A 57,671-nucleotide genomic window follows, 5' to 3' on the forward strand; every position below is an offset into this window, starting at 1 on the left:
GATGCCGTCGTCGCGCACGATCAGGGCGACGAACTCCTGCGACGATTGTTCCGTTGGTGCCCTGAGAGAACGCGGCTGGCCTTCGATGCAGATCGTGCCGCCTGTCGGCATGGCGTCCCGTGCGTTGACCACCAGATTGATCAGCACCATTTCGAGCTGATTCGCGTCGACGTAGGCAGGCGGCAGACTCAGAGAAAATCGCGTTTCGATGGAGATATTGGTCCCCACCGAGCGTTGCAGCAGCTCTCGCATGCTCATCACCACGTCCGGTAGCACGACGGAACTGGGGTTCAAGTCCTGCTTGCGGGCGAACGCCAGCATGCGCTGGACCAGGCTGGCGCCACGCTGTGTCGCCAGCAGCGCGTTTTCGATCAGAGCGCCGGTACGAGCCGTGTCGTTCGGCAGCCGCTTGCGCAGCAGTTCGAGATTTCCACTGACCACGGCGAGCAGGTTGTTGAAGTCATGAGCGATGCCGCCGGTCAGCTTGCCGATCGCTTCCAGCTTCTGCGCCTGCCGGAGCGCGGCCTCGGCGTGCCGGCGTTCGGTGATGTTCACCAGGCCGCCGATGATGAGCACGCCGCGGGTGGTCTGTTCGAGACGCGTGGAGGCCAGCACATCGATGAACGCACCGGCCCTGGCCACCAAGCGGTACTCGGCGTTGAGGCATTCGCCGGTTTTGAGCAATGCCGGCCAGTCCTGGCTGAGCATCTGGCGCGCCGAGCTTTCGGTCATGAAGTTGATCAGGGGCCGGCCGATCACGTCGCCTCGGCGATAGCCCATCAGTACGAGCCAGGCATCGCTGACCGACTCGATCCGGCCTTCTTCATCCAGCGAATGCAGCGGCAACGGCGTCTTGCTGTACAGCTCGCGGAACCGCTCCTCGCTTTGGCGCAAGGCCGCCGCTTCCCGCTCGCTGATGATCGCCATGCGCCGGTCATGCATCGAGGCGGCAAGGCCGAAGAACAGCACGATGAAGGTCGAGCCGGCAACCGACAACGCCAGCGTCAACAGATCCAGGCCGCTGTCGTGCGGCGCGGGCATCGCATCGTGCAGCGGAGTGAAGCGTGCGCCGGCCATGGCCGTGTAGTGCATGCCCGCCACGGCAAAGCCCATCGCCACGGCCGAGACCGCCTGCAGTATCAGGCGCCTGCCGCGGGCGGAGAGCCAGAGCGCTACGGTGGCCGCGCCGATTGCGATGATGAGGGAGATACCCACCCAAAACGGGTCATAGGACAGCTCGGCATGCATCGTCATGGCCGCCATGCCTATGTAGTGCATGGCCCCAATTCCGAGCCCCATGAACAGACCACCGATCCCGAGTGTCTTGCGGCCCAGTCCGCGAATGCCAACGGCGAAAAAGCTGATCGCCGTCACCGCAATCGGCACGACCAGCGACCAGAGAGTGAGCGCCAGGTCGTACTGGATCTCCATGCCGGGCATGCCGAAGGCCAGCATGCCGACGAAGTGCATCGACCAGATGCTGCCGCCCATGCAGACGGCCGCTGCGCATAACCAGGCATGTCGCATCCAATCGGCTGAAGCGCGCGCGCGGCTGGCCAGGTCGAGCGCTGTGAAGGAGCCAGCAATGGCAATCAGGATGGACAGGCTCACCAATGCAGTGTTGTAGGTGGTTAGCATCGAGGGATCCGTTCAGACTTCAAGGCGGTCGCCCTGTATATATTGCACGGGACGTCCAATAGCGCCAGGTCGCTGGTCTGGAGGCGCGATCGCCAGCCACTTGGAAGTGAGCTTGCGGTTTTTTTTACGACGATTGGGAAAGGCGTGGCAACTGGTTGGGCAGACGAGGTGGTGCCTTTTGTGCCAGCCGAAAACAAAACCTGAAAACATAAAAAAGCCGGCCTCGTGGGCCGGCTTTCCGTAACGGTATTGGCTTATTTTTGGTAAGCCGCAACCGCCTTGGTGATCGCGGCGCGGGCGGCGTCGGCGCCTTCCCAGCCTTCGACCTTGACCCACTTGCCCTTCTCCAGATCCTTGTAATTCTCGAAGAAATGTTTGATCTGCTCGATCAGCAGCGGGGGCAGGTCGGTGTATTCCTTAACGTCCACGTACAGCTGGCTCAGCTTGTCGTGGGGGACGGCGATCAGCTTGGCGTCGCCGCCGGCTTCGTCGGTCATGTTCAGCACGCCGACCGGGCGGCAGCGGATGACCGAGCCCGGCGCGACCGGGTAGGGCGTCACGACCAACACGTCCAGCGGGTCACCGTCGTCGGCCAGGGTGTGCGGGATGAAGCCGTAGTTGGCCGGGTAGAACATCGGGGTGGCCATGAAACGGTCGACGAACAGGCAATCGGTGTCGTGATCGATTTCGTATTTGATCGGCGCGTGGTTGGCCGGAATCTCGATGGCGACGTAGATATCGTTGGGCAGGTCTTTGCCGGCCGGGACTTTGCTGTAGCTCATGAACATTGCTCCGTGGTCGGCCAACGCGGCCTGGGGCGAAAAAAGTGGGCGCGATTATAGGCGCACTGTCGGGCGTTTTGCCATGCCGGTCATGTGAACCCTTGCCGGCAAAATAGCGCGCATTCGACGACCCGAACTCAATGAGGTTCCGCGTACTGCGGATGACTGTGCTGTAGCTGCTGCAGGCGCGTCAGCGGATCCTGTCGATAGAAGGCCGCCAGTTGCGCGTAGACCTCGGGAAAGGCCTGGTGCAGCACATCCGGCGCGCTGAAGAAGTATTCGCTGGTGACAGCGAAGAACTCCGCCGGGTTTTCCGCGGCGTAGGGATCGATCGGCGTCTCGGCATCCGGATCGGCATCCAGCACGGCGTCGAGTTGGTCGTAGGCGCTCTGCATCGCGGTCGCCCAGGCCTCGATATGCATGTTGCGGTGCAGCGGCGGCAGGCCGTTGGCATCACCGTTGAGCATGTCGAGCTTGTGCGCCAGTTCGTGAATGACAAGGTTGTAGCCTTCCCAGCCGCCGCTTCCCTGGACGCCGGGCCAGGCGAGGATGACCGGCCCCTGCAGCCAGGCTTCGCCGCTGTGCTCGCCGTCCCATTCATGCTCGACACCGGCCGGGTCGCGATACTTCTGCGGGCTGAGGAAATCGTCGGGATAAAGCACGATCTCGTGAAAGCCGCGATACCAGCCGAGCTCAGCCAGGTGCAGCAGCGGCAACTCGGCCTGCAGCGCCAGGCGCAGGCGATCTTCGGCTTGCAGCTCGACGCCTGGCAGTGCGGTGAGGCGCTTTTCGTGCAGAAACAGCACGGCGCGCTCGCGTAGGCGCGCCAGTTCCTCATCGCTCAAACCGTCGAGGATCGGCAGGCTGCCGACCACGCGGCGCCACAGCTCAGCGCTGATCGGGTTGCGGGCGAGGATGCGTTTGCGCTGCCAGGCGCGGAAGGACCACATGCACGAAGTTCCAGCGGGGCGGGGCGCTCACCTTAAGCGCCGCGGGTGTACGCGGCAAGGGCGTCAGCGTGCTGCTCCCGGCCTGCCATGGCGAGCTTGTGCGGGTTGACCACCGAGTAGATGTGCCGGATGTGCTGGCCGTCGCTGACCAGGGTCATCGCGGCATGAATGCGCTTGCCATGCAGCACCAGCACGCCGGGTTCGCCGTTGATCCAGGCGACCCGGGTGTGCCATTGACCATCCGCGCGGCGGGCGATGCCGACAGCCAGCCGCACCGAGGCGCGCACGCCGTGCAACACCTTCGAGGCGGCAGTAGCTTGGCCGCCGCCGTCGGCGATCCAGCTCACGTCCTCGGCGAGCAGCTCGGCGAAGGCCGTGCCGTCGGGGTCCAGCAGGGTCGTGGCAAAGCGCTCGACCAAGCGACGGTGTACGGCGGCGTCGACGGCAAAGCGTGGCCGCTCGTCGCGCACCCGCCGACGGGCGCGGCTGATGATCTGGCGGCAGGCCACAGGGGTTTTGCCCAGTGTTTCGGCGATCTGTTCGTAGGAATGTTCCAGCACGTCGCGCAGCAGCAGGGCTGCGCGTTCCTCGGCGCCCAGTCGCTCCAGCGCCACCAAGAAGGCCATGGAAATGTCCGCGCCGAGTTCGATCAAACGTTCGCCTTCGTGGTCGATGCTGCCCAGCAGCGGCTCCGGCAACCAGGGGCCGAGGTACTCCTCGCGGCGGGCGCGGCGTTGACGCAACTGATCGATGCCCAGCCGGGTAATTACGGTGACCAGCCAGGCCTCGGCATCGCGGATCGCCGCAGGGTCGGCCGCGCTCCATTTGAACCATGCGTCCTGCAGCAGATCTTCGGCATCGGCACGGCTGCCCAGCAGGCGGTAAGCCAGGCCGAACAGGCGCGGACGCAATCCTTCGTAGTAATGGGCGCGATTCTGCACGGCGGCTCCTCGTGACGGTTGATCCAGTATGGACGGTCCGGCGCGCGCCGTTGTGACAGTAGAGACGAGCTGTCACAACGAGCCCGTTGGGTACGTCCTGGCAATGTCACTCATGACCAACCGGAGTATTCCCATGCGACTCGACTACCTCAAGCACGCCGACCCGCTGCCACTGCAAGCATTGACTGCTATCAGCGGCTACCTGCACGAATCCGATCTGGATCCGCAACTGCTGTCGCTAATGGAGCTGCGCGCCTCGCAACTCAACGGCTGCGCCTATTGCATCGACATGCACAGCAAGGATCTGCTGGCGCTGGATACGCCGCTGCCGCGTATCCTGTTGCTGTCGGCCTGGCGTGAGGCCAATGCCTACAGCCCGGCCGAACGTGCCGCGCTGGCATGGGCTGAAGCTGTCACCGAGCTGCCGGATGGCGAAACACTAGACCGCTGCTACGGTGAGTTGACCGAGCATTTCTCGCCGCGGGTGATCACCCGGCTGACCTTCGCCCTCATCGTGATCAACAGCTGGAACCGCCTGAGCGTTGCCTTCGGGCGCGAACCGGGGCAGTACCGGCCCGGGGATCTCGATGGGGCGATGAAGCGCGCGCTGGAGCGCTTTGCCGATCTGGGGGGCGTTACCGAGAGGAGTAAGTCATGACTGAACATTCGGGTCGCAACGGCCTGTCACTGCTCAATCCGCCGGGTCTGTACGACCCGGCGCCCAATGGCTATTCCCATGTGGCGTTGTTGCCGCCTGGAGCCCGGCTCGCATTCATCGCCGGGCAGGGTGGCGAGAATGTTGGCGGGCGCTTGTCCGAGGATTTTCGCGAACAGGTCCGCCAGGCCCTGGCCAATCTCCGCCTCGCCATGGAGGCGGTGGGCGGCACTGCGCAGCAGATCGCCAAACTCACTGTGCTTATCGTCGACCACAGTGAGGCACGTCTGCAGGTGTTCGGCGAGGAGTTGGCCGGCGCGCTGGGATCGGGACCGAAGCCGGCTTGCACGCTGATCCCGGTGCCACGCCTGGCGCTGGATGGCATGCTCTTCGAGATAGAGGCGGTGGTGTTGCTGCCCGAGGCGTGACTGCCGCTGCATCGTGCGGCTCGCCTCCGGTCTGCGGACGAAACGGGCGGCTTGTCGGTGGGCTTTAAACGAATACGCGCTGGAGTTTCAGCCCAGCAGGAAGTTGCCGGCGCGGGGCGCGCCGTCCAGCGTCGGCACCTCGGCTTCGTCCTTGAGGTTCACACCTGAAAGCTGGCGACGACAGGCTTCGCGCATGAGATACAGCAGGCGATGCGCGGCCAGGTTGTAGGCGAGGCCTTCAGGGCGGATGTTGGAGATGCAGTTGCGCTGGGCATCGTGGCGGCCGACTTGCGGCGCCCAGGTGAAATAAAGGCCCAGGCTGTCCGGCGAGCTGAGGCCGGGGCGTTCGCCCAGCAAGATCACCACCATCCGGGCCTTGAGGCGTTCGCCGATTTCGTCGGCAATGGCCACGCGGCCTTGTTCGACGATGCTGATCGGCCCGAGGGTCCAGCCTTCGTTCTGGCAATGCTCGACGATCTTCAGCGTCATGGGCAGCGCATGGCGCTGCACGGCCAATGCTGAGAGGCCGTCGGCGATTACCAGGGCGAGGTCGCAGGCTGGTTGATCGCGCTCATCCAACAGAGCGGCGCTGGTTTCGTCCAGGCGCCGGCCCAGATCTGGCCGTTGCAGATAGACCTGACGATCCGCGGCGGCGCTGTGCAGGCGCAGGCAGTCCAGCTCATGTTGCTGCAGCTCGCGGATCAGCGCCTCGCTGTCCAACGGCAAATGCACGGCATCGCGGGCCTGCGCATGGGCGAACTGGAAATCGAGCTGTGCATTGGTAGGCAGGCTAGTGCCAGCCCGGCCGAGGGCGATGCGCGCCGGGGTGAGCTGACGCAGGTGCTGCCAGGGATTTTCGACGATGGGGGAGCGGTCGGGCATGGCTACCTCGAGTGGTCAGGTGGGCATCAAGCGGTGAAAGCATGCGGACGTACTCGCCTGCGATTACAAGGCGTGGCCCGCCAACCGTAGGGTGTGCTTCAGCGCACCAGCAAACCTCAGGCAACTCGGATCGTGCCGGCGATGCCCTGCGTAGGGCGTGACCTTCACGACAGTTGCTCCAGCGCGCGACGGAACGGCTCGGGCAGCTCATTGCCCAGCTGCAACCGGTTACCGTCCTGCTGAAGGATCTGCATCTTCGCCAGCCAGTCCTCGAACTCCGGCGCGGCCCTGAGGCCCAGCACTTGCCGCACGTAGAGCGCGTCGTGGAAGGAGGTGGTCTGGTAATTGAGCATCACGTCGTCCGACCCCGGAATGCCCATGATGAAGTTGATGCCCGCCGTGCCGAGCAGGGTCAGCAGCATGTCCATGTCATCCTGGTCGGCTTCGGCGTGGTTGGTGTAGCAAATGTCACAGCCCATGGGCACACCGAGCAGCTTGCCGCAGAAATGGTCCTCCAGGCCGGCGCGGATGATCTGCTTGCCGTTGTAGAGGTATTCCGGGCCGATGAAGCCGACCACGGTGTTCACCAGCAGCGGCTTGAAACGGCGAGCTACCGCGTAGGCGCGGGCCTCGCAGGTCTGCTGGTCGACGTCGTGATGGGCGTTTGCCGAGAGTGCGCTGCCCTGGCCGGTCTCGAAGTACATCAGGTTGTCGCCGAGGGTGCCGCGCTTCTGCGACAGGCCCGCCTCGTAACCTTCCTGCAGCGTGGCCAGACTGATGCCGAAGCTGGCGTTGGCCGCCTCGGTGCCGGCGATGGACTGGAACACCAGGTCCAACGGCGCGCCGCGCTCGATCGCCGCGATGGAGGTGGTGACGTGGGTGAGGATGCAGGCTTGGGTCGGGATCTCGTAGCGCTGGATGATGGCGTCGAGCATTTTCAGCAGTTCGCAGATGCCGGCGGTGCTGTCGGTGGCCGGGTTGATGCCGATCACCGCATCGCCGTTGCCGTAGAGCAAACCGTCGAGGATGCTCGCGGCGATGCCGGCGCCGTCGTCGGTGGGGTGGTTGGGTTGCAGGCGGGTGGACATTCGCGCCGGCAGGCCGATCGTATTGCGAAAGCGCGTCACCACGCGCGGCTTCTGCGCGACCAGGATCAGGTCCTGCACGCGCATGATCTTCGACACGGCGGCCACCATCTCCGGCGTCAGGCCCGGCGCCAGGGCCGCCAGCGCGGCGCCGTCGGCTTCATCGCCGAGCAGCCAGTTGCGGAAGTCGCCTACGGTCAGGTGGCTGACCGGGGCGAAGGCGGCAGTGTCATGACTGTCGATGATCAGCCGCGTGACCTCGTCGCTTTCGTACGGGATCAGTGCCTCTTCGAGGAAGCGCTTGAGCGGCACCTCGGCCAGGCACATCTGCGCCGCCACGCGCTCGGCATCGCTGCCCGCGGCGACCCCGGCGAGCAGGTCGCCGGAGCGCGCCGGGCTGGCCTTGGCCATCAGCTCGCGCAGGTCGTCGAAACGCCAGGTGGTGCCGCCCACGCTGTGCGAGTACGTCATGACTGCCTCCTTACTTCAGCGTTGCCTCGGCGTTCTCGATCGCCGCGAACTCCTCTTCCGGCGTGCCGGCGACCAGGTGATGTCGGCTGTACAGCGCGAAATAGGCGATGAAGATGCCGTAGATGATCGCTGCGCCGATCACCACGCGCGGGTCCACCAGAAAGCCCGCCACCACGGCGATGCACGCCAGCACCAGGGCGACGCCCGAGGTAAAGATGCCGCCGGGCGTTTTGTAAGGACGGTGCATGTCCGGACGGCGCAGGCGCAGGGTGATGTGCGAGGCCATCATCAGCACGTAGGAAATGGTGGCACCGAACACCGCCACCAGAATCAGCAGGTCGCCTTGGCCAGTCAGAGACAGGACGAAGCCGATCACCCCCGGCACGATCAGCGCCAGCACCGGCACCTTGTTGCGGTTGGTCAGCGACAGCTTGCGCGGCAGGTAGCCGGCCCGCGACAGCGCGAAGATCTGCCGCGAGTAGGCGAAGATGATCGAGAAGAAGCTGGCGATCAGCCCGGCCAGGCCGACCAGGTTGACGAAGCCGCTCATCCAGGTTGAGGAGCCGTAGGCGGTGGTCAGCGCCTCCACCAGCGGGTTGCCGGATTCGATCAGTGTGCTGGAACCGGCGCCGCCCGGCCCAACCAGCAGGATCAGCCCGGCGAAGGCCAGCAGCACCAGCATGGCGCCGATCAGCCCGCGCGGCATGTCGCGCTGCGGATTCTTGGTTTCCTCGGCGGCCAGCGGCACGCCCTCGACCGCGAGGAAGAACCAGATCGCATAGGGAATCGCCGCCCAGATGCCGACGTAGCCGAACGGCAGGAAGGCGCTGGCGCCGGCTGCGGTGGTGGGGGTGATATCCAGCAGGTTGGCTACAGAGAAGTGCGGCACCATCGCCACGATGAACACGCCCAACGCCAGTGCGGCGACGGCGGTGATGATGAACATCAGCTTGAGCGCCTCGCCTACGCCGAAGATATGGATGCCGATGAATGCGATGTAGAAGGCCAGGTAGATCATCCAGCCGCCGATGCCGAACAACGACTCGCAGTAAGCGCCGATGAACACTGCTATGGCCGCCGGCGCGATGGCGTATTCGATGAGGATCGCCGTGCCGGTGAGAAAGCCGCCCAGCGGGCCGAACGCCGTGCGGGCGAAGCCATAACCGCCGCCGGCGGTGGGCACCATCGACGACAACTCGGCCAGCGAAAAGCACATGCACAGGTACATGGTTGCCATCAGCAGCGTGGCGATGAACAGCCCGCCCCAACCGCCCTGTGCCAGGCCGAAGTTCCATCCGGCGTAGTCGCCGGAAATCACGTAGGCGACGCCGAGGCCGACCAATAGCACCCAGCCGGCGGCGCCTTTCTTCAGTTCGCGTTCCTGGAAATAGCTACTGCCGACTGCTTCGAAATCTACGGCATGTTGCGGTGGGGTCGCACTGCTGTGTTCGAAAGCCATGGGGAATCCCTCGTTGTTGGATTGGCGTCTCCCTAGCAAGCGTCATGCCCTGCGCCGCGAACCTTGCATTCGCGGTGTTTTGTCAGCGAAGTCCGGCAGGAACGCACCTTTTGCGGGCTCCGCAGCACCACGGCGGAGCCCGGCAGGCGTCTTGTTCGAGCGCGGGCGGTATCAGCCACCCGCGCCAGCCATCAGAAGAAGCCCAGTGGATTGATGTCGTAGCTGACCAGCAGGTTTTTGGTCTGCTGGTAGTGGTCGAGGATCATCTTGTGGGTTTCGCGACCGACGCCGGATTTCTTGTAACCACCGAACGCGGCATGTGCCGGATACAGGTGGTAGCAGTTGGTCCACACCCGCCCGGCCTTGATCCCCCGGCCCATGCGATAGGCACGGTTGATGTCGCGGGTCCAGACGCCAGCGCCGAGGCCGAACTCGGTGTCGTTGGCGATGGCCAGCGCTTCGGCTTCATCCTTGAAGGTGGTCACGCCGATCACCGGGCCGAAGATTTCCTCCTGGAACACGCGCATCTTGTTATGGCCCTTGAGTAGGGTCGGCTGGATGTAATAGCCGGTCGCGAGCGAGCCTTCGAGTTTCTCGACACCGCCACCGGTGAGCACTTCGGCGCCTTCCTGCCGAGCGATGTCCAGGTAGCCGACGATCTTGTCGAACTGCTGCTGGCTGGCCTGGGCGCCGACCATGGTGTCGGTGTCCAGCGGGTCGCCGCGTTTGATCTGCGTGACCTTCTTCATCACCGCTTCCATGAAGGGCGCGTAGATGGATTCCTGCACCAGTGCCCGCGACGGGCAGGTACAGACTTCGCCTTGGTTGAAGAAACCCAGCACCAGCCCCTCGGCCGCCTTCTCGATGAAGGTCGGTTCGGCTTGCATGATGTCTTCGAAGTAGATGTTGGGGCTCTTGCCGCCCAGCTCCACAGTGCTGGGAATGATGTTTTCTGCCGCCATCTTCATGATGTGCGAACCCACCGGGGTGGAGCCGGTGAAGGCGATCTTGGCGATGCGTTTGCTGCTGGCCAGCGCCTCGCCGGCCTCCTTGCCGAAGCCCTGGACGATGTTGAGCACGCCCGGCGGCAGCAGGTCGCCGATGATTTCTGCCAGCACGGTGATGCCCAGCGGCGTCTGCTCGGCGGGTTTCAGGATCACGCAGTTGCCGGCTGCCAGGGCTGGTGCAAGTTTCCAGCAGGCCATCAGGATCGGAAAGTTCCACGGAATGATCTGCCCGACCACGCCCAGCGGCTCGTGGAAATGATAGGCGGCAGTGTGCTCGTCGATCTCCGCGCTGGTGCCTTCCTGGGCGCGGATGCAGCCGGCGAAGTAGCGGAAGTGGTCGGCAGCCAGCGGGATGTCGGCGTTCAGCGTCTCGCGCACCGCCTTGCCGTTGTCCCAGGTTTCGGTGATGGCGAGCTTTTCCAGATTTTCTTCGATGCGATCGGCGATCTTCAGCAGGATCAGCGAGCGCGCCTGCACACTGGTCTTGCCCCAGGCATCGGCGGCGGCATGGGCGGCGTCCAGCGCCTTCTCGATATCGGCCGCTTCGGAGCGCGGGAACTCAGCGATGGGCTGGCCGTTGACTGGCGAAGTGTTGGTGAAATACTGCCCGCCAACCGGTTCGACGAATTGGCCGTTGATAAAGTTGCCGTAGCGGGATTGGAAGGAAACGAGGGCCCCTTCGGTGCCGGGATGGGCGTAGCGCATGATGCGTCTCCGAATCTTGTAATTGCCGTGTGGACTGCTGTGATTCAGCGTAGATCAAGGCCTGACGGTCCGCGAGCGAGGCGACGTGTGGGCGTGCCTGTGCCCGGATGCGCGCGGCGGGCTGTGTCGGGCCGCCTGTGCTAATCTGCGGCGCAGTTTTTTCGCCCGACGCTCCGTGATTCCGGAGCCCGGCGTGGCCAATCCAGAGGTCATTCATGCATATCCATATTCTCGGCATCTGCGGCACCTTCATGGGCTCGCTGGCCGTTCTCGCCAAGGAACTGGGCCATCGGGTCACCGGTTCCGATGCCAACGTCTATCCGCCCATGAGTACCCAGCTTGAGGCTCAGGGCATTGAACTGACCCAAGGCTATGAGCCGAGCCAGCTCGATCTGGCGCCGGATCTGGTGGTGATCGGCAACGCGCTGTCGCGCGGCAACCCGGCGGTGGAGTACGTGCTGAACAAGGGGCTGCCTTACGTTTCCGGCCCGCAGTGGCTCGCCGATCATGTGTTGCAGGGGCGCTGGGTGCTGGCTGCCGCCGGTACTCACGGCAAGACCACCACCAGCAGCATGCTCGCCTGGGTGCTGGAACACGCCGGCATGAGCCCGGGCTTTCTTATTGGCGGCGTGCCGCAGAACTTCGGCGTCTCCGCGCGACTGGGCGGCACGCCGTTCTTCGTGGTCGAGGCGGACGAGTACGACAGCGCCTTCTTCGACAAGCGCAGCAAGTTCGTCCATTACCGACCGCGTACCGCGATCCTGAACAACCTTGAATTCGACCACGCCGATATCTTCCCGGACCTCGCTGCGATCGAAAGGCAGTTCCACCACCTGGTACGCACCGTGCCCAGCGAGGGGCTGATCATTCATCCGCAATCGGAAGAGGCGCTCAAGCGCGTGATCGGCATGGGCTGCTGGACACCGGTGCAGACAACCGGCAACGGCGGGCAATGGCAGGCCAACCTGCTCAGCGCAGACGGTTCGCGCTTCGAGGTGATCTTCGACGGCACTGTGCAAGGCGTGGTGGACTGGGAATTGACTGGTCAGCACAATGTCAATAACGCTCTGGCCACGCTCGCGGCGGCGCGCCATGTCGGTGTATTGCCCAAGCAGGGAACCGAAGCGCTGAGTGAATTCCGCAGCGTCAAGCGACGCATGGAAAAGGTCGCAGACGTTAATGGCGTGACCATTTACGACGACTTCGCCCATCACCCGACCGCCATCGCCACGACGCTCGACGGCCTACGCAAGCGCGTGGGTGATACGCCGATCATTGCCGTGGTCGAGCCGCGCTCCAATTCGATGAAGTTGGGCGCACACCGTGAAGGCCTGGCCGAATCGGTGGCGCTGGCCAATCAGGCGATCTGGTACGCGCCGCCAAATCTCGGCTGGGACCTGGCCGCGACGGTCGCCGGCTCGCCCGTCGAGACGACCGTATGCGACTCGCTAGAGACGATCATCGCCAAGGTCAAGGCCGACGCCACGCCGGGCACTCAGGTGGTGGTCATGAGCAACGGCGGTTTTGGTGGATTGCATGGCAAATTGGCCGAGGCGCTGGCGTAAGCCGATTTGTGGGCTAAAGCCCACCCTACGCCTACGGGTGCTGAACCCACCCTACGATGCTTTGCCGTTTCGCTTTTTGTAGGGTGGGCTTTAGCCCACCGAAAAGACCACGCAATAGGATAAGAGCAAACGAATGAGCGGCCCCGAACGCATCACCCTGGCGATGACCGGCGCTTCAGGCGCGCAATACGGCTTACGCCTGTTGGATTGTCTGATCCAGGAGGACCGCGAGGTGCACTTCCTGATCTCCAAGGCCGCGCAGCTGGTGATGGCCACCGAGACCGACGTCGTACTGCCCGCCAAGCCCCAGGCGATGCAGGCCTTTCTCTCTGAGTACACCGGTGCGGCGGCGGGGCAAATCCGGGTGTTCGCAAAGGAAGACTGGATGGCCCCACCGGCCTCAGGTTCCGGCGCGCCGACGGCTATGGTGGTGGTGCCCTGCTCGACTGGCACGCTCTCGGCGATTGCCACCGGCGCCTGCAACAACCTGATCGAGCGCGCGGCGGATGTGACGCTCAAGGAGCGCCGCCAGCTCATTCTGGTGCCGCGAGAGGCGCCGTATTCAAGCATTCACCTTGAGAACATGCTCAAGCTGTCGAATCTGGGCGCGGTGATCCTGCCGGCATCACCGGGCTTCTACCATCAGCCGCAGACGATCGATGACCTGGTGGATTTCGTCGTCGCGCGCATCCTCAATTTGCTACAGATTCCCCAGGACATGCTGCCGCGCTGGGGTGAGCACCATTTTGTCAGCGACGAGTGAAGCGCGCCGAGGATGGCATTGTTCGCAGCGATACCCATATTCAGGAGCTGCAGGTGAAACACAAGGCTACCCTCGGGCTGACTCTGCTTGCCGTCCTTCTGCTATCTGGCTGCGCCACGGTCCGCACCCTCGATGCGGCCAAGCCCGGCGCGCCGATCATCTATTCCGGTACGCGCCTCGACTGGCACAGCCTCAACGGCGGCTGCTGTCCTCAGGAGCGCTTCGGTGCCACCGCGCCGAAGCATCCTGCTCTGGACCTGCCGGCCAGTCTGCTGCTCGATACGCTGTTATTGCCATTCGCCGTGGCGGCGGAGCTCGGTATCGGGTTGGGCGTGAGTGGCGGGCTATAGAGGGTTGCCGTGCTGGGCCAATGCCCATTCCACATGCTCACGCACCAGCTCCGAGGGATCGTCACGGCGCGCCTGCAGGGCTTCCAGCACCGGAATGCTCGACGGCGCGTTGCCCAGGCCCACCGCCAGATTGCGCAACCAGCGCTCGTAGCCCGCGCGGCGTAACGGCGAGCCTTCGGTGCGGCTGAGAAACTCGTCCTCGGTCCAGCGAAACAGCTCTGCCAACTCGGCATTGTCCAGGCGGTGGCGTGGGTGGAAGTCGGTCTGTTCGGTCGGCTTGGCGAAGCGGTTCCAAGGGCAGACGATCTGGCAATCGTCACAGCCGAACACGCGGTTGCCAACCTTGCTGCGCAATTCCACCGGGATCGGACCTTTCAGCTCGATGGTCAGGTAGGAAATGCAGCGCCGCGCATCCAGTATCCGTTCGCCGACGAAGGCCTCGGTGGGGCAGATGTCCAGGCAGGCCTGGCAACTGCCGCAATGCTGACTGGTAACGGGTTCGTCAACGGGCAGGTCGATATCGACGAACAGCTCGCCGAGGAAGAACCAGCTACCGGCCTTGCGATTGAGCAGCAGGGTGTTCTTACCGATCCAGCCGAGCCCGGCTTGCTGCGCCACGGCTTTTTCCAGCACCGGCGCGCTGTCAACGAAGGCACGGAAGCCGAACGGGCCGACCACCTGCTGGATACGCTCGGCCAGTTGTTGGATTCGCTTGCGGATCAGCTTGTGGTAGTCGCGGCCCAGCGCGTAGCGCGACACATAGGCTTTCTCCGGCTCGGCCAGCCGCTGGCTCATGCGAGTGTCGCCGGGCAGATAGTCCATGCGCAACGAGATCACCCGCAGGGTGCCGGGCACCAGTTCGTCGGGCCGTGAGCGCTTGTTGCCATGGGCGGCCATGTAGTCCATTTCGCCCTGGTAGCCTTCATCCAGCCAGCGCTGCAGATGCGCTTCATGCTCGGCCAGGTCGACACCTGTGATGCCGACCTGCTGAAAGCCCAGTTCGCGACCCCACTCCTTGATGGACTGAGCGAGGGCGGCGGGGTCGAGGGTTTGGCTGGACATTGGATAAGGTCTTCGAGACTTGCTCGCGTATGGCGGGGTCGTTTGGTTCGGCGCGGTATATAAGGACAGTGAGTACATCGGCCGACCGCCCGTTGCGCTTGAGCGGCTGCGGTGAAACTCGATGCATCCACGGGCGGGCCGGGTGGCGCATGCGTATAATTCTGCCAGATATTCGTTCGGGTGATTCATGTCTCAGACCACCGATACCTTGCCCACCTCTTTATACACGGCCGCCCAGGTGCGGGAGATCGACGCACGTCTGATCGCCGCGGGAACACCCGGTTTCGAGCTGATGCAGCGCGCGGCGCATGCTGCCTGGCGTTCGTTGCGTCGGCGTTGGCCTGACGAGCAGCGGATCACCGTGATGGCTGGACGTGGCAACAATGCCGGTGACGGTTACCTGATCGCTGCCTTGGCGCAGCGTGGTGGCCGTCAGGTTCAGGTACTCGCGGTAGGTGATCCGCAGCAGCTTCAGGGTGATGCCGCTCAGGCTTTCGCCGTGGCTCGGGAGGCTGGCGTCAACGTGCTGCAGTGGGTGCCGGATGCAAGTCTGCAGGGTGTGCTGGTCGATGCGCTGCTAGGTACCGGGATCTCCGGTGAGGTCCGCGAGCCTTACGCCAGTGCCATTCGCGCCATGAACGATAGCCCTCAGCCGGTTCTCGCTGTGGACCTGCCGTCTGGCCTCTGTGCCGATACAGGGCGCGTGCTGGGGCAAGCGGTGTTTGCGGACCTCACGGTGTCGTTTATCGGCCTGAAGGTGGGGTTGTTCACCGGTGAGGGGCCGGATCGGGTCGGTGAGCTGGTATCCGATGACTTGCAGGCCGATCGGGCCATTCTCGATCAGATCCAGCCCAGCCTTGAACGCCTGTGCGCGGCGAACCTTCCGACCTTGGCGCCTCGTAAGCCAACGGCGCACAAGGGCAGCTTTGGTCAGGTGCTGGTGATCGGTGGCGATCTGGGCACTGGCGGCGCGGCGTTGCTCAGCGCCGAAGCGGCGTTGCGCTGTGGCGCCGGCATGGTGACCTTGGCGACGCGGCCAGAGCACGTGACGGCATCGCTGGTGCGGCGTCCGGAAATCATGTGCAGTGGCGTGGAGTCCACCTATGCGTTGACGACGCTAACCCAGCGCGCCGATGTGTTGGTGATCGGTCCAGGCTTGGGGCAGGCGCCGTGGGGGCGCAGTTTGCTGTCGCTGGCGCCGCAGTGTCGCGTACCTCAGGTATGGGATGCCGATGCGCTGAATTTGCTGGCGGCAGGCGCGGTCGAGCTGCCGAGCGATTGCCTGCTGACGCCGCACCCGGGCGAGGCTGCGCGGTTGCTGAGTATCACGGTTGGCGAAGTTCAGGCTGATCGTCCTGCGGCGGCCCGAATGCTGGCAAGCCGCTACGGTTGCACCGTGTTGCTCAAGGGGGCGGGAACGCTGATCGCGCACTCAGATGGTCGACTGGCACTGTGTGATCGCGGCCATCCGGCCATGGCCAGCGCGGGGCTCGGCGATGTTCTGGCGGGTGTCGCTGGAGCTCTGTTGGCGCAGGGACTCGCGCCGTTCGATGCGGCCTGCCTCGCCGTGTGGCTGCATGCCGTAGCTGGCGAGCGTCTCGGCAAGCAAGGGCGCGGACTGGCTGCCGCCGATCTGATTCCCGTCCTCCGCCAATTGCTCGAGGAGTGCTCGCCATGCCGGGTGTGACGCTGTTTGCCTCAGACGAAGAGGCGATGCTGGCGCTCGGCGCACGCATCGCCCAGATGACCGGCGGTCAGGGCGTGATCTATCTGCACGGTGACCTCGGCGCGGGAAAAACCACCTTGTCGCGCGGCTTGATCCGCGGCTTCGGGCATGAAAGCAAGGTCAAGAGTCCCACCTTCACGCTGGTCGAGCCCTACGAGATAGGCAGCGTACGGGTATTTCATTTCGACCTTTATCGGCTGGTGGATCCCGAGGAACTTGAATTCCTGGGCATTCGCGACTATTTCGAAGGGGACGCGCTGTGCCTGATAGAGTGGCCAGAACGTGGCGCCGGCATTTTGCCAAAGGCCGACCTGGACATTACCATTACGCCCCAGGGCGCCGGCCGGTCGCTGCGCCTGACGCCACGAGGCGAGCGTGGTGAAAGCTGGTGTTCCATCCTGACCATCGGTGAACAATGAACAACATGGGGTTGGGTATGCGCATGCGCGCGCTGGTGAGTGGTTTGGTATTGATGCTCGCGGCCGTACAGGCCCTGGCCGCGTCCGATGTGCAAAGCGTGCGGCTCTGGCGCGCGCCGGACAATACGCGTCTGGTGTTCGATCTGTCCGGTCCGGTACAGCACAACGTGTTTACCCTGACGGCGCCGGATCGCATCGTTATCGACGTCAATGGTGGCAACCTACCCAAGCCGTTCGAGCAGCTGGCGCTGAAAAATACGCCGATTTCCGGGCTGCGTGCGGCCAAGTTCGATGCCGATACGTTGCGCGTGGTCATCGATCTCTCCGCCCAGGTCACGCCGAAGAGTTTCACCCTGACGCCGAATCAGCAATACGGTCATCGGCTCGTGGTTGATCTGTACGATGAGGGTGCCGATCCGTCCACCACGGCGGATATTCCAGCAACGACCACGCCGAGCACGCCTGCCGAGCCCGTATCACCGACCCTGCCTGCGCTGAAACTGCCACCGCTGCCCAGTAGCAAGCGTGACATCATTATCGCCATCGATGCTGGCCATGGTGGCGAGGACCCAGGCGCGATCGGTCCGGGCAAGGCGTACGAAAAGAACGTGGTACTGCAAATTTCAAAAGAGCTGCAGCGCCAGATCAACGCCGAAAAGGGCTTCCGCGCCGAGCTGGTCCGAACCGGTGATTACTTCATTCCATTGCGCAAACGCACCGAAATTGCCCGCAAGAAGGGCGCGGATCTGTTCGTTTCGATACACGCCGACGCGGCGCCGCGCTCGTCCGCTTATGGGGCCTCGGTGTTTGCTCTGTCCGACCGCGGTGCTACCTCGGAAACTGCACGGTGGTTGGCCGATAGCGAGAACCGCTCTGACCTGATCGGCGGTGCCGGCAGCGTCAACCTTGGCGAGGACCAGATGCTTGCCGGTGTGCTGCTGGACCTGTCCATGACGGCGTCGCTGGCGTCCAGCCTGAACGTAGGGCAGAAGGTGCTGAGCAACATGGGCCGGATGACGCGCCTGCACAAGAGTCGGGTCGAGCAAGCCGGATTCATGGTGCTGAAGTCTCCGGATATCCCGTCGATCCTGGTGGAGACCGGCTTTATCTCTAACCCGTCCGAAGCGCGCAAGTTGCAAACCGCTTCCCACCAGCAGTCGCTGGCCCGCTCGATTCACAGCGGTGTGCGGCAGTTTTTCCACGAAAACCCGCCGCCTGGCACCTATGTCGCCTGGCTGCGTGACTCCGGCAAGATTGCCAGTGTTCCCCGCGAGCATGTGGTGCGCTCCGGTGAAAGCCTGGCCTTGCTTGCTCAGCGTTATCAGATCAGCCTGCCTGCGCTGCGCAGTGCCAACAGCCTGAAAGGCGACGTGATCAAGGTTGGTCAGACCCTGAACATCCCCGCTACGACTCTGGCATCGCAGCCATGACCGAGGCTGCGCGCATCCAGCTGCTTAGCCCGCGGCTGGCGAACCAGATCGCCGCGGGTGAAGTGGTCGAACGGCCCGCTTCGGTCATCAAGGAGCTGCTGGAGAACAGTCTCGATTCGGGCGCCACGCGTATTGAGGTGGATGTCGAGCAGGGTGGGGTGAAGCTGCTACGCGTGCGCGACGACGGCTGCGGCATTCCAGCCGATGACCTACCTCTGGCCCTGGCTCGGCACGCGACCAGCAAGATCCGCGATCTTGAAGATCTAGAGCGCGTGATGAGTCTGGGCTTTCGTGGCGAGGCGTTGGCGTCGATCAGTTCGGTGTCGCGTCTGACGCTCACCTCGCGCACCGCCGATGCCGCTGAGGCTTGGCAGGTCGAAACCGAAGGTCGGGACATGGAGGCTCGCGTCCAGCCGGCGGCGCATCCGGTCGGTACCTCGGTCGAAGTGCGTGATTTGTTCTTCAACACACCGGCACGCCGCAAGTTTCTGCGCACCGAGAAAACCGAATTCGACCACTTGCAGGAAGTGATCAAGCGGCTGGCGCTGGCGCGCTTCGATGTGGCGTTTCATCTGCGGCACAACGGCAAGGTCGTACTCGCCCTGCATCAGGCCAGCGATGCCGCGTCGCGGGCGCGGCGTGTGGCCTCGGTGTGCGGTCCTGCTTTTCTCGAACAGGCGCTACCGGTGGAAATCGAGCGCAACGGACTGCACCTCTGGGGGTGGGTCGGTCTGCCTACGTTTTCCCGCAGTCAGGCGGATCTGCAGTATTTCTACGTGAACGGCCGTATGGTCCGCGACAAGCTGGTGGCGCACGCGGTGCGTCAGGCATACCGGGATGTGCTGTTCAATGGACGCCATCCGACCTTCGTGCTGTTTCTCGATGTCGATCCGGCCGTGGTGGACGTCAACGTCCATCCGACCAAGCACGAGGTGCGCTTCCGCGATAACCGCATGGTGCACGACTTCCTGTACGGCACGCTGCACCGCGCGCTCGGAGATGTACGTCCAGAGGATCAACTGGCCGCGCCGGCCAGCGTGACGCCGATGACTCAGATCACTGGCCTCGCTGCGGGTGAGTTTGCCGGGCAGAACGAGATGAGCCTCGCTGCCAGCGTCCTCGAACAGCCACAAACTCAACAATCCCCTTGGCGCGGAGCGGGAGCCGGCTACCAGGCGCCTCGGCCAATGCCTACCGGAAATGTCGCAGAAGCACAGGGCGCCTATCGTGAGTTCTTTTCGCCGCTGGCCGACGTGAGCCCGGCGGCCTTGCCGGAGAGCCAGGATGACGTCCCGCCGCTCGGCTATGCGTTGGCCCAGCTCAAGGGTATCTACATCCTTGCGGAAAATGCTCTGGGGCTGGTGCTTGTGGATATGCATGCTGCCCATGAGCGGATCATGTACGAGCGGCTGAAGACGGCGATGGCCAGCGAAGGGCTGCGAGGCCAGCCGTTGCTGGTACCTGAATCGATTGCCGTAAGCCAGCGTGAGGCGGACTGCGCCGAAGAGCATGCACACTGGTTCCAGATGCTCGGTTTCGAACTGCAGCGGCTTGGCCCCGAGAGTCTGGCGATTCGTCAGATTCCGTCCCTGCTCAAGCAGGCCGAAGCCACGCGGCTGGTGCAGGACGTACTCGCCGACCTGCTCGAATATGGCACCAGCGATCGCATCCAGGCCCATCTCAACGAACTCCTCGGCACTATGGCCTGTCATGGTGCGGTGCGTGCGAATCGACGCCTGACCCTGCCGGAAATGAATGGTCTGCTGCGTGACATGGAGCAGACCGAGCGCAGCGGTCAATGCAATCATGGCCGGCCGACCTGGACGCAGCTGGGCATGGGAGAGTTGGACAAGCTGTTTTTGCGTGGGCGCTAGCGGATATGAGCTTGTAGCTGAAAGCCAGAAGCTTGAAATAAGAACTCTGCAGAGTTTGGCCGCGCCCTCAGACTGGACTGATTCGCTTCCAGCTTCCTCTTAATGGATTCCACCGATGTCCCCGTTACCCCCCGCCATCTTTCTCATGGGTCCTACAGCTGCCGGCAAGACCGATCTGGCGCTGGAGCTTGCGCGCGTGCTGCCCTGTGATCTGATCAGTGTCGATTCGGCCTTGGTATATCGGGGGATGGACATCGGCACCGCCAAGCCTTCGACCGAAGTGCTTCGGGAGTTTCCGCATCGGCTGATCGATATTCGCGACCCGGCGCAGAGCTACTCGGCCGCTGACTTCGTAGGCGATGCGCTGGCTGCGATGGCGGAAAGTACCGCCGCAGGGCGCATTCCGTTGCTGGTTGGTGGGACCATGCTCTATTTCAAGGCGTTGAGCGAGGGCCTCGCCGATATGCCTGCTGCCGATCCTGCTGTGCGTGCGGAGTTGGAGGCGCAGGCACAGCTAGAGGGGCTGAAGGCGCTGCACCAGCAGTTGGCCGAGGTCGACCCGGAGTCCGCGGCGCGAATTCACCCCAACGACCCCCAGCGGCTGGTCAGGGCGCTTGAGGTCTTCAGGGTCAGCGGCATTAGCATGTCCGAACACCGAGCCCGACAAAGGTCGCAAAAAGCCGGAGCGGGCACGCCAGACGGCGGCGTCTTGCCTTATACTGTCGCGCAGTTGTCCGTCGCGCCTACGCAGCGGCAGGTCTTGCATCAGCGTATCGAGCGACGCTTCGGCGCGATGGTTGAACAGGGCTTTGTCGAAGAGGTCGAAATGCTTCGTAGGCGTGACGATCTGCATCCTGAGCTACCCTCCATGCGTGCCGTAGGCTATCGCCAGGTCTGGAATTACCTGGACGGCTCGTATTCGCGCGATGAGATGGTTCAACGCGGGGTCATCGCTACCCGGCAGCTAGCCAAGCGGCAGTTGACTTGGTTACGTGGTTGGGAGGGCGTTCATTGGCTAGAGAGTTCAGCCTGTGACAATCTGCCGCGAGCATTGAAATACTTGGAGAGGCTCACCATATTGAGCTGACACTGTAATTTGACCGGCTATCCTCAAATCACTGGCCAGCCGTGTTTGATTCTAAAAATTAATGAAAAAGATCCTTTAAGGAGTGCGGCACATGTCAAAAGGGCATTCGCTACAAGACCCTTACCTCAACACACTGCGTAAGGAGCGCGTTCCGGTTTCTATCTACCTGGTCAACGGCATCAAGCTCCAGGGTCAAATCGAGTCATTCGACCAGTTCGTCATCCTTTTGAAAAATACGGTCAGCCAGATGGTCTATAAGCACGCCATTTCGACCGTCGTTCCGGGCCGTCCGGTGCGCTTGCCAGCCGCTGGCGACGCGGAGCAGTCCGAGTCGGGTAACGACTAAAGGGGGCCTTCTTTGTTCTTCGAACGTCCCGGTGGTGGTGAGCGGGCTATCCTGGTTCATCTGGATGGTCAGGATCCAGCGGCGCGTGAAGACCCTCAGGAGTTTCAGGAGCTGGCACGATCAGCCGGCGCTGAAGCTGTTGGCTTCGTCAATGTGGCAAGGCATCAGCCTTCCGCCAAGTTTCTGATTGGCAGCGGCAAAGTCGAAGAGCTGCGTGACCTCGTCAAGGATGGCGAGGTCGAGCTGGTCATTTTCAATCACACACTGACGCCCAGTCAGGAACGCAATCTCGAGCGTGCCCTGGAATGCCGTGTGCTCGATCGAACCGGTTTGATTCTGGATATCTTTGCTCAGCGTGCGCGTACGCATGAAGGCAAGCTACAGGTCGAACTGGCCCAGCTGGAATACATGAGTACTCGACTGGTGCGTGGCTGGACTCACCTTGAGCGGCAGAAGGGTGGTATCGGTCTGCGTGGCCCTGGTGAAACCCAGTTGGAAACGGACCGGCGGCTGTTGCGTGTGCGGGTTCGTCAGATCAAGCAGCGGCTGGAGAAGGTTCGCGGCCAGCGTGAGCAGGCTCGCCGAGGGCGTCGCCGTGCCGACATTCCTCTGATCTCTCTGGTGGGCTACACCAACGCCGGCAAGTCCACGTTATTCAACGCGTTGACCGAAGCCGACGTCTACGCAGCCAATCAGCTGTTCGCGACGCTCGATCCGACCTTGCGTCGTCTGGAGTTGGATGATCTGGGGCCGGTGGTGCTCGCCGATACGGTGGGTTTCATTCGTCACTTGCCGCACAAACTGGTCGAATCTTTTCGCGCCACCCTCGAAGAGTCCAGCAATGCTGATCTACTGCTGCATGTCATCGATGCGCATGAGCCTGAGCGCGATCAGCAGATCGAGCAGGTGTTGGCAGTGCTGACTGAGATCGGTGCTCACGAGCTGCCGATACTGGAGGTCTACAACAAGGTGGATCTGCTGGAGGGTATCGAGCCGCAGATCCAGCGCAACGCAGACGGTGTGCCGCAGCGCGTCTGGGTATCGGCGCAGCAGGGGCTTGGGCTCGACCTGTTGAAGCAAGCTGTGGCCGAATTGCTGGGCGACGATCTGTTCGTGGGAACGCTTCGGCTTCCACAGAATCTTGGGCGACTACGGGCGCAGTTGTTTGACTTGGGCGCAGTGCAATCCGAATCCCATGACGATGAGGGCGGCAGTCTACTCGACGTGAGATTGCAGCGTGTCGAGCTGCATCGTCTCATCAGTCGCGCGGGTCTCGAAGCGGAACTGTTCTTCGAGCAACACACTTTGCAATAAAGCTCGGGGGGCTTTTAAGCCGTTCGTTCCGGGCTTTCGGTAGCATTGGCGGGCGCGCCGTTGGCGCGCCTTTAGCTTTATTTGAATGGAGAGCGCTATGGCTTGGAATGAGCCGGGTGGCAACTCGAACAACCAGGATCCCTGGGGTAGCGGTGGCGGTGGTCGTCGCGGTGGTGGCGATCAGAAAGGTCCGCCGGATCTGGATGAGGCTTTCCGCAAATTACAGGACAGCCTTAACGGCATGTTTGGCAAAAAGAAGCGCGGCAGCGGCGGCTCGTCGGGTGGTGGCAGTGGACGGCGTGGCGGTTTCGCGCTGCTCTGGGTCGGCTTGGTCGTGCTGCTGGCCGTCTGGTTGTCCAATGCGATCTACATCGTCGATGAGCAGGAGCAGGCCGTGGTGCTGCGCTTCGGCAAATATCACGAAACTGTCGGTCCCGGCCTGAACATCTATTTCCCGCCGTTCGATCGCAAGTTCCAGGCTAACGTCACTCGCGAGCGTTCTTATAGCAAGCAAGGGCAGATGTTGACCGAGGACGAGAACATCATCGAAGTGCCGCTAACGGTGCAATACAAGATCAGCGACCTTCAGGCCTTCGTACTCAACGTCGAAGATCCAGAAGCATCGCTGCAGCATGCGACCGATAGCGCGGTTCGCCATGTCGTAGGCTCCACGGCGATGGATCAGGTATTGACCGAGGGTCGTGAGGCCATGGCGAACGAGGTCGAGGAGCGACTGCAGCGCTTCCTCGACAACTATGGCACCGGCATCATCGTCACCCAGGTCAACCTTCAGAGTGCGGCAGCGCCGCGTGAAGTGCAGGAAGCCTTCGATGACGTGATTCGTGCACGTGAAGACGAGCAGCGCGAGAAGAATCAGGCCGAGTCCTATGCCAACGGTGTCATTCCCGAAGCGCGTGGTCAGGCCCAGCGCATGCTGGAAGAGGCGAGCGGTTATCGCGATGCGGTGATATCCCGGGCCCAGGGTGAGGCGGATCGTTTCTCCAAGCTGGTTGCCGAATACCGCAAGGCACCTGACGTGACGCGTGAGCGCCTGTATCTGGAAACCATGCAAGAAGTCTTGAGTAACACCAGCAAGGTTCTCGTAACGGGTGAGGATGGGCAGAACAATCTGCTTTACCTGCCGCTGGACAAGATGATCAACAGTCGTGGTGCTTCTGCTGAGCGTTCTGCTGCGGCATCCGTTTCGGGCGCTTCGACTCAGACTACGCGAATGCCTCCGGAACTGGATCCGCGTGAAGTGCGTACAAGGGAGGTCCGCTAATGAGCAATAAATCCCTGACCGCCCTGATTGTGGGCGTGGTGCTGGCGATCGTCCTTTGGAACAGCTTCTATATCGTCTCGCAGACAGAGCGTGCGGTGATGTTGCGCTTCGGTCGTATCGTCGAGCCCGACGTGAAGCCGGGTCTGCATCTCAAGATTCCTTACGTGAACAGTGTTCGCAAGTTCGACGGGCGGTTGATGACGCTCGATACTTCCACCTCGCGTTTCCTCACGCTGGAAAAGAAGGCGCTGATGGTTGATTCCTACGCCAAGTGGCGTGTGGATGATGCCGAGCGCTTCTATACCGCGACGTCGGGTATGAAGCAGATCGCGGACGAGCGCCTCGCGCGTCGCCTGGAGGCCTCGCTACGAGATCAGTTCGGTAAGCGGACCCTGCACGAGTCGGTCTCGGGTCAGCGTGATGAACTGATGGCCGTTGTGACCAATAGTCTGAACCGAGCCGCGCAGCAGGAACTCGGAATCGAAGTCGTCGATGTTCGTGTCAAGGGCATCGACCTCCCGCGCGAAGTGAATCGCAGCGTGTTCGAGCGTATGAGTTCCGAGCGGGAGCGTGAAGCGCGTGAGCACAGGGCAAAAGGTAAAGAGCTGGCCGAGGGCATCCGCGCGGATGCCGACCGTCAGCGGCGCGTCCTGCTGGCCGAGGCCTTCCGTGAGGCTGAAGAGTTGCGTGGTGATGGTGACGCGCAGGCGGCCGCTATCTATGCTGCAGCTTACGGGCAGGATCGGGAATTCTATTCCTTCCACCGCAGTCTGCAGGCCTACCGAGACAGCTTTGCCAGTAAGGAAGATGTCCTGGTGCTGGACCCCAAAAGCGACTTCTTCCGCTATCTGGAGTCCGCAACGGCGCAATGACCGCAAGGGTCATCCGGCTGGACGATGCCGTCCACCGGGTGACCCGTTGGCGAAACATTGTTATGATCCGCGAGCCGGGGAAAACCCGGCTTTTTTGCGTCTGCGCCCTGGTGGGGCAGACTGATCCGGGCGTGGCCAGCCATGCCGATCCCCTTATGGGGCGTGGCGCTGTCGCCATGGTTCGAACACAATCGCACGCGACCGATGGGTGGCCCAGGCCGGAGCCCCGGTGTTCGTCTGCTTGACTAGGCTTGCCGTATCGAGAGGTGATTGGCGAAATGGCAACGGTAGACCGCTGGCTACTGCCAGATGGCATCGAAGAGGTGCTGCCGCCCGATGCGGCGCGTATCGAAACCGCAAGGCGCCGTGTGCTGGACCTGTTCCAGTGCTGGGGTTACGAGTTGGTCATCACTCCTCATGTGGAGTTTCTCGAGTCGCTGCTGACGGGAGCGGGGCAGGATCTGGATCTGAAGACATTCAAAGTCATTGATCCCTTGTCCGGCAGACAGATGGGCCTGCGTGCGGATATTACCCCGCAGGTAGCGCGGGTGGACGCGCATACGTTGCGCCGGGAAGGTCCCAGTCGCCTGTGCTACGCCGGCAGCGTACTGCACGCCAAGCCTCAAGCGCTCGCGACGTCGCGTAGTCCGATTCAGCTGGGCGCCGAGCTTTATGGCGACAGCAGCACCTCAAGCGATCTCGAAGTGATCAGCCTCATGCTGGAGACGCTAGGTCTCGCCAGCGTGCCTCATCTGCATATGGATCTCGGCCATGTAGGCATTTATCGCGGGTTGGCGCGTGCGGCAGGTTTGTCGGGAGATGCCGAGCAGCGCTTGTTCGACGCATTGCAGCGTAAGGCGATGGACGAAATTGCGGCCTTGACCGCCAACGTCGAGCCGTCGCTGGCGAGCATGCTGCGCGCACTGGCACGGCTCTGCGGCGGGCGCGAGACGCTGGATGCGGCGAAAGTCGTCCTGGCTGGCGCTCCGTCGGCAGTGCGAGAAGCGCTCGATGGATTGATTCAGATCGCTGAACAGCTGGCGGTGCGGTATCCGAATCTGCCGTTGTATTTCGATCTGGGCGAACTGCGCGGCTATCACTATCACACCGGCGTCGTGTTCGCGGTGTTCGTGCCTGGCGTTGGGCAGTCGATCGCACAGGGTGGTCGTTATGACGACATCGGTGCGGATTTTGGGCGGGCGCGTCCGGCGACCGGTTTCTCGACGGATTTGAAGACTTTGGTCAGCCTCGGTAATGCCGAATTAGCGTCCCCCGCAGTCGGTATCTGGGCGCCCTATGACACCGACCCGGCGTTATGGAAGTCGGTCTGTCGGCTGCGCGAACAGGGTGAGCGTGTAGTGCAGGCTCTGGATGGACAGCAGGGCGATGCGGCGCTAAGTGTTGGCTGCGACCGGCAGCTAGTGTTGCAAGAGGGGTCCTGGACCGTAACGCCGCTGACCCGCTAATGCGGGCTGGATCGTAAGCGCCAGGCTGTTTCCAGAATTCGCCGGTCGTGACCGGTAATGCTTCGCCAAGAGGACAAAGGTTTATGGGTAAGAATGTCGTGGTCCTGGGCACCCAGTGGGGTGATGAGGGCAAGGGCAAGATCGTCGATCTGCTGACCGATCAGGCGGCGGCTGTAGTCCGCTTCCAGGGTGGCCACAATGCCGGTCATACGCTGGTCATCGACGGCGAAAAAACTGTGCTGCACCTGATTCCGTCCGGCATTTTGCGTGAAAACGTGGAATGTCTGATTGGCAACGGCGTAGTCGTGGCGCCGGACGCGTTGATGCGTGAGATCACCAAGCTGGAAGAGAAGGGCGTGCCGGTGCGTGAGCGCCTGCGCATCAGTCCGGCCTGTACCCTGATCCTTCCGTATCACGTGGCGCTGGATCAGGCGCGCGAGGCGGCGCGTTCCGAAGGCAAGATCGGTACGACGGGTCGTGGCATCGGGCCGGCCTACGAAGACAAAGTCGCGCGTCGCGGCTTGCGCATCGGCGATCTGTTCAATCCTGAGCGCTTTACCGTCAAGCTGCGTGAGCTGCTCGAGTACCACAATTTCATTCTGCAGAATTTCTATAAGGTCGAGCCTGTCGACTTCCAGAAGACGCTGGATGAGGCGCTGGATTACGCCGAGATTCTCAAGCCGATGATGACCGACGTGTCGGCTCGCCTGCATGAGCTGCGCAAGCAGGGCGCGCGCATCATGTTCGAAGGTGCTCAGGGCTCGTTGCTGGACATCGATCATGGCACCTATCCGTATGTCACCAGTTCCAGCACCACCGCTGGCGGTACGGCTACTGGTTCCGGTTTCGGTCCGCTGTATCTGGACTACATCTTGGGTATTACCAAGGCCTACACGACGCGGGTCGGTTCCGGTCCGTTCCCCACTGAATTGTTCGACGAGACCGGCGCGCGTCTGGCTGAGCGCGGTCACGAGTTCGGTTCCACCACCGGCCGCGCCCGCCGCTGTGGCTGGTTCGATGCCGTGGTGCTGCGTCGTGCCATCGAGATCAATAGTGTGTCGGGCATCTGCCTGACCAAGCTGGATGTGCTCGACGGGCTGGAAACCATCCGTATCTGCGTTGCCTACAAGGATCGCAACGGCGACGTGCTCGTCGATGCGCCGACCGACGCGGATAGCTACCAGGATCTACAGCCAGTCTATGAAGAAATGCCGGGCTGGGCCGAATCCACCGTCGGAGCCAAGTCGCTCGATGCGCTGCCGGCTAACGCCCGCGCTTACATCAAGCGTCTGGAGGAGTTGGTCGAGGCGCCCATCGACATCATCTCAACCGGGCCGGATCGCAACGAGACCATCGTGCTACGTCATCCTTACGCCTGATCGCGGCTGATGATAAAAAGACCGCCTCAGGGCGGTCTTTTCATTTCTGCTTAAGCCGCGCTGAGCTCTTGAGCTGCCGGCGCGATGCGATCAGCGTTGTTGGGGCGCTATCGGATTCGTCGTAGCGGAAACGAAAAAACCGAGCCAATGGCTCGGTTTTTTCTGAAGAGTGGTGCCCAGGAGAAGACTCGAACTTCCACGATGTTGCCATCGCTAGGACCTGAACCTAGTGCGTCTACCAATTCCGCCACCTGGGCACATTGCGATGATTGCTCACCGACTTCTGTCGATTGCTGGTCGAGGCCGACAAACCTCGTGTTTATGAATTCTCGCCAAGGCAAGAGCTTCATCGAATAAATGGTGCCCAGGAGAAGACTCGAACTTCCACGATGTTGCCATCGCTAGGACCTGAACCTAGTGCGTCTACCAATTCCGCCACCTGGGCACTGCAAACGATGATACTTCATCGTTTCCGTGTTACAACGTCTACCAGACATTGTGGGCGCGAACTATACGGGCGAGGTTATGCCTTGTAAAGCCCCGCCCAGGAAAAATAATTCGCTCGAAAGCTGCCGCCGGCGTGCGTTTCGCGCTTCAATAGATAGGGGCGTTCTGCCTCTATAAATGAATGAAAGGTGACATCTCTTAATGGCCGATTGGCAATCCCTCGATCCCGAGGCCGCACGTGAAGCGGAAAAGTACGAAAACCCCATTCCCAGCCGCGAGCTGATTCTCCAGCACCTGAGCGAGCGCGGCTCGCCAGCGGCGCGTGAGGAGCTGGTGGAAGAGTTCGGATTATCCTCCGAAGACGATATCGAAGCTCTGCGCCGCCGTTTGCGTGCGATGGAGCGTGACGGTCAGTTGATCTATACCCGGCGTGGCACTTATGCCCCGGTGGACAAGCTTGACCTGGTTTGCGGGCGCATCAGTGGCCATCGTGACGGCTTCGGTTTTCTGATTCCCGACGATAAAAGCGACGACCTGTTTCTGAGCCCTGCACAAATGCGCCTGGTATTTGATGGCGATCGCTGTCTGGCTCGGGTTGCCGGACTCGATCGCCGCGGGCGGCGCGAAGGCGCGATCGTCGAAGTGATCAGTCGCGCGCATGAAACCATCGTCGGACGTTATCAGGAAGAAAGCGGCATCGGTTTCGTCATGGCCGACAACCCGAAGATTCAGCAGGAAGTGCTGGTGACGCCGGGTCGCTCCATGGATGCCAAGCCGGGCCAGTTCGTCGAGATCAAGATCACCCACTGGCCGACTCAGCGCTTCCAGCCTCAGGGCGACGTGGTCGAAGTGATCGGCAATTACATGGCCCCTGGCATGGAAATCGACGTTGCGCTGCGCAGTTTCGATATCCCCTACGTCTGGCCGGATGCGGTGAAGCGTGAAGCGGCCAAGCTCAAGTCGGAAGTCGAGGAGAAGGACAAGCAGAAGCGTGTCGATCTGCGGCATCTGCCTTTCGTCACCATCGATGGCGAAGACGCTCGTGACTTCGACGATGCGGTCTATTGCGAGAAGCTGAGTGGCTGGAAGCTATTTTCCGGTGGTTTCCGGTTGTACGTCGCGATTGCGGACGTATCGCATTATGTGAAAGTCGGGTCGGAGCTGGACAAGGAAGCCGAGCTGCGGGGTACGTCGGTGTACTTTCCCGAACGGGTCGTGCCAATGCTCCCGGAGGAGCTGTCCAACGGTCTCTGCTCGCTGAATCCGCACGTCGATCGGCTGGCCATGGTCTGCGAAATCACCCTAAATAAATCAGGGAAAATGACCGATTACCAGTTCTACGAAGCGGTTATCCACTCCCATGCGCGGCTGACGTATAACAAGGTCAGCAGCATGCTTGAGCAGCCTTCCTCGGCCGAAGGCAAGCGATTGATTGGCGAATACGCGCAAGTATTGCCGCATCTCAAGCAGCTCCACGCGCTGTACAAGGTGTTGCTCAAGGCGCGCCACACGCGTGGTGCGATCGATTTCGAAACTCAGGAAACGCGCATTGTCTTCGGGGCGGAGCGCAAGATCGCGGCCATCACCCCTACCGAGCGCAACGATGCGCACAAGCTCATCGAGGAATGCATGCTATGCGCCAACGTGGCCACGGCGCGCTTCCTCCAGGATCATGATATTCCCGGTCTGTACCGCGTTCACGACGGGCCACCATTGGAGCGTCAGGAAAAGTTGCGGGCCTTTCTCGGCGAGCTGGGGCTGACGCTGCACAAGGGCAAGGAAGGGCCTACGCCAAAGGATTATCAGGCGCTACTGGAGCGGATTCAGGGGCGGCCCGATTTCAACGTGATCCAGACGGTAATGTTGCGGTCGTTGAGTCAGGCGGTCTACAGCCCGGACAACAATGGTCACTTTGGCTTGAATTACGAGGCATACGCGCATTTCACCTCGCCTATCCGTCGCTATCCGGATCTATTGATTCATCGCGCGATCCGCAGCGTGATCCGCTCGCGTCGCGATACGGGGCATGTACGTCGAGAGGGCGCGACCAGTATGCCAAAGGCGCGCATCTATCCCTATGATGAGGCCGCTCTCGAGCAGCTCGGCGAGCAATGCTCAATGGCCGAACGGCGCGCCGACGAGGCGACGCGGGATGTGGTGAATTGGCTCAAGTGCGAATTCATGAAGGATCGCGTCGGCGAAACCTTCCCCGGCGTGATCACCGCTGTGACCGGATTCGGCTTGTTCGTCGAGCTGACTGATATTTACGTGGAGGGACTGGTTCACGTCACTGCAATGCCGGGTGACTACTACCATTTCGATCCATTGCACCATCGGCTATCCGGTGAGCGCAGTGGGCGGAGTTTCCGCCTGGGTGATAGCGTCGAAGTTCGGGTGATGCGTGTCGATCTCGATGAGCGAAAGATCGACTTCGAACTGATCAGCGGCGGCAGCAAAGCTGGCGCGGGTGAACGTGGCTCGGCTGGTGACAAAGGTGATAGCCGGAAAACAGGGCGCGGCCGAAAAGGCACCGAAAGTTCCGCCAAAGGCGGGGAGCCGGTCAGCCCGGAGGTTCGCAAGAGCCGGGAAATCAAAAAGGCGCTGCTCGCGGATGCGAAAGGAAGCAAGTCGACCGCGAGCAAGCCCAAACGCAGCTCCTCGAAGTCTAAGGCTAACAGCAAGCCGTCGGCCAAAGCTGAAGGCGGTGCCCCGCGAAAGCGTAAGGCCAAGTCATGAGTGATCTTGAAAAAATCTACGGCCTGCACGCCGTGGAGGCTTTGCTTCGTCACCATCCGAGGCGGGTCAAGCAGATCTGGCTGGCCGAGGGGCGCGACGATCCTCGAGTACAGGCGCTGGTTCAATTGGCTGCGCAATCGAAAGTCCGCGTCGGTCAGTGCGAGCGTCGTGAAATGGATGCCTGGGTCGAGGGCGTGCATCAGGGCGTGGTGGCTGATGTCAGCCCCAGTCAGGTCTGGGGCGATGCCATGCTCGAAGAGTTGCTGGACCGGGCCCAGGGCGCGCCGTTGCTGCTTGTGCTCGACGGTGTAACCGACCCCCACAACCTCGGTGCCTGCCTGCGCACCGCCGACGCGGCCGGCGCGCTGGCGGTGATCATTCCCAAGGACAAGTCCGCAACCCTTAACGCTACGGTGCGCAAGGTGGCTTGCGGTGCGGCGGAAGTCATTCCGCTGGTGGCTGTGACCAATCTGGCGCGAACGCTGGAAAAGCTGCAGCAACGTGGCTTGTGGGTGGTCGGCACGGCGGGGGAGGCCGAGCAGGAGATCTACGATCAGGACCTCGGTGGTCCTATCGTTCTGGTGATGGGTGCGGAAGGCAAGGGTATGCGCCGTCTGACACGCGAGCACTGTGATTTCCTGGTCCGCCTGCCGATGGCTGGAAGCGTCAGCAGTCTCAACGTGTCGGTCGCCACAGGCGTCTGTCTGTTCGAGGCACTGCGCCAGCGTCGTTCGGCAGGGTAAGGGTTGACTGACAAGTTGCCCCCGCGTTGCCGTTCATCGCGAAACGGATCGCTCCTGTAGCGGTCAATTGTCCGTTTCTGGTCGGCTCTGTCGACTACTGGTTTGGTCGTGCATCTGATAGCCGCTATCGATAGCGGCCAAATCAAGCGCGCATCATGGAGGTTGTATGCCGCAGCGCCCGCCTTTCGAGGCATTGTTCAGGACTTCTCCGAACGCTTATTTATTGCTTGATCGCGAGTTGACCATCCTGGATGCCAACGAGGCCTACCTGAAGCTCACCGGGCGCCAGCTCGAAGACATCGTAGGGCGTCGCATACACGACGCGTTTGCCGTTGATCCGCAAGCCCCGGAAACGACCCATGTCGAGGAGTTGCTGGAATCGTTCGCCCGTGTGCTGCGCACCGGGGCTGTGGATACGCTGCCGATCATCCGCTACTCGATAGCGGTAAGCGCCGGTAACGGTGCGGCTTATGAGGATCGTTACTGGAGTGCAACGCACAGTCCGTTGCTTGATGAGCAGGGCGAGGTGACCGCTATCCTGCAGCACACCATGGACATTACCGAGCTGCAATCGCTGAAGGCTTCGCAGCGCTCGGCCGAATCCTGGGGGCAGCCGCTGCAACAGCTCGAAGCAGCGATCATGTCGCGCGCCGGATTGATTCAGGACGAAGGCAATCAGCTGCGCCAGCTATTCGCACAAGCTCCGGGTTTTGTCTGCTTCCTGCGCGGTCCGGAACATGTATACGAGTTGGTCAACGAGGCCTATCAGCAGCTCACCGGTAATCGTCAACTGATCGGCAAGCGGGTAAATGACGGATTGCCCGAGCTGGCGGAGCAGGGCTTCATCGATCTGCTGGACCAGGTTTATCGTACGGGCGAGCCCTACCGTGGCGCAGGGTTGCGGACGCTGTTGCAGCGTCGTCCCGATGCCGAGCCCGAGGAGGTCTATCTCGATCTGGTGTTCCAGCCAATCATTGGGCGTGACGGGCGGACGTCAGGTATTTTCGTGCAGGGCAGCGACGTGACCGAGCAGCATCGCAGCCAGCAAGAGTTGCGGGAACACCGCGAACATCTTGAGGATCTGGTTCGTGAACGGACGCGGGAGCTATTGCATAGCGAGTCCGAGCGCCGGGTGGCAGAGGCGGCGCTGATGCAGGCGCAGAAGCTCGAAGCGGTCGGTAAGCTGACCGGCGGCATCGCCCATGACTTCAACAACATGCTGCAGATTATCGGTGGAAATTTGCAGTTGCTGCGCCGCAATTTGAGCGGCGACGAGACGGCGCAGCGGCGTTTGGAGTCGGCGGTTGGCGGTGTGGAAAAAGGCGCACGTCTGGCGTCCCAGTTGCTCGCGTTTGCCAGCCGTCAGCCGCTTCAGCCGCAGTCGATCGATCTGGGTGAGCTGCTGGAGCAGATGAGCGAGTTGTTGAGCGGCGCGCTGGGACGGGCCGTGCAGGTGAAGGTCGATATCCAGTCGGATCTATGGTCGATTTTCGCCGATGTCGGCAATCTGCAGGCCGCTATTCTCAATCTCGCGGTCAACGCACGTGATGCGATGGTCGGTGGCGGTGCGCTGTACATACAACTGCGCAACCGTTCGCTGGGTGCTGCGCAGCTGGCCGATCAGCCTGGTGTCGCTGCCGGGGCTTACGTGGAGTTGAGTGTAATCGACGAAGGCGAAGGCATGCGTCCCGAGGTGCTGGCGCGCGCCTTCGAACCCTTCTTCACCACGCGCCAGGACGCCAATGCCTCGGGGCTCGGTCTGAGTATGGTGTATGGCTTCGTTCGGCAGAGCGGAGGCTTTGTTGTGCTGGAAGGCGAAGAGGGCAAAGGCACGACCGTGCGGGTCTATCTGCCGAGGGCCGCTGCCGAGGGCTTTGAAGGGGGCGAGTCGGGCGGCGAACGTGAGCGCAACCCTGCGTCGGCGTCCAGCGTCGGCATGGCCGAGGCGACGCCGGAGCAGGCTGCAGGCTTGAACATTCTCTTCGTCGAGGACGATCCGACATTGCGCATGCTCACCGGCGAGGTGATGGAGGAGCTCGGCCACCAGGTCAGTCCCTGCGAATCGGCGGAGGCTGCGCTGGAAATGCTGGAGCAACGTCGCTTCGACGTGTTGCTGACCGATGTGGGGCTGGCCGGTATGAGCGGTATTGAACTGGTGCGTCAGGCGCGGTCGCGCGATGCTGCGCTGAGTATCGTGATCGCCTCCGGATACGCCATCAATGCTCGTGAAGAAGGGCTGGATAATCTACGCACCATGCTCAAACCCTATGACATTCATCAGGTCAGGACGCTGCTCGACAGCATTCGGGCCGAACGAATGAGTGTCGCGCGCGGCTGAGCCTGGCTGGTTAAATAATCACCAAAGCGCCTTGCGTGGTTGGCCGGGCTTCTCTAGAATTGCGCCCCTTGCCCGGATGGCAGGCGTTTGCGCGCCTCTCTGGCAGGCAAGACAACATACTCATTCACTCCTTGCCTGATCCGCGTGTTGCGGCAGGCTGCAACCCGTAAGGAGCAACAATGCGTCATTACGAAATCATCTTTCTGGTCCACCCCGACCAGAGCGAGCAGGTTGGCGGCATGGTGGAGCGTTACACCAAGCTGATCGAAGAGGACGGTGGCAAGATCCATCGCCTGGAAGACTGGGGTCGTCGTCAGCTGGCTTACGCCATCGACAACGTCCACAAGGCCCACTACGTGATGCTGAACGTCGAGTGCAGCGGCAAAGCACTGGCCGAGCTGGAAGACAACTTCCGCTACAACGACGCCGTCATCCGTAACCTGGTCATTCGTCGCGATGAAGCCGAGACTGAACAGTCCGAGATGCTCAAGGCTGAGGAAAACCGTAGCGAGCGCCGTGAGCGTCGTGATCGCCCTGAATCTGACTCTGTCAACGAAAATGACAGCGACAGCGACAGCCGCGACAACAACGCTGACGAGTAATCCACGGACCTATTGAGGAGCCTATTTCATGGCACGTTTTTTCCGTCGTCGTAAGTTCTGCCGTTTCACTGCAGAAAACGTGAAAGAGATCGACTACAAGGATCTCAACACACTGAAAGCCTACATTTCCGAAACCGGCAAGATCGTTCCTAGCCGTATTACCGGAACCAAAGCACGCTATCAGCGCCAGCTGGCTACCGCTATCAAGCGCGCCCGCTTCCTGGCCCTGCTGCCCTACACCGACAGCCACGGCCGTTGATCGAGCTGTTCGACAGACGTAAAGGATAGATCGCATGCGTGCCCTGGCTGACTTCATCATGCGCGGCCGTATGCAGGCGATTGTTGTAGTGGCTGGCTCTGCGGCGTTGCCGATGTTGTTCTGGCTATGTGCTGCAGCAGGAAGCCTGGTGTTGTTGCGTCGAGGTCTGAATGACGCGCTAGGCGTATTGGTCTGGGCTGTATTGCCCGCACTGGCCTGGTGGTATTTCGGGGATCCTCGCACGCTGCTGGTACTGCTGGGATCGTTCGGGTTGGCGCTGTTGTTGCGCAACCGGAGTTCCTGGCCTCGAGTGATGTTGTGCAGTGTGGGGCTCGGGTTGTTCTATGCCTGGGCGCTTGGAATGGTTTTCGGCGAGCCGATCGCGGCGCTCGCCACCGAGTTGCAGAGAGTGCTGCCCGACATGCTGTCGGAGGCCTATCAGCAGCTCTCGGTGGAAGAGCAGACCCGTTTGGGCGCATTGCTGATACCGGTTCTAACCGGATTGTTGGCAGCGCTGCTGCAGATAGTCACCCTGCTCAGTCTGATGCTCGGACGGTATTGGCAAGCGTTGTTGTACAACCCGGGTGGCTTCGGACTCGAGTTCCGGACGCTGCGCTTTTCGCCGGTGCCGGCGATGGTGCTTCTTGCGGGCATGTTGCTAGGGCCAAGCCTTGGCGTGCAGATGGCGATGCTGGCTCCGCTGTGCAGTGTTCCGCTGGCGTTTGCCGGTATTGCATTGGTGCACGGCCTGGTGGCGAAGAATCGGATGTCGCGGTTCTGGCTGGTGGGGCTTTACGTCACGCTGGTGCTGTTCATGCAGTTGATTTATCCGTTACTGGCCGTCATGGCTATTGTCGACAGTTTGTTTGATTTTCGCGGTCGGGCATCTCGTGATGACGATGCGGGGCCTGCGAACGGTGAAGGTTAAGTTAGAGAGGTAAGACTCAAATGGAAGTCATCCTGCTAGAAAAAGTCGCAAACCTGGGCAACCTGGGCGACAAGGTAAACGTCAAGTCTGGTTACGGCCGCAACTACTTGCTGCCGCAGCGCAAGGCTACTGCTGCAACCCCGGCCAACATCGCCGAGTTCGAAGCTCGCCGTGCCGACCTGGAAAAAGCTGCTGCCGAGCGTAAGGCTTCTGCCGAAACTCGCGCCGCTCAGCTGGCCGAACTGGAAGTCACCATCACCGCTACCGCGGGCGATGAGGGCAAGCTGTTCGGTTCCATCGGTACGCACGACATCGCCGACGCCCTGACCGCCTCTGGCGTTGAAGTGGCCAAGAGCGAAATTCGTCTGCCGAACGGCACCATCCGTCAGGTTGGTGAATACGACGTAGCCGTGCATCTGCACACCGACGTCGAAGCGACCGTGAAGCTGATCGTGGTTGCTGGCTGAAACCAGCCGTCGTCTGGTACCTCTGGTGCCTGACGCGTAACATCGGGCACGTTTCCATGCGAGTGGAACGTGCCCTTTGTTTTTCTGAACATGAGGCTCTGTTGATATTTCGTGGCAAGCCGCACGAAACGCCAGCAGGCCATAAGAACACCGAGTGCCATGAACGACATCAGCATCCCCCAACAGTACGATTTGGAAACCGCCGCGCTCAAGGTGCCGCCGCATTCCATCGAGGCCGAGCAGGCCGTTCTTGGCGGGCTGATGCTGGACAACAACGCCTGGGAGCGGGTGCTGGATCAGGTGTCCGATGGTGACTTCTACCGTCACGACCATCGGTTGATCTTTCGCGCCATCTTCGCGCTGGCCGAGCGCAACTCGCCATTCGACGTGGTGACGCTTTCCGAACAGTTGGACAAGGAAGGGCATCTTTCACAGGTCGGTGGTCTGGCTTATCTGGGTGAACTGGCGAAGAACACGCCCTCGGTTGCGAACATCAAGGCGTATGCGCAGATCATCCGGGAGCGGGCGACACTGCGGCAGTTGATCGGTATCAGCAACGAGATCGCCGACAGCGCCTATGCGCCACAGGGCCGAACCGGGGAAGAGATTCTCGACGAGGCCGAGCGGCTGATCTTTCAGATCGCCGAAGCTCGCCCCAAGACGGGCGGGCCGATCGGTATTAACGACATTCTGGTCAAGGCCATCGACCGCATCGACTCGTTATTCAACGCGGGTGAGGCGATCACGGGCATTTCCACCGGATTTACCGACCTCGACGAACAAACAAGCGGTCTGCAGCCGGCGGACCTGATCATCGTCGCGGGCCGACCCTCGATGGGTAAGACCACCTTCGCGATGAACCTGGTCGAGAATGCCGTACTGCGCTCAGACAAGGCGATCCTCGTCTACTCGCTGGAAATGCCCGCCGACTCCATCGTGATTCGTATGCTGGCCTCGCTCGGCCGTATCGACCAGACCAAGGTGCGGACCGGCAAGCTCAGCGACGACGACTGGCCGCGGCTGACTTCGGCGGTCAACCTGCTCAACGACCGCAAGCTGTTCATCGACGACACGGCCGGCATTTCCCCCTCGGAAATGCGCGCCCGTACGCGGCGCCTTGCCCGAGAGCACGGCGAGATCGGCATGATCATGGTCGACTACCTGCAGCTGATGCAGATTCCCGGCTCCAGTGGCGACAACCGTACCAACGAGATTTCCGAGATTTCCCGCTCGCTCAAAGGTCTAGCCAAGGAGTTCAATTGCCCGGTGATCGCGCTGTCCCAGCTCAACCGATCGCTGGAGCAGCGTCCGAACAAACGGCCGGTGAACTCTGACCTTCGTGAGTCCGGGGCCATCGAGCAGGACGCCGACATCATCATGTTCGTCTACCGGGACGAGGTCTATCATCCCGAAACCGAATACAAGGGTGTGGCCGAGATCATCATCGGCAAGCAGCGGAACGGTCCCATCGGCACCACGCGGCTGGCGTTCCTCGGCAAATACTCCCGCTTCGAGAACCTGGCGCCGGGCAGTTACCAGTTCGATGATGAATAAAGGCAGCTTGGAGCTTGATCGCGATCGGTTGCGGATCGTAGGGTGGGCCAAGCTTCCCATTCGATGAGTGGGGCATCAGATGTAAACGACATGTCCCTGACGCTTGGCTTCCAGCTTCCAGCTTCCAGCTTCCAGCTTCCAGCGGTTCAGCCTAAGATTCCATCTTCCCCTCGATGCCAGGAACCCTCCCATGCGCCCCCTCGTTGCCACGGTCGATCTGGCCGCCATCCGTCACAACTACGCCCTTGCGAAACGTTGCGCGCCGGGGCGGCGGGCTTTTGCGGTGGTCAAGGCCGATGCCTATGGGCATGGCGCCGCGTCGGTAGTGGCGGCTCTACGCGCTGAAGCTGACGGCTTCGCCGTGTGCAGCGTCGAGGAGGCGCGCGTCGTACGGGAACAGGCGCCCAAGGCACGCGTGCTGCTGCTCGAAGGTTGCTTCGATCTGGAGGATTGCCGGGCAGCGATGGAGTTGGGTTTGGATATCTCGGTGCAGGGTGCCGAGCAGGCGCAGCGGCTTCTGGATTGTGCGACGACGCGCCCGCTGAACGTCTGGCTCAAGCTGGATTCGGGGATGCACCGACTGGGCTTCGATACGGCCGAATTGAGGTCTTGGGCCGAGCGTTTGCGCGCCGCGCCGCAGGTGGCAGAGCTGAATCTGATGAGCCATTTCGCTTGCGCCGATGAGCACATGCATCAGCTGACCGAGCGTCAGCTGGAAAGTTATCAGGGGCTGCAGGATCTCGTCTTCGACCAGCGCAGCTTTGCCAACTCCGCAGCCGTATTGACGCTGGCCCCGGCGCACATGGATTGGTTGCGCCCCGGCATCATGCTCTATGGCGCCTCGCCGTTTGCCGAGCGCAGTGCCGCCGAGCTGGGATTGCAGCCGGCCATGACTCTGAAAGCCGAGGTAATCGCCATGCACGAAGTGCCGGTCGGCGAAAGCGTCGGTTATGGCGCGACCTGGGTAGCGCAGCGCCCATCGCGTATCGGCACCGTCAGTTGTGGTTATGCCGATGGCTATCCGCGTCATGCATCATCGGGCACGTCGGTCATGGTTCGCGGTCAGCGCGTACCGCTAGCAGGACGGGTGTCGATGGACATGTTGGCGATCGACCTGACCGATATTCCCGACGCGGCCATCGGCGATGCGGTCGAGCTTTGGGGCGCACAGATGCCCGTCGACGAGCTGGCCCATGCTTGCGGCACCATCGGTTACGAGTTGCTCACCAAGGTGACGCAGCGGGTGCCGCGGCGATATATCGGGTAGAAGCAGATGAAAGCCTGAAACAAGAGCGAGAAGCTTGGCGGCGTAGTGTGGACCCCACACTGGCTTCCAGCTTCTAGCACAAAGACCGAGGTGTTTACTCGGCCTTCCTGATCATTTTTTGTGCTATATTCCGCGCCCGTTTTCGTTGCCCGGTTTTTCGCCATGCACGCTGCCAAGCCCCTGTTCGACTATCCCAAATACTGGGCCGAGTGTTTCGGCCCGGCGCCTTTCCTGCCGATGAGCAGGGTGGAGATGGATCAGCTCGGCTGGGATTCGTGCGACGTCATCATCGTCACCGGTGATGCTTACGTCGACCATCCATCGTTCGGCATGGCGATTATCGGGCGGCTGCTGGAAGCCCAGGGCTTTCGCGTTGGCATCATCAGTCAGCCGGACTGGCACAGCAAAGATGACTTCATGAAGCTCGGCGAGCCGAACCTGTTCTTCGGCATCGCCGCCGGCAACATGGACTCGATGATCAACCGCTACACGGCCGACCGAAAAATGCGTTCAGACGACGCTTATACGGCCGGTGGTCTGGCTGGAAAGCGTCCGGACCGTGCCAGCCTGGTCTATAGCCAGCGCTGCAAGGAAGCCTACAAGCACGTGCCGGTGGTGCTGGGCGGTATCGAAGCCTCGCTGCGGCGCATTGCGCATTACGACTATTGGTCCGACAAGGTGCGCCGTTCGATCCTGATGGATGCGACTGCGGATATCCTGCTCTATGGCAATGCCGAACGTGCCATCGTCGAAGTGGCCCAGCGCATCGCGCGTGGCGAAGCGGTCGAGCAGATCACCGATGTGCGCGGTACCGCCTTCATCCGCAAGAGCGCAGCTCCGGACTGGTACGAGATCGATTCGACCCGGATCGACCGACCCGGCAAGGTCGACCAGATCATCAATCCCTACGTCAGTACCCAGGACATGCAGGCCTGCGCCATCGAGAAGGACAAGGGGCCCGTCGAGGACCCGAACGAGGCGAAGGTCGTCCAGTTGCTGCCGAACCCGAAGATTGAACGCGACAGGACGGTGATCCGTCTGCCGTCGTTCGAGAAAGTGCGCAACGATCCGGCGCTGTACGCCCATGCCAACCGCGTGCTGCATCTGGAGACCAATCCGGGCAACGCCCGTGCGCTGGTGCAACGTCACGGCGATCACGACATCTGGCTGAATCCGCCGCCGATACCGCTGACCACCGAAGAGATGGACTACGTCTTCGCTTCGCCGTACGCGCGTGTTCCGCACCCGTCTTATGGCGGTGCGAAGATTCCCGCTTACGAGATGATCCGCTTCTCTGTGAACATCATGCGCGGCTGCTTTGGCGGCTGCACTTTTTGCTCGATCACCGAGCACGAGGGGCGCATCATCCAGAGCCGCTCGCACGAGTCGATCCTGCACGAGATCGAAGAGATGAAGAGTGTGCCGGGCTTCACCGGCGTGGTCTCGGACCTCGGCGGCCCGACCGCCAACATGTACCGGCTGGCCTGCAAGAGCCACGATATCGAGAAGCATTGCCGTAAACCATCCTGCGTGTTCCCGGGTATTTGCGAAAACCTCGATACCGACCACAGCTCGCTGATCGAGCTGTATCGCAAGGCGCGTGCGCTGCCTGGCGTGAAGAAGATCCTGATCGCCTCGGGCCTGCGCTACGACCTGGCGGTGGAATCGCCGGAATACGTCAAAGAGCTGGTCACCCATCATGTCGGCGGCTATCTGAAGATCGCCCCGGAGCACACCGAGCGCGGCCCGCTGGACAAGATGATGAAGCCGGGCATCGGTTCCTATGATCGCTTCAAGCGGATGTTCGAGAAGTATTCGAAGGAGGCGGGCAAGGAGCAGTACCTGATTCCGTACTTCATCGCCGCGCATCCGGGCACTACGGATGAGGACATGATGAACCTCGCCCTGTGGCTGAAGGCCAACGGCTTCCGTGCCGATCAAGTGCAAGCCTTCTATCCCTCACCGATGGCCTCGGCCACGGCGATGTATCACAGCGGCAAGAATCCGTTGCGCAAGGTGACCTACAAGAGCGAGGGGGTAGCCATCGTCAAGAGCGAGGAGCAGCGCCGCTTGCACAAAGCCTTCCTGCGCTACCACGATCCCAAGGGTTGGCCGCTGTTGCGTGAAGCCCTGCAGCGCATGGGGCGCGCCGACTTGATCGGATCCGGCAAGCACCAGCTGATTCCTGTACATCAGCCGGCAGCGGATGGCTACCAGAGCGCACGGCGCAAGAATTCCACGCCGGTGGGAAGCAAGAAGGCCGGGCAGGGAGGGCAGATTCTCACCCAGCACAGCGGTCTGCCGCCGCGCAGCCACGACGGCAATGCGTGGGACAAGCGCGAGCAGGCCAAGGCCGCTGCTGAAGCACGACGCAAGGCCGCTGCCGGCGGCGGCAAACCATCCGGCAAGAGTCGTAAACCTTCGCAGCGTCCCGCCGCGCCGCGTTGAGGTTGCTGCCACCCCAGCTTCGATGGTCCGGCGCTCTTAACTCTTGAAGGCAAGTGTCGCCTGGTTCAGTTCGCTGGCCAGGCGCAGCATCTGTTCGCTTTGCTCGCGACCGCGTCCGATGTGCGTCAGGTTGCTATCGCCCAGTTGATGGATGCGTTCGCTATGGCCGCGAATCTCGCTCACCGCCTCGCTCTGCTGTGCAGTGGCATGGGCGATCTGCGCCGCCATGTGTTCGATTGAGCCAATGGTGACGACGATCTGGTCCAATGCCGAGTCGGCTGTTTCGGCCAGCTGGGCGGTCGCTTCGGCGTGATCGACCTGGATGCGCATGGCCTCTACCGATTGATGGGCGGCTTTCTGCAGGTTGCCGATCAGCAGTTGGATCTCTTCGGTAGCGCCGCTGGTGCGTTGCGCCAGGGTACGGACTTCATCGGCGACCACGGCGAAGCCACGGCCCTGCTCGCCTGCTCTGGCTGCCTCGATCGCGGCGTTCAGTGCAAGTAGATTGGTCTGCTCGGCGATCGAGCGAATCACGATCAACACTTTGCCGATGGTGCCGGTTTCATCGGCAAGGTGTTCGATGGCTCGGGCATTTCCCTGCACTTCGCTGACTAGGCTATGCAGTCCTGTCAGGCTCTTGCCGATGACGTCCTGCCCCTGGTTGACGGCCAGGCTGGCGGCGCGGCCGGCGTCGGCTGTCTGTTCGGCGCTATTGGCGACCTCCTGGATGGTTGCTTCCAGTTCGCTAAGAGCGTCTCGAATCTGTGCGGTGTCGCTGCTCTGACGGCTGGCGCTTCGGTGCAGATCGCTGCTCATATCCGCCAGGCTGCGGCTGTTGCCGGTGACCTCCTGGGCGTGTTGGCGCAGCGTTCCGACCAGCGTGAGCAGATAGCTGCGCAGTTGGTTGAGCGATGTGCCGATCTCGATCATTTCCGGTGTTCGGGTATGAAGCCCGACGGGTTTTTCGAAGTCGCCTCCGGCCCATGCCGAAAGCGCGGGCGCGAGCTGCGCCAACGAGCGTGTCAGCTGGCGCTGCAAACGATCGATGGCGAGCGCGATAAGCAATATCAGGGCAATGATGGTGCCCTGGATGACGCGAACCTCCGATTGGATGCGTCCATGTTCGGCGCGAATTACCGGCTCCAGTTCGGCGAGTGCCAGCTGCAGCGCAGCGATTTTTTGTGCGCTGCCGGTCATTAGTTCGCTGCGTTGCTGGATCTGTTCCCGCGTGCGTTGAAGCTCGGCAGGGTAGCGATTGATCAGCCCAAGCAAGTCGCGCTTGAGGGCGATGCCCTGGTCTTCAGCGGCCTGCTCGGACTGCTCCTGTTCAAGATTCAGTAATGCGGCGAAGGCGCTGGCACCCGTGCGCTGTTCGGTTGCGATGCCCAGCAAAGGCAGCGCATCGAGCGTGTCCGCTTCCTTGCTCAGTGTCTGCAATACCTGATTCACCTCCATCGCCAGTTCGTCCTGACCGCTGCTGACCAGCTTGCCGCGCGCATGACTGAGGCGCAGCAGCTGGCGGCTGGCCTCGAATAGCGGTGTCTGGTATGACTGCGCCGCAGCCTGGGAGCTTTGCGCTACGTATCGATGCAGCTGTGCCAATGTACCGGCAATCTCCCGCTCGGCTTGCAACAGCAGGCCTTGGGGATCGCCAGCGAGCTTGCCGGCGGCCAGCAACTCGCTGGCAGTGTATTGCTCAAGCTGCTCCAGGCTGGGTCTTAGGCGATCGGCAAACTGGTTCGGCAGGGCTTCCACCTCCGCCGAAAGCCCTTCCAGCGCCTGCATTGCCGCGCTGTGGCTGATCGCGTTTCCGCTAGCCAGGTAGTCATGGATATTGTGAGCGGCCTGGTGCTCGAATCGCTGAGAAAGCCCAAGATAGCTATCCATCAGTTGATAAGGGCGCCGCAGTTCGCGCTCAGACCACCAGAGCGTGATGCCCAGGGCGAGGCAGATCGCAATGAGCAGGCATGTGTTGACGGTGGTGAGCGACTTCAGACGCATCCTGACCTCCAAATGGTAGGGAGGTCAGCAATGTATGGCTATTTGATGTCACTCATGTGACAGCGTGTACCGCTCGACTCGGTTACGGCCGCCGTGTTTGGCGCGGTAGAGCGCTTCGTCAGCCTGCTTGGTAAGCGACCGGGTGTCGGCGCCGGGAGTCAGTTCGGCAATGCCGCAACTGAAGGTGCAGGACAGGTCGGCTGGTTGTGCCGGGTAGCGGATCTCGGCAAAGCGCAGGCGGATTTCGTCGAGCACCTTTGCCGCGTTTTCGATATCGGTGTTCGGCAGCACCACAGCGAACTCCTCCCCACCATAGCGGCCAATATGGTCGGTCTTGCGCAAACGCTGCTTCAGGAACAGGGCGAGGCTTTTGATGACTCTGTCGCCCATGGGATGCCCGTAGGTGTCGTTGACCTTTTTGAAATGATCGATATCGATCATGGCGAAACACAGTGGCTGACCGTCTCGGCGGGCTCGTGAGGCGGCGTCTTCGAGCAACTGCAGGCTGTGCGTATGGTTGTATAGCCCGGTCAGGCTGTCGCGAACGATTCGTGCCTTGAGATTGCGTGCCCGCTCGGCGCGAGTCCGCACGGTAGCGATCAGATGGCTTGGCTTGATCGGTTTGGTCAGGAAGTCATCACCGCCTTCGTTCATCGCATCGAGCTGTTTTTCGAGATCATCTTCCGCCGACAGATAGATGATCGGCACGCTCACGTAGCGTTCGTGCTGGCGAATGACCTTGGCCAGTTCGGTGCCCAGACATTCGGGCATGTACATGTCCAGGATGATCAGATCGGGCTGGAATTCAGCCAGATAAGTAAAGGCCTGAATGGGTTCGTTGAGCGTCTGGGTGATGATCCCGGCGTTGTTCAATACGCGTTCGGTATGTGTCGCCTGGGCACGCGAGTCGTCGATGATGAGCACGCGGAAGGGTTCGTAGTGGGCGGTACGGGTAAGCACTTCGACCTTTTCCAGCAGGCTCGATGCGTCGATGGTACCGGTGAAGAATTCAAGGCCGCCGGCGCGCACGGCGGCCAGGCGCATGGGCGTGTCGGTTTCCTCGTGGCTGAAGAAGATCAACGGCAGTTTCTCTTCCAGGCCCAGTTGCACGCGCTCGGCGAGTTTCAGTCCTTCGCCCGGGCCATTGAAGTCGACATCCATGATCAGGGCTGCGGGGTGGCGCTCATGCATGGCGGCACGAAACGCTTCGTCGCTGGCAAATGCCTGAGCGGCCATGCTGAAGAACTCAAGCTGGCGGACCACGTGATTGGCGCGCTCGTTGTCCTCCAGGGCGATGTAGATAGGCTTGCTCAATGCCGGGACATAGCCGGACTGCCCGCGCGGATCGCTATGACGCAGGCCGGTACGGGCCAGGCGATAGATCAGTTGACTGAGGGTGGCGATGGTGTCGCTCGACAAGCGCCCGCGGTTTTCGTTGATATCCCCCAGGCACTCCTCGATAGCGAGTGCGAGTTGTCGATGCTCGGTCTGTTCGAAGCGTTCGGCAAATCGCCGCAGGCGTTGGCTGGCATCGGCAAGGGCAGTTCGGTAGTGATCGTTCCATTCGCTGCGTTGCAGCTGCTGCCAGACTTCGAGTACCTCTCGTGCCTGGTGGATCACCCGTTGCGCGAAGTGCTGTTTGAGTTCTTCTTGGTCCGACATTTTCGGTTCTCTGGGCCCGCTGCGGCAGTCTTCTGAGAGGGCGCGATGGTGGCCGCATGCTACCACTGAACTGGTCGATCGACAGCGTGCACGTAGGTGGCTTGGTTCTCATTATGAGGTTTGGGTGAATCGGCTGCGTTATAGTGGTTCGCCTGCCGCAACGCTCTTAGCGACCGATGGTCGAATCTTTGCATTTTGAGAAGAAGGACAGACCCATGTTGGATTGGAAGAACCGCTTCGGCCGTCTCGGCTCGTCGGGAAGCACAGCCAGGACGGACGGGACGACTCGCAATCCGTTGGTGCTGGCGCTCGTCGCAGTGATTGCAGTCTATTTGCTGGTTGCGTTGCTGGTGGGCTGGTACTGGAGTTCCGAGCCTGATCGCTTCTCGGTGCAACAGCACGTTCAGCAGGCAGCCAATGCTTCGCAGCAGCAGATCGTCAATGGCTACACCACAGTCGAGACCCTCAAGCGGGTTGCCAGCACCCTGCTGGACAAGCCAGGCGGCTACCTGACCAATGACGTCGCGCCACCCGGTCTGTGGCTGGACAACATGCCAAGCTGGGAATACGGGGTCCTGGTTCAGGTGCGTGATCTTAGCCGAGCGTTGCGCAAGGACTTTGCACGATCACAATCCCAATCGACCGAGGATACCGACCTGTCCAAGGCCGAGCCGTTGTTCAATTTCGACAATCGCAGCTGGGCTCTGCCTGCCAGCGAATCGGAATACCGCAACGGCATCCGCTATCTGGACCGTTACCTGGCGCGCTTGAGCGACCCGGCGCCCAAGGCGCAGTTCTATTCGCGTGCCGATAATCTGAATAACTGGCTGGGAGATGTCGGTACTCGGCTGGGCTCGCTGTCCCAGCGACTGTCGGCCAGCGTTGGCCGGGTACGCCTGGATGCCCAGGTAGCGCCGGAGCTGGAGCGTGAAGGCGTGCAGCAAGTGCTCGAGGAAGAGCGCGTCGAAACCGCCTGGCTGCAGATCGATAACGTGTTCTACGAGGCGCGTGGGCAGGCTTGGGCGTTGTCGCATCTACTGCGCGCCATTGAAGTGGACTTCGCTGATGTGCTGGCGAAGAAGAACGCGACGATCAGCGTCAGGCAGATCATCCGTGAGCTCGAAGCCGCACAGGAGCCGCTCTGGAGCCCAATGGTGCTCAACGGCAGTGGCTATGGCGTGCTGGCGAATCATTCGCTGGTGATGGCGAACTACATCTCGCGTGCCAACGCGGCGATCATCGATCTGCGCATGCTGCTGTCGCAGGGGTGAAGGCGAGAGGGGCTGGAGGCTGGAAAGCTGAGCGAATAAGGATATGAGCGTTGAGGGGCGGCGTTTCGTTTCAGCGTTGTTGTTTTCGATGCCTGGTTTGGTGGGCTGAAGCCCACCCTACCTACTTGCAGCTTGCAGCTTGCAGCTTGCAGCTCAGCTTCTCAATCCAACCCGAGCTTCTTCAACCGATAACGCATGGAGCGGAACGACAGTCCCAGCCGTTGAGCGGCCGCGGTGCGGTTCCAGCGGGTTTCTTCCAGCGCCTGCATGATCAGCTTGCGTTCGACCTCCTCGAGGTGGTCTTCGAGGTTGTCGATCTGGGCGAGGTTCGCTTCGCCGTTTTCCGACATGCCGGGTGCGTCGGCCAGGCGCAGATCGCTGGGTTTGATCTCATCGCCTTCGCAAAGCGTGTAGGCCCGTTCCAGCATGTTTTCCAGCTCGCGAACGTTACCGGGAAACCGATAGCTCTGCAGTTTGGCCACTGCGTCGGGATGCAGTCGCGCCGGCGTGTCGTTGCATTCCCGGGCGAGGCGGCGGAGCATGGCTTCGGCCAATTGAGCGATATCTTCGCGGCGCTCCCGCAGCGGGGGTACGCGCAGCTCGATGACGTTGAGCCGATAGTAAAGGTCCTGACGGAAACGGCCGGCCGCCACTTCGCTGGCGAGATCCTTATGGGTGGCGCAGAGAATCCGTACGTCCACCACCACCTCTTTCGCGCCGCCGACCGAGCGGACGGCTTTTTCCTGAATCGCGCGCAGCAGTTTCACTTGCATCGGAAAGGGCAGGTCCGCCACTTCGTCAAGAAACAAGGTCCCGCCATCGGCTGCCTGGAACAGGCCCGGTTTGTCTTCCACCGCGCCCGTGAAACTGCCCTTCTTATGGCCGAAAAATTCGCTCTCCATCAGCTCCGATGGAATCGCGCCACAGTTGACCGGAACGAACGGGCGCTCGTGACGTGGACCTTGCTCATGGATCAGCCGCGCCACCAACTCCTTGCCACTGCCGGACTCACCGCTGATGTAGACCGGCGCCTGACTGCGTGCCAGTTTGCCGATCTGTTTGCGTAACACGTTCATCGGTGGCGAGGCGCCGAGCAGACGGCTATCGACGCTCAGATCATTGGGGTTCGGCGCACGCAGCCGCAGCGCCGTGTTGACCAGTTCCCGTAGCCGGCCAAGATCGACCGGTTTGGTGAGAAAGTCGAAAGCACCGGCTTTGAGCGCACCGATGGCCGTATCGAGGCTGCCGTAGGCGGTAATCATCGCCACAGGAAGTTGCGGATACTGTTGCTGGATGAACTGCACCATCTCCAGTCCGCAGCCATCGGGCAGGCGCATGTCGGTCAGGCACAGGTCGTAATGCTCGCGCGCCAGGCACTCGCGGGCTTCCTTGAGATTGCGGGCGCTGCGGGTGTCCAGCTTCATGCGCCCGAGGGTGATCTCCAGGAGTTCCCGGATATCGGGTTCGTCATCGATGATCAGCGCTTTCTGGCGGGCGGTCATGGTCTCGGTCTTTCGGTTGTGGCGCGGAGTCGGCAATGTTAACGCTACAGCGCGTGCTTTGTACCGCGACCTGGCTGATGTGTGACCCGTGCCGCCTCGTCAGGTCAGCTTGCGCGGATGCGCGAAGACGATACGGAAGCAACTGCCGCCCTCGGTTCGCTCTCGGTAGTCCAGACGAGCCTGGTTGCTTTCGCATAGCTCTCGAGAGATATAGAGGCCCAGCCCCGTGCCCTTGTTCTCGGTCGTAAAAAAAGGCTCGAAAATATTCTGCAGTTTGTCGGTTGGCACGCCTGGGCCATCGTCGAGCACTTCGAGCACCGGCAGATCGCTGGACTCGTCGCGGAACAGCTGCAGCCACACCTGTGCTTGATCGTTCAGCTGGCCGCTGTAGCGAAGGCCGTTCTGCACGAGATTGGTTAGTACCTGGATCAGCTGGTTCGGGTCCATGCGGGTCTGCAGGGAGCTGCCGCGGGTTTCCACGTGCACGCGCTGATGTGGCGGCAAGTTCTCACGGAACTCGCTGGCGAATCGATGCGCCCAGTATTTCAGGTCCAGTAATTGCGGCTCGGCCTGGCGTCGGCGTGACAGCTGCAGCACGTTTTCGATGACCAGATTCATGCGCCGCGAATGGTCCTGAATGATCTGCGTGAGCCGCAGATCCGCCGCGTCCAGGACTTCCGACTCCTGCAGCAACTGAGCGGCGTGGCTGATTGCGCCGAGCGGGTTGCGGATCTCGTGGGCGATGCTTGCCGTCAAGCGGCCAAGGGATGCCAGCTTGAGCTGCTGGGCTTTCTGCGCGATCTGAGAAATGTCCTCGAGAAACACCAGGGTGTCCTGTTTCACGCCGTGCTGCAGGATGGCGAAGCTCGGTTGTAACGTGGCGCCGTTGGGCGTTGCTTTGAAATTGCGCGGGCGCAGGGTCGGGTTGTCGCGCCATTGTTGCAGGCCTTTGATTAGGTCGGGGCAGCGTGGCGCCAGCCGCTCTCCAGCCAGTGATTGTTGGCCAAGCAGGTCGAGCGCGCCTTGATTGGCGAGCAGCACGCGTTCCGCTTGGTCGAGCACGAGTATCCCGGTGCGCATACGCTGCAGGATTTGCGCATTCAGCGCTTCGAGGTTGGCGACTTCCTCTGCGCGTTGGCGTGCCAGGGTTTCGCTGACCTGCAGCCGCCGCGTCAGACCTTGCACCAATAGCGCGGCGGCGAAGCAGAGCGTGCCCAGCGCTGCGGCCTGGACGTACTGGCTGCCCGTGGAGGGATCGCTGAGGCTGAGGTAGAACGTCAGGTAGATGAGCCCGGTCGCGGCAACCGCGGCGATGAAAAAACCGATGCGCCCATGCAGCAGTATGTTGGCGATGGCGACCGCGACGATCAGCAGGTTGCCGATCCCGCTGGGCGTGCCGCCGGCAAAATAGAACAGCGCCGTGAGCAGTACGACGTCCAGCAGGGCGAGGCCCAGCACCGGCAGCTCTCGCTTCGGGTTCTGCAGCAGTACGGTGATGAGAATATTAAGAATCAGGTAGACCCAGGCGCCATAGTGAAAGGCCGCCGGGTTGACCATGCGCATCAGGTCGCTATGCAGATCGCTGCTGATGAGCAGCACCAGCACGAGGCCGATCGCAACGCGATAGAGATGGTAGAGGCGAAGGATTCGCTGGCCTTGGTGGCCCAAAAACGTCAGGCGCTCAATTCCCACCTGACTGATTGTCCTGTTCCAGGTGTCCCTGGCTGCAGTACCAGCGATCATGATTCGGCAGCGCTTGCTCGCGTGGCAGATGCACGCCGCAGTGAGCGCAGCGAACCATCATTACGGTGGTCTGTTGCGGTTTGCCGGTTGCCTTCGGCTTGCTTGTCAGGCGGCGCCAGAGCCAGAACGCCGCAGCAATCAGAATGATCCAGAACAACAGACGAAACAGGCCCATATTGCTACTTCCTGGCTAAGGCGTGCGGATCTGCCGTCTGGCAGGTTCTGTGGTATTGCACGTTGGTCGTCCTGGCGTCGGGCTGCCTTAGTCGAACAGGCCGAAGGTCAGGTAACTCCACCAGGAGCGGCCTTCACCTTCTTGCTCGTTTTCCGCTTCGGCTTCTGCCTCCCGCAGGACGGGGCGCAGTTCGTCAGGCAGATCCTGTGCGGCGTTTTCGTACTGGCGCACGACGTCGCGGTTGGATTGCGAGGTGTCCGGAACCTCGTTTTCCGTTTCGATCAGGCCAAGCGTGGCGCGAGACAGCCAGCCGCGGTTGTCGGCTTCTTCTTCGCGCGGCACGAACTCGCCGTCTTCCAGGCTAGGATGCTGTGGGTAGTTGAGCTTCAGTGTTTCCAGACTGGTGCCGGCTAGGTCGTCGAGTCCCAGGCGCTGGTAGGCTTCCGTCATGACGGCCAGACCATCGCCTACAGCGGGTGTGCCCTGGAAGTTTTCCACCACGTAGCGGCCGCGGTTGGCCGCAGCGACATAGGCCTGGCGACGCAGGTAGTAATCGGCGACATGGATTTCGTTTGCCGCCAGCAGGTTACGCAAATAGACCATGCGTGCCTTTGCGTCCGGGGCATAGCGGCTATTCGGGAAGCGGGTGGTCAGTTGGGCGAATTCGTTGAAGGAATCGCGCGCGGCACCCGGATCACGCTTGGTCATGTCCAGTGGCAGAAAGCGCGCGAGCAGCCCGCGATCTTGGTCAAAGGAGGCTAGGCCCTTCAGGTAGTAGGCGTAATCGACGCTCGGATGCTGTGGGTGCAGACGAATGAATCGTTCGGCCGAGGAGCGCGCGGCTTCGGGCTCGGTATTGCGATAGTAGGCGTAGATCAGTTCCAGCTGCGCCTGCTCGGCGAAGCGGCCGAAGGGATAGCGAGACTCAAGGGTCTTCAGTTTGTTGATGGCGCTGGTATAGCTCTTGTTGTCCAGGTCGGCCTGTGCCTGCCGGTACAGTTCCGCTTCGCCGAGGTTTTCGCTGATGGTTTCGTTCGATGAGCAGGCAGCGGTTAGGGCGAAAATGGCGATCAGCAGCAGGTGTTTCACTTGCATGGCGGCTTGCGTCCCTGTGACGGCTGGCTGTCTCGCGCTGAGCCGTCCTGTTATGATGAGCGCCCCGGCTGGCCGGGACAAAGACGCCGTATTTAAACACAAGCGTGTTGCCGAAACCAAAGGCTCCGCCTGCGTCGCTATCCAGGTCGGTTCTTCTTGTACGTCAGCCAGTTTTGTCATTGGCCCTTGGCGGCACTCGGTCGATAATCGCTCGTCACGCTGGCCTAACTGCCGCACCCTTGCCTTTCCCCCCATTTATGAAGCGCCCTTAATTATGTCCACGATCTCGACTCAGGCCATCCATCTTCGCGCCGAGGTGCCGTTCGACCTCGGCGGGCAGCGCCTCGATCAGGTTGCGGCGCAGCTTTTTTCGGAACATTCCCGTTCGCGCCTCGCTGCCTGGATCAAGGACGGGCGGCTGACGGTAGACGGCGCCGCGTTGCGTCCCCGCGATACTGTGCATGCGGGCGCGGTTCTGGAGCTTTCCGCCGAGCAACAGGCGCAGGGCGAGTGGGTGGCGCAGGATATTCCGCTGGATATCGTCTTCGAGGATGAGCACATCCTGGTGCTGAACAAGCCGTCTGGTCTGGTGGTGCATCCCGCGGCAGGGCATGCCGATGGCACGCTACTCAACGCACTGCTGCACCATGTGCCGGATCTGATCAATGTGCCGCGCGCCGGCATCGTGCATCGTCTGGATAAGGACACGACGGGGCTGATGGTCGTGGCCAAGACGCTGCAAGCGCAGACGCGTCTGGTCGAGCAGCTGCAGGCGCGCAGCGTCAGCCGCATCTACGAAGCCATCGTCATTGGTGTGATCATCACCGGCGGTACTGTCGACGCGCCCATCGGCCGGCACGGCCAGCAGCGCCAACGCATGGCGGTGGTCGAAGGCGGCAAGCCCGCCGTCAGTCACTATCGAGTGCTGGAGCGCTTCCGTTCGCACACCCATGTCCGGGTCAAGCTGGAAACCGGGCGCACCCACCAGATTCGCGTGCATATGACCCATATTGGCTATCCGCTGGTGGGTGACCCACTGTATAGCGGGCGCTTCCGTATTCCGCCGGCAGCGAACCCGACCATGGTGCAGACGCTGCGCGACTTCCCACGACAGGCGCTGCACGCGCGGTTTCTCGAGCTGGACCATCCGGTCAGTGGTGAGCGGCTGAAATGGGAATCGCCGTTGCCGGATGATTTCGTCTGGTTGCTGGCGCTGCTGCAGCAGGATCGCGAGGCGTTCGTCGGGTGAACGCCTGGCCTGGCGACTGGATCGTCCCCGACTGGCCGGCCCCGCAGCACGTGCGGGCCTGTGTCACCACCCGCAACGGCGGGACGAGTCAGGCGCCTTTCGACAGCTTCAACCTGGGTGATCACGTCGACGATGATCCGGTCGCTGTGGCTGCAAATCGGCAGCGCTTGCAGCAGCTGCTCGGTTGCCAGCCGGCCTGGATGAGTCAGGTGCATTCGAGCACTGTCGTCGAAGCTGATCCGAATGCATGTCCCGCCGCCGATGCCAGCTGGACGGGCGCACAGGGTATCGCCAGCGCCGTACTGACCGCCGACTGCCTTCCGGTGTTGTTCTGCAACCTCGGCGGGTCCCGGGTAGCCGCCGCGCATGCCGGCTGGCGCGGGTTGGCCGGCGGCGTGCTGGAGGCGACGGTGGTAGCGATGGGCGGGTCAGATGCGCAGTTGATAGCCTGGCTCGGTCCGGCGATCGGACCCGCTGCATTCGAGGTCGGCTCCGAGGTGCGTGAGGCGTTCGTGTCACAGCATGCAATAGCAGCCGAAGCGTTCGTACCCAGCCGCAACGCAGGTCGCTACATGGCTGATATCTATCAGCTCGCCCGCATCCGGCTTGCTGCCTGCGGTGTCACCAGGGTCTTCGGCGGGGGCTTGTGTACCGTGACTGACCCTCGCTTCTATTCCTATCGTCGGGCCGCTCGTACCGGACGCTTCGCCAGCTTGGTCTGGATAGACGGATAAAGAGCGGCAAGCTGGAGCTGCAAGGGCGCGTCTGGTAACCCCAAACCGGCAAGTTGCAGCCCCACCCATGACATGCATCAGCCTCATCCGGCTTGAATCTCTCACAATCAGCCTCATCTAAGTTTCCATCTCGCAGGCTTTCGTTCGAGGTGCGATTGAGTGCGCCGGCCTGCCTTACTGAAAGGTGACTACATGCGTATCGATCGTTTGACCAGCAAGCTGCAGCTTGCCCTCTCCGATGCCCAATCCATCGCCGTCGGTCTTGATCATCCCTCCATCGAGCCGCTGCATTTGATGCAGGCGCTGCTCGATCAGCAGGGTGGTTCGATCAGGTCGCTGCTGATGCAGGTGGGTTTTGACATCAACGGCTTGCGCCAGGCTTTGACCAAGGAGCTGGATCAGCTGCCCAAGCTGCAGAACCCCACGGGTGACATGAACATGTCGCAGGATCTGGCACGTCTGCTCAACCAGGCCGACCGCTTGGCGCAGCAGAAGGGTGACCAGTACATTTCCAGTGAATTGGTGCTGCTCGCAGCGCTCGATAGTAATACCCGGCTGGGCAAGTTGCTGCTGGCCCAAGGTGTAAGCAAGAAGGCGCTGGAAAACGCTATCGCCAACCTGCGCGGCGGCGATGCGGTCAACGACCCCAATGTGGAGGAATCGCGTCAGTCGCTGGATAAGTACACCGTCGACATGACCAAGCGCGCCGAAGACGGCAAGCTCGACCCGGTGATCGGCCGCGACGACGAGATTCGCCGAACCATCCAGGTGCTGCAGCGGCGGACCAAGAACAACCCGGTGCTCATTGGCGAGCCTGGTGTCGGCAAGACTGCCATCGTCGAGGGGCTGGCCCAGCGCATCGTCAACGGCGAGGTGCCCGACGGCCTCAAGGATAAGCGCTTGCTGGCGTTGGATATGGGCGCATTGATCGCCGGCGCTAAGTTTCGCGGGGAGTTTGAGGAGCGCCTCAAGGCCGTGCTCAATGAGTTGTCCAGGCAGGAAGGCCGGGTCATCCTGTTCATCGACGAGCTGCACACCATGGTCGGCGCCGGCAAAGCCGAGGGCGCCATGGATGCCGGCAACATGCTCAAACCGGCACTGGCGCGTGGCGAGCTGCACTGCGTCGGCGCCACCACGCTAGATGAGTATCGCCAGTACATCGAGAAGGATGCGGCACTGGAGCGGCGCTTCCAGCGCGTTCAGGTCGATGAGCCGAGCGAAGAAGACACCATCGCCATCTTGCGCGGCCTGAAGGAGCGCTACGAGGTGCATCACGGCGTATCCATCACCGACGGCGCGATCATCGCCGCCGCGAAGCTGTCGCACCGCTACATCACTGATCGGCAACTGCCGGACAAGGCCATCGACCTGATCGATGAGGCGGGTAGTCGCATTCGCATGGAGATCGATTCCAAGCCTGAGGAATTGGATCGCCTCGATCGACGCTTGATTCAGTTGAAGATCGAGCGCGAGGCGCTGAAGAACGAAGACGACGAGGCGACCCGCAAGCGCCTAGCCAAGCTCGACGAGGAAATCGTCAAGCTGGAGCGCGAATACGCCGATCTGGAAGAGATCTGGAAATCGGAAAAAGCCGAGGTGCAGGGCTCCGCCCAGATGCATCAAAGGATCGAGCAGGCCAAGGCCGACCTCGAAGCCGCACGACGCAAGGGCGACCTGGCGCGTATGGCGGAGCTGCAGTACGGCATCATTCCGGATCTGGAGCGCAGCCTGCAGATGGTCGACCAGCACGGCAAGGCGGAGAACCAGTTACTGCGCAACAAGGTGACCGATGAAGAGATCGCCGAGGTCGTCTCGAAATGGACCGGTATCCCGGTCTCGAAAATGCTCGAAGGGGAGCGCGAGAAACTGTTGAAGATGGAGGATCTACTGCATCAGCGCGTGATCGGGCAGCACGAGGCGGTGGTTTCGGTCGCCAATGCGGTGCGCCGCTCGCGTGCCGGGCTGGCCGACCCGAATCGCCCCAGTGGTTCGTTCCTGTTCCTTGGGCCAACTGGCGTGGGCAAGACTGAATTGTGCAAGGCGCTGGCCGAATTCCTTTTCGATACCGAGGAGGCGATGATCCGCATCGACATGTCCGAGTTCATGGAGAAACATTCGGTGGCGCGGCTGATCGGCGCACCGCCCGGCTATGTGGGGTACGAAGAGGGTGGTTACCTGACCGAAGCGGTCCGTCGCAAACCGTACTCGGTGGTGCTGTTGGATGAAGTCGAGAAAGCTCACCCGGACGTCTTCAACATCCTTCTGCAAGTGCTTGAGGATGGTCGTCTGACCGACAGCCACGGGCGCACGGTGGATTTCCGCAACACAGTCATCGTGATGACTTCGAACCTGGGATCAAGCCAGATCCAGGATCTGGTGGGTGATCCCGATGCGCAGCGGGCGGCGGTCATGGACGCGGTCAGCAGCCACTTCCGGCCGGAATTCATCAACCGTATCGATGAAGTGGTGGTGTTCGATCCTCTGGCGCGCGAGCAGATCGCGGGTATCGCTCAGATTCAGCTGGGCCGCTTGCGGCAGCGTCTGGCCGAGCGCGATCTGAGCCTCGAACTCAGCGAAGAGGCGATGAACAAGTTGGTCGCGGTTGGCTACGACCCGGTCTATGGCGCGCGGCCACTGAAGCGTGCCATTCAGCGCTGGATTGAAAACCCGCTCGCTCAAGACATCCTGTCTGGCGCGTTCGAACCGGGGGCCAGCATAGCCGGCACAGTGGAGGGTGATGAGATCCGCTTCGCCAAGGCTTGAGGTCGGCGGCAGGGCCACCCAGCCAAGGTGGCTCTGTCGAGGTTGTGGCAAGGCTCCCGTGTCGTTCGTCGCGAGTCGGCTGAGCTCGCAACGCGTTGTAGTAAATCGCATTTTTTCTGTTGACAGGCGCGTCGAGAACCGTAAAATGGCGCGCCTCTGAAGGGGGTTTGCAAAGCATCACAGCGAACCATCCGAAGAGCTGGAAGTGATAGTTCCGCGATAGCTCAGTCGGTAGAGCAAATGACTGTTAATCATTGGGTCCCTGGTTCGAGTCCAGGTCGCGGAGCCAATTTCCAATCGGGGTATAGCGCAGTCCGGTAGCGCGCCTGCTTTGGGAGCAGGATGTCGGGAGTTCGAATCCCCCTACCCCGACCATTTTTGGGTCGTTAGCTCAGTTGGTAGAGCAGTTGGCTTTTAACCAATTGGTCGTAGGTTCGAATCCTACACGACCCACCAAAAAGCGCTAAAGGCGCACGAGAGCCGGAAGATCCGAGAGGGTCTTCCGGCTTTTTCTTGTGTGCGTTTTTCGAAGGTCGTTTGTAGGAGCGAGCTCGCTCACGAACGGGGACTCAAATCGCAGCCGTAATATTGTGGCCTTGCGCATATATTGGCGAAGCACTGCGGGCAATCGCTAACCCGCGCACGCTTGTCTTCTATTGGGCGAGGCCCTGCTGCATTGGCATTCGCGAAGTGACGCCATGAGTCATGCTCGCGTGGAGCGGGAACAGACCCATGGGCATAAAGCTCAGTGCAGTTTCAGGCGCGGCACGGTACTGGTGCTGAGTTTGTCGCCGATCATCATCAGCGTGGTACGAGCTACTCCATACAGCGCGATCTGATGCATTCGGTATAACGAGACATAGAACATCCGCGCCAGCCAGCCCTCGAGCATGACGTTGCCTGTGAGATTGCCCATCAGATTGCCGACGGCAGAGAAGCTCGAGAGCGAAATCAGCGAGCCGTAATCACGGTAGCGATAGCTAGGCAGGTTTTGGCCTTCGAGGCGTCGAGCGATCGATTTAGCCAACAGTGAAGCCTGCTGATGCGCGGCTTGGGCGCGCGGCGGTACGTTACGGTCGCTGTCCGGTTGAGGGCAGGCGGCGCAGTCGCCAAAGGCGAATATGTTCTCGTCCCGCGTGGTTTGCAGAGTTGGCAGAACTTGCAGCTGATTGATCCGGTTGGTTTCCAGTCCGTCGATTTCGTGCAGGAAGCTCGGTGCCCGGATACCGGCCGCCCAGACTTTCAGGGTCGCCGCTACGAAGTCGCCATTGCTGGTATGCAGACCCTCCTCGGTTACCTCGCTCACGGCGGCGTTGGTCTGCACGGTCACGCCCAGGTTCTGTAGCGTCTGATGTACAGGTTGGCTGATGCGCTCCGGCAACGCCGGCAGAACCCTCGGGCCAGCCTCTATAAGCGTGATATGGACGTTTTCCGGTTTGATGCCATCCAGGCCGTAAGCTGCGAGCTCGCGTGCGGCATGGTGGAGCTCGGCGGCAAGTTCGACGCCCGTCGCGCCGGCGCCGACGATGGCCATGTTGATCGTGCCGTGCCGGCCTTCGCTGGCGTGAGCGTGCATGTAGTGGCTGAGCAGGCGGCGGTGAAAGCGCTCAGCCTGCTCACGGGTGTCGAGGAAGATGCAGTGTTCGGCTGCGCCTTTGGTGCCGAAGTCATTGGTGGTGCTGCCGACCGCGATCACCAGGGTGTCGTAGCTGAGCGTGCGAGCCGGTACCAGCACGGCGCCGTGTTCGT

General features: G+C 61.7%; 46 protein-coding genes and 5 tRNA genes (2 of these 51 cut by a window edge). 33 read left to right on the plus strand and 18 right to left on the minus strand.

Annotation, left to right across the window (positions count from 1 at the left end):
- The 4 genes from E0D86_RS09555 to sigJ all read right to left on the minus strand — a co-directional run.
- A protein-coding gene (locus E0D86_RS09555) for an MHYT domain-containing protein (RefSeq protein WP_131649766.1) crosses the window boundary here: on the minus strand, positions 1-1,638 show its 5' portion. It extends 636 nt beyond the left edge of the window; 1,638 of the gene's 2,274 nt are visible here — the first part of the coding sequence; it begins with the start codon at positions 1,636-1,638; its stop codon lies beyond the left edge, outside the window.
- A gap of 254 nt (positions 1,639-1,892) precedes the next feature.
- On the minus strand, positions 1,893-2,420 hold the full coding sequence (ppa, locus tag E0D86_RS09560) for an inorganic diphosphatase (protein ID WP_045163730.1): 528 nt from the start codon (positions 2,418-2,420) through the stop codon (positions 1,893-1,895).
- Positions 2,421-2,557: 137 nt separating this feature from the next.
- Positions 2,558-3,370 (minus strand): zinc-dependent peptidase, encoded by an 813-nt coding sequence (locus E0D86_RS09565; RefSeq protein WP_131649767.1) that lies wholly within the window; start codon positions 3,368-3,370, stop codon positions 2,558-2,560.
- A 32-nt stretch (positions 3,371-3,402) separates the two neighbouring features.
- Positions 3,403-4,311: an RNA polymerase sigma factor SigJ gene (gene sigJ, locus E0D86_RS09570; RefSeq protein WP_131649768.1), complete on the minus strand. Its 909-nt coding sequence runs from the start codon at positions 4,309-4,311 to the stop codon at positions 3,403-3,405.
- Positions 4,312-4,444: 133 nt separating this feature from the next.
- Between sigJ and E0D86_RS09575 the strand changes: the two genes are divergently transcribed.
- Both E0D86_RS09575 and E0D86_RS09580 read left to right on the plus strand, forming a co-directional pair.
- Complete coding sequence (locus tag E0D86_RS09575) at positions 4,445-4,969, plus strand: carboxymuconolactone decarboxylase family protein (protein WP_256681172.1); 525 nt, start codon at positions 4,445-4,447, stop codon at positions 4,967-4,969.
- Positions 4,966-5,394: a RidA family protein gene (locus E0D86_RS09580; RefSeq protein ID WP_131649769.1), complete on the plus strand. Its 429-nt coding sequence runs from the start codon at positions 4,966-4,968 to the stop codon at positions 5,392-5,394. The genes E0D86_RS09575 and E0D86_RS09580 overlap by 4 nt, the downstream gene beginning before the upstream one ends.
- 87 nt (positions 5,395-5,481) lie before the next feature.
- On the opposite strand, the gene eutC is transcribed toward E0D86_RS09580, so the two are convergent.
- The 4 genes from eutC to E0D86_RS09600 form a co-directional block, all read right to left on the minus strand.
- Complete coding sequence (eutC, locus tag E0D86_RS09585; protein WP_131649770.1) at positions 5,482-6,276, minus strand: ethanolamine ammonia-lyase subunit EutC; 795 nt, start codon at positions 6,274-6,276, stop codon at positions 5,482-5,484.
- A gap of 164 nt (positions 6,277-6,440) precedes the next feature.
- Positions 6,441-7,832 (minus strand): ethanolamine ammonia-lyase subunit EutB, encoded by a 1,392-nt coding sequence (locus tag E0D86_RS09590; protein WP_131649771.1) that lies wholly within the window; start codon positions 7,830-7,832, stop codon positions 6,441-6,443.
- 10 nt (positions 7,833-7,842) lie between these two features.
- Positions 7,843-9,291 (minus strand): ethanolamine permease, encoded by a 1,449-nt coding sequence (eat, locus tag E0D86_RS09595; RefSeq protein ID WP_131649772.1) that lies wholly within the window; start codon positions 9,289-9,291, stop codon positions 7,843-7,845.
- A 191-nt stretch (positions 9,292-9,482) separates the two neighbouring features.
- Positions 9,483-11,003 carry an aldehyde dehydrogenase family protein gene (locus E0D86_RS09600; protein WP_131649773.1) on the minus strand — a complete coding sequence of 507 codons (1,521 nt, stop codon included), beginning with the start codon at positions 11,001-11,003 and terminating at the stop codon, positions 9,483-9,485.
- 215 nt (positions 11,004-11,218) lie between these two features.
- On the opposite strand from E0D86_RS09600, the gene mpl reads away from it, so the two are divergent.
- From mpl to E0D86_RS09615, 3 genes are all read left to right on the plus strand, one after another.
- The gene (gene mpl / locus E0D86_RS09605) at positions 11,219-12,568 is read left to right on the plus strand and encodes a UDP-N-acetylmuramate:L-alanyl-gamma-D-glutamyl-meso-diaminopimelate ligase (RefSeq protein WP_131649774.1); all 1,350 of its coding nucleotides are present in this window, start codon (positions 11,219-11,221) and stop codon (positions 12,566-12,568) included.
- Between the two features lie 133 nt (positions 12,569-12,701).
- The gene (gene ubiX, locus E0D86_RS09610; protein WP_131649775.1) at positions 12,702-13,331 is read left to right on the plus strand and encodes a flavin prenyltransferase UbiX; all 630 of its coding nucleotides are present in this window, start codon (positions 12,702-12,704) and stop codon (positions 13,329-13,331) included.
- Between the two features lie 53 nt (positions 13,332-13,384).
- The gene (locus tag E0D86_RS09615) at positions 13,385-13,681 is read left to right on the plus strand and encodes a YceK/YidQ family lipoprotein (protein ID WP_131649776.1); all 297 of its coding nucleotides are present in this window, start codon (positions 13,385-13,387) and stop codon (positions 13,679-13,681) included.
- Here E0D86_RS09615 and queG read toward each other — a convergent pair.
- Positions 13,676-14,743, minus strand: a complete 1,068-nt coding sequence (gene queG, locus E0D86_RS09620; protein ID WP_131649777.1) for a tRNA epoxyqueuosine(34) reductase QueG — start codon at positions 14,741-14,743, stop codon at positions 13,676-13,678. The genes E0D86_RS09615 and queG overlap by 6 nt on opposite strands.
- A 187-nt stretch (positions 14,744-14,930) precedes the next feature.
- Between queG and E0D86_RS09625 the strand changes: the two genes are divergently transcribed.
- From E0D86_RS09625 to E0D86_RS09675, 11 genes are all read left to right on the plus strand, one after another.
- The gene (locus tag E0D86_RS09625; protein WP_131649778.1) at positions 14,931-16,430 is read left to right on the plus strand and encodes an NAD(P)H-hydrate dehydratase; all 1,500 of its coding nucleotides are present in this window, start codon (positions 14,931-14,933) and stop codon (positions 16,428-16,430) included.
- The gene (gene tsaE / locus E0D86_RS09630) at positions 16,418-16,888 is read left to right on the plus strand and encodes a tRNA (adenosine(37)-N6)-threonylcarbamoyltransferase complex ATPase subunit type 1 TsaE (protein WP_131649779.1); all 471 of its coding nucleotides are present in this window, start codon (positions 16,418-16,420) and stop codon (positions 16,886-16,888) included. The genes E0D86_RS09625 and tsaE overlap by 13 nt, the downstream gene beginning before the upstream one ends.
- A gap of 17 nt (positions 16,889-16,905) precedes the next feature.
- Positions 16,906-18,318, plus strand: a complete 1,413-nt coding sequence (locus E0D86_RS09635) for an N-acetylmuramoyl-L-alanine amidase (RefSeq protein WP_131649780.1) — start codon at positions 16,906-16,908, stop codon at positions 18,316-18,318.
- Positions 18,315-20,192, plus strand: coding sequence for a DNA mismatch repair endonuclease MutL (mutL, locus tag E0D86_RS09640; RefSeq protein ID WP_131649781.1), 1,878 nt, complete (start codon positions 18,315-18,317; stop codon positions 20,190-20,192). The genes E0D86_RS09635 and mutL overlap by 4 nt, the downstream gene beginning before the upstream one ends.
- 115 nt (positions 20,193-20,307) lie before the next feature.
- Positions 20,308-21,279, plus strand: a complete 972-nt coding sequence (miaA, locus tag E0D86_RS09645; protein ID WP_131649782.1) for a tRNA (adenosine(37)-N6)-dimethylallyltransferase MiaA — start codon at positions 20,308-20,310, stop codon at positions 21,277-21,279.
- A 91-nt stretch (positions 21,280-21,370) separates the two neighbouring features.
- The gene (gene hfq, locus E0D86_RS09650; RefSeq protein WP_021206763.1) at positions 21,371-21,625 is read left to right on the plus strand and encodes an RNA chaperone Hfq; all 255 of its coding nucleotides are present in this window, start codon (positions 21,371-21,373) and stop codon (positions 21,623-21,625) included.
- Between the two features lie 12 nt (positions 21,626-21,637).
- Complete coding sequence (hflX, locus tag E0D86_RS09655; RefSeq protein ID WP_131649783.1) at positions 21,638-22,939, plus strand: ribosome rescue GTPase HflX; 1,302 nt, start codon at positions 21,638-21,640, stop codon at positions 22,937-22,939.
- Positions 22,940-23,036: 97 nt separating this feature from the next.
- Entirely contained in the window at positions 23,037-24,221 is a 1,185-nt protein-coding gene (gene hflK, locus E0D86_RS09660; protein ID WP_131649784.1) for an FtsH protease activity modulator HflK, read from the plus strand.
- Positions 24,221-25,093 (plus strand): protease modulator HflC, encoded by an 873-nt coding sequence (gene hflC / locus E0D86_RS09665; RefSeq protein ID WP_131649785.1) that lies wholly within the window; start codon positions 24,221-24,223, stop codon positions 25,091-25,093. The genes hflK and hflC overlap by 1 nt, the downstream gene beginning before the upstream one ends.
- 278 nt (positions 25,094-25,371) lie before the next feature.
- Positions 25,372-26,559, plus strand: a complete 1,188-nt coding sequence (locus tag E0D86_RS09670) for an ATP phosphoribosyltransferase regulatory subunit (RefSeq protein WP_131649786.1) — start codon at positions 25,372-25,374, stop codon at positions 26,557-26,559.
- Positions 26,560-26,642: 83 nt separating this feature from the next.
- Positions 26,643-27,938, plus strand: coding sequence for an adenylosuccinate synthase (locus tag E0D86_RS09675; protein WP_131649787.1), 1,296 nt, complete (start codon positions 26,643-26,645; stop codon positions 27,936-27,938).
- 170 nt (positions 27,939-28,108) lie between these two features.
- On the opposite strand, the gene E0D86_RS09680 is transcribed toward E0D86_RS09675, so the two are convergent.
- Both E0D86_RS09680 and E0D86_RS09685 read right to left on the minus strand, forming a co-directional pair.
- A tRNA-Leu gene (locus E0D86_RS09680) sits at positions 28,109-28,195 on the minus strand.
- Between the two features lie 101 nt (positions 28,196-28,296).
- Positions 28,297-28,383: transfer RNA gene (locus E0D86_RS09685), tRNA-Leu, on the minus strand.
- Between the two features lie 203 nt (positions 28,384-28,586).
- Between E0D86_RS09685 and rnr the strand changes: the two genes are divergently transcribed.
- From rnr to E0D86_RS09735, 10 genes are all read left to right on the plus strand, one after another.
- A complete protein-coding gene (rnr, locus tag E0D86_RS09690) occupies positions 28,587-31,121 on the plus strand; it encodes a ribonuclease R (RefSeq protein WP_131649788.1) in 2,535 nt (844 codons plus the stop codon).
- Entirely contained in the window at positions 31,118-31,864 is a 747-nt protein-coding gene (gene rlmB, locus E0D86_RS09695; RefSeq protein ID WP_131649789.1) for a 23S rRNA (guanosine(2251)-2'-O)-methyltransferase RlmB, read from the plus strand. The genes rnr and rlmB overlap by 4 nt, the downstream gene beginning before the upstream one ends.
- A 166-nt stretch (positions 31,865-32,030) precedes the next feature.
- Complete coding sequence (locus tag E0D86_RS09700; protein WP_131649790.1) at positions 32,031-34,202, plus strand: PAS domain-containing protein; 2,172 nt, start codon at positions 32,031-32,033, stop codon at positions 34,200-34,202.
- Between the two features lie 179 nt (positions 34,203-34,381).
- Positions 34,382-34,804: a 30S ribosomal protein S6 gene (gene rpsF / locus E0D86_RS09705; RefSeq protein WP_131649791.1), complete on the plus strand. Its 423-nt coding sequence runs from the start codon at positions 34,382-34,384 to the stop codon at positions 34,802-34,804.
- A 28-nt stretch (positions 34,805-34,832) separates the two neighbouring features.
- The gene (gene rpsR / locus E0D86_RS09710; RefSeq protein ID WP_019340128.1) at positions 34,833-35,063 is read left to right on the plus strand and encodes a 30S ribosomal protein S18; all 231 of its coding nucleotides are present in this window, start codon (positions 34,833-34,835) and stop codon (positions 35,061-35,063) included.
- A gap of 34 nt (positions 35,064-35,097) precedes the next feature.
- Complete coding sequence (locus E0D86_RS09715) at positions 35,098-35,991, plus strand: hypothetical protein (RefSeq protein ID WP_131649792.1); 894 nt, start codon at positions 35,098-35,100, stop codon at positions 35,989-35,991.
- A 20-nt stretch (positions 35,992-36,011) separates the two neighbouring features.
- The gene (rplI, locus tag E0D86_RS09720; RefSeq protein WP_131649793.1) at positions 36,012-36,458 is read left to right on the plus strand and encodes a 50S ribosomal protein L9; all 447 of its coding nucleotides are present in this window, start codon (positions 36,012-36,014) and stop codon (positions 36,456-36,458) included.
- 159 nt (positions 36,459-36,617) lie between these two features.
- Entirely contained in the window at positions 36,618-38,012 is a 1,395-nt protein-coding gene (gene dnaB, locus E0D86_RS09725) for a replicative DNA helicase (protein WP_131649794.1), read from the plus strand.
- A 190-nt stretch (positions 38,013-38,202) separates the two neighbouring features.
- Positions 38,203-39,279, plus strand: coding sequence for an alanine racemase (alr, locus tag E0D86_RS09730; RefSeq protein WP_131649795.1), 1,077 nt, complete (start codon positions 38,203-38,205; stop codon positions 39,277-39,279).
- Between the two features lie 162 nt (positions 39,280-39,441).
- Positions 39,442-41,727, plus strand: coding sequence for a YgiQ family radical SAM protein (locus tag E0D86_RS09735; RefSeq protein ID WP_131649796.1), 2,286 nt, complete (start codon positions 39,442-39,444; stop codon positions 41,725-41,727).
- A 36-nt stretch (positions 41,728-41,763) separates the two neighbouring features.
- Here E0D86_RS09735 and E0D86_RS09740 read toward each other — a convergent pair whose 3' ends face one another.
- Both E0D86_RS09740 and E0D86_RS09745 read right to left on the minus strand, forming a co-directional pair.
- Positions 41,764-43,728 carry a methyl-accepting chemotaxis protein gene (locus E0D86_RS09740; RefSeq protein ID WP_131649797.1) on the minus strand — a complete coding sequence of 655 codons (1,965 nt, stop codon included), beginning with the start codon at positions 43,726-43,728 and terminating at the stop codon, positions 41,764-41,766.
- A gap of 48 nt (positions 43,729-43,776) precedes the next feature.
- The gene (locus E0D86_RS09745) at positions 43,777-45,390 is read right to left on the minus strand and encodes a PleD family two-component system response regulator (RefSeq protein ID WP_131649798.1); all 1,614 of its coding nucleotides are present in this window, start codon (positions 45,388-45,390) and stop codon (positions 43,777-43,779) included.
- 215 nt (positions 45,391-45,605) lie between these two features.
- On the opposite strand from E0D86_RS09745, the gene E0D86_RS09750 reads away from it, so the two are divergent.
- Complete coding sequence (locus E0D86_RS09750; protein ID WP_131649799.1) at positions 45,606-46,661, plus strand: DUF2333 family protein; 1,056 nt, start codon at positions 45,606-45,608, stop codon at positions 46,659-46,661.
- A gap of 161 nt (positions 46,662-46,822) precedes the next feature.
- Here the strand turns inward: E0D86_RS09750 and E0D86_RS09755 are convergent, their stop codons facing one another.
- From E0D86_RS09755 to E0D86_RS09770, 4 genes are all read right to left on the minus strand, one after another.
- Positions 46,823-48,163, minus strand: a complete 1,341-nt coding sequence (locus E0D86_RS09755; RefSeq protein WP_131649800.1) for a sigma-54 dependent transcriptional regulator — start codon at positions 48,161-48,163, stop codon at positions 46,823-46,825.
- Positions 48,164-48,262: 99 nt separating this feature from the next.
- A complete protein-coding gene (locus E0D86_RS09760) occupies positions 48,263-49,855 on the minus strand; it encodes a PAS domain-containing sensor histidine kinase (RefSeq protein WP_131649801.1) in 1,593 nt (530 codons plus the stop codon).
- Positions 49,845-50,081: a PP0621 family protein gene (locus E0D86_RS09765; protein WP_131649802.1), complete on the minus strand. Its 237-nt coding sequence runs from the start codon at positions 50,079-50,081 to the stop codon at positions 49,845-49,847. Before E0D86_RS09765 ends, E0D86_RS09760 begins: the two co-directional genes overlap by 11 nt.
- 87 nt (positions 50,082-50,168) lie before the next feature.
- Complete coding sequence (locus E0D86_RS09770) at positions 50,169-51,176, minus strand: outer membrane protein assembly factor BamD (protein WP_131649803.1); 1,008 nt, start codon at positions 51,174-51,176, stop codon at positions 50,169-50,171.
- A gap of 274 nt (positions 51,177-51,450) precedes the next feature.
- Here E0D86_RS09770 and rluD point away from each other — a divergent pair, with 274 nt between their 5' ends.
- The 6 genes from rluD to E0D86_RS09800 all read left to right on the plus strand — a co-directional run bounded on the left by rluD (position 51,451) and on the right by E0D86_RS09800 (position 56,378).
- Complete coding sequence (rluD, locus tag E0D86_RS09775; RefSeq protein ID WP_131649804.1) at positions 51,451-52,425, plus strand: 23S rRNA pseudouridine(1911/1915/1917) synthase RluD; 975 nt, start codon at positions 51,451-51,453, stop codon at positions 52,423-52,425.
- Positions 52,422-53,159 (plus strand): peptidoglycan editing factor PgeF, encoded by a 738-nt coding sequence (gene pgeF / locus E0D86_RS09780; protein WP_131649805.1) that lies wholly within the window; start codon positions 52,422-52,424, stop codon positions 53,157-53,159. The genes rluD and pgeF overlap by 4 nt, the downstream gene beginning before the upstream one ends.
- A gap of 192 nt (positions 53,160-53,351) precedes the next feature.
- The gene (gene clpB / locus E0D86_RS09785) at positions 53,352-55,922 is read left to right on the plus strand and encodes an ATP-dependent chaperone ClpB (RefSeq protein ID WP_131649806.1); all 2,571 of its coding nucleotides are present in this window, start codon (positions 53,352-53,354) and stop codon (positions 55,920-55,922) included.
- Positions 55,923-56,135: 213 nt separating this feature from the next.
- Positions 56,136-56,211 (plus strand) — tRNA-Asn (locus E0D86_RS09790).
- A gap of 9 nt (positions 56,212-56,220) precedes the next feature.
- A tRNA-Pro gene (locus tag E0D86_RS09795) sits at positions 56,221-56,297 on the plus strand.
- Positions 56,298-56,302: 5 nt separating this feature from the next.
- Positions 56,303-56,378, plus strand: a tRNA-Lys gene (locus E0D86_RS09800).
- Positions 56,379-56,667: 289 nt separating this feature from the next.
- Here E0D86_RS09800 and E0D86_RS09805 read toward each other — a convergent pair.
- On the minus strand, positions 56,668-57,671 hold the 3' portion of the coding sequence (locus E0D86_RS09805; RefSeq protein WP_131649807.1) for an NAD(P)/FAD-dependent oxidoreductase. The gene runs 292 nt beyond the window's last position; only the last 1,004 of its 1,296 coding nucleotides appear in the window; its start codon lies off the right edge, out of view; the stop codon is at positions 56,668-56,670.

Origin of the sequence: Pseudomonas sp. IC_126 (assembly GCF_004331835.1) — a bacterium.
Taxonomy (GTDB): Bacteria; Pseudomonadota; Gammaproteobacteria; order Pseudomonadales; family Pseudomonadaceae; genus Stutzerimonas.

Excerpts from the sequence above, each read along its gene's own strand:
- clpB (WP_131649806.1), top strand. The coding sequence starts at position 53,352 with ATGCGTATCGATCGTTTGACCAGCAAGCTGCAGCTTGCCCTCTCCGAT.
- rplI (WP_131649793.1), top strand. The coding sequence starts at position 36,012 with ATGGAAGTCATCCTGCTAGAAAAAGTCGCAAACCTGGGCAACCTGGGC.
- ubiX (WP_131649775.1), top strand. The coding sequence starts at position 12,702 with ATGAGCGGCCCCGAACGCATCACCCTGGCGATGACCGGCGCTTCAGGC.
- E0D86_RS09675 (WP_131649787.1), top strand. The coding sequence starts at position 26,643 with ATGGGTAAGAATGTCGTGGTCCTGGGCACCCAGTGGGGTGATGAGGGC.
- hfq (WP_021206763.1), top strand. The coding sequence starts at position 21,371 with ATGTCAAAAGGGCATTCGCTACAAGACCCTTACCTCAACACACTGCGT.
- rpsF (WP_131649791.1), top strand. The coding sequence starts at position 34,382 with ATGCGTCATTACGAAATCATCTTTCTGGTCCACCCCGACCAGAGCGAG.
- mutL (WP_131649781.1), top strand. The coding sequence starts at position 18,315 with ATGACCGAGGCTGCGCGCATCCAGCTGCTTAGCCCGCGGCTGGCGAAC.
- rlmB (WP_131649789.1), top strand. The coding sequence starts at position 31,118 with ATGAGTGATCTTGAAAAAATCTACGGCCTGCACGCCGTGGAGGCTTTG.
- E0D86_RS09625 (WP_131649778.1), top strand. The coding sequence starts at position 14,931 with ATGTCTCAGACCACCGATACCTTGCCCACCTCTTTATACACGGCCGCC.
- dnaB (WP_131649794.1), top strand. The coding sequence starts at position 36,618 with ATGAACGACATCAGCATCCCCCAACAGTACGATTTGGAAACCGCCGCG.
- queG (WP_131649777.1), bottom strand. The coding sequence starts at position 14,743 with ATGTCCAGCCAAACCCTCGACCCCGCCGCCCTCGCTCAGTCCATCAAG.
- E0D86_RS09745 (WP_131649798.1), bottom strand. The coding sequence starts at position 45,390 with ATGTCGGACCAAGAAGAACTCAAACAGCACTTCGCGCAACGGGTGATC.
- E0D86_RS09765 (WP_131649802.1), bottom strand. The coding sequence starts at position 50,081 with ATGGGCCTGTTTCGTCTGTTGTTCTGGATCATTCTGATTGCTGCGGCG.
- E0D86_RS09565 (WP_131649767.1), bottom strand. The coding sequence starts at position 3,370 with ATGTGGTCCTTCCGCGCCTGGCAGCGCAAACGCATCCTCGCCCGCAAC.
- E0D86_RS09770 (WP_131649803.1), bottom strand. The coding sequence starts at position 51,176 with ATGCAAGTGAAACACCTGCTGCTGATCGCCATTTTCGCCCTAACCGCT.
- E0D86_RS09575 (WP_256681172.1), top strand. The coding sequence starts at position 4,445 with ATGCGACTCGACTACCTCAAGCACGCCGACCCGCTGCCACTGCAAGCA.
- mpl (WP_131649774.1), top strand. The coding sequence starts at position 11,219 with ATGCATATCCATATTCTCGGCATCTGCGGCACCTTCATGGGCTCGCTG.
- miaA (WP_131649782.1), top strand. The coding sequence starts at position 20,308 with ATGTCCCCGTTACCCCCCGCCATCTTTCTCATGGGTCCTACAGCTGCC.
- ppa (WP_045163730.1), bottom strand. The coding sequence starts at position 2,420 with ATGAGCTACAGCAAAGTCCCGGCCGGCAAAGACCTGCCCAACGATATC.
- E0D86_RS09580 (WP_131649769.1), top strand. The coding sequence starts at position 4,966 with ATGACTGAACATTCGGGTCGCAACGGCCTGTCACTGCTCAATCCGCCG.
- eutC (WP_131649770.1), bottom strand. The coding sequence starts at position 6,276 with ATGCCCGACCGCTCCCCCATCGTCGAAAATCCCTGGCAGCACCTGCGT.
- E0D86_RS09715 (WP_131649792.1), top strand. The coding sequence starts at position 35,098 with ATGCGTGCCCTGGCTGACTTCATCATGCGCGGCCGTATGCAGGCGATT.
- E0D86_RS09700 (WP_131649790.1), top strand. The coding sequence starts at position 32,031 with ATGCCGCAGCGCCCGCCTTTCGAGGCATTGTTCAGGACTTCTCCGAAC.
- rpsR (WP_019340128.1), top strand. The coding sequence starts at position 34,833 with ATGGCACGTTTTTTCCGTCGTCGTAAGTTCTGCCGTTTCACTGCAGAA.
- E0D86_RS09755 (WP_131649800.1), bottom strand. The coding sequence starts at position 48,163 with ATGACCGCCCGCCAGAAAGCGCTGATCATCGATGACGAACCCGATATC.
- E0D86_RS09670 (WP_131649786.1), top strand. The coding sequence starts at position 25,372 with ATGGCAACGGTAGACCGCTGGCTACTGCCAGATGGCATCGAAGAGGTG.
- eat (WP_131649772.1), bottom strand. The coding sequence starts at position 9,291 with ATGGCTTTCGAACACAGCAGTGCGACCCCACCGCAACATGCCGTAGAT.
- tsaE (WP_131649779.1), top strand. The coding sequence starts at position 16,418 with ATGCCGGGTGTGACGCTGTTTGCCTCAGACGAAGAGGCGATGCTGGCG.
- E0D86_RS09750 (WP_131649799.1), top strand. The coding sequence starts at position 45,606 with ATGTTGGATTGGAAGAACCGCTTCGGCCGTCTCGGCTCGTCGGGAAGC.
- rnr (WP_131649788.1), top strand. The coding sequence starts at position 28,587 with ATGGCCGATTGGCAATCCCTCGATCCCGAGGCCGCACGTGAAGCGGAA.
- rluD (WP_131649804.1), top strand. The coding sequence starts at position 51,451 with ATGTCCACGATCTCGACTCAGGCCATCCATCTTCGCGCCGAGGTGCCG.
- alr (WP_131649795.1), top strand. The coding sequence starts at position 38,203 with ATGCGCCCCCTCGTTGCCACGGTCGATCTGGCCGCCATCCGTCACAAC.
- E0D86_RS09600 (WP_131649773.1), bottom strand. The coding sequence starts at position 11,003 with ATGCGCTACGCCCATCCCGGCACCGAAGGGGCCCTCGTTTCCTTCCAA.
- E0D86_RS09735 (WP_131649796.1), top strand. The coding sequence starts at position 39,442 with ATGCACGCTGCCAAGCCCCTGTTCGACTATCCCAAATACTGGGCCGAG.
- E0D86_RS09635 (WP_131649780.1), top strand. The coding sequence starts at position 16,906 with ATGCGCATGCGCGCGCTGGTGAGTGGTTTGGTATTGATGCTCGCGGCC.
- hflK (WP_131649784.1), top strand. The coding sequence starts at position 23,037 with ATGGCTTGGAATGAGCCGGGTGGCAACTCGAACAACCAGGATCCCTGG.
- E0D86_RS09740 (WP_131649797.1), bottom strand. The coding sequence starts at position 43,728 with ATGCGTCTGAAGTCGCTCACCACCGTCAACACATGCCTGCTCATTGCG.
- hflC (WP_131649785.1), top strand. The coding sequence starts at position 24,221 with ATGAGCAATAAATCCCTGACCGCCCTGATTGTGGGCGTGGTGCTGGCG.
- E0D86_RS09590 (WP_131649771.1), bottom strand. The coding sequence starts at position 7,832 with ATGACGTACTCGCACAGCGTGGGCGGCACCACCTGGCGTTTCGACGAC.